We start from the raw sequence: 54,760 nt of genomic DNA, 5'->3' as shown, positions 1-54,760 counted from the left end.
CGATCAGTGGATGATCGGCGGCGGCACCACCTGGGGCTGGTATTCCTATGACCCCGAGGCCGACCTGATCTACTACGGCACCGGCAACCCCTCGACCTGGAACCCGGCGCAGCGCCCGGGCGACAACCGCTGGTCGATGACCGTGATGGCGCGTGACCCCGATGACGGCATGGCCAAGTGGTTCTACCAGATGACCCCGCACGACGAGTGGGACTACGACGGTATCAACGAGATGATCCTCACGGATCAGGAGATGGATGGCGAGATGCGCCAGCTTCTCACCCATTTCGACCGCAACGGCCTCGCCTACACGATGGACCGGATCACGGGCGAGCTTCTGGTCGCCGAGAAATTCGATCCGGTGGTCAACTGGACCACGGGCGTCGACATGGACCCGGCCTCGGAAAACTACGGCCGTCCGGCGGTTGTGGCCGAGTACTCGACCGAGCAGAACGGCGAGGACGTGAACTCGACCGGCATCTGCCCGGCGGCGCTTGGCACCAAGGACCAGCAGCCGGCCTCCTACTCGCCCAAGACCGAGCTCTTCTACGTGCCGACCAACCACGTCTGCATGGATTACGAGCCGTTCCGCGTGAGCTACACCGCCGGTCAGCCCTATGTGGGTGCGACGCTGGCGATGTACCCGGCGCCCGACAGCCATGGTGGCATGGGCAACTTCATCGCCTGGGACAACATCAACGGCGAGATCAAGTGGTCGATCCCCGAGCAGTTCTCGGTCTGGTCGGGCGCTCTGGCCACCGCGGGTGACGTGGTATTCTACGGCACGCTCGAGGGTTACCTCAAGGCCGTGGACTCCGAGACCGGCGACGAGCTCTACCGCTTCAAGACCCCCTCGGGCATCATCGGCAACGTGATGACCTACGAGCATGGCGGCAAGCAGTATGTCGGCATCCTCTCAGGCGTCGGCGGCTGGGCCGGCATCGGCCTCGCGGCCGGTCTCACCAACCCCAATGACGGTCTCGGCGCCGTGGGCGGCTACTCGGCCCTCAGCGACTACACCGCGCTTGGTGGCCAGCTGACGGTCTTCGCCCTTCCCGACTGATCCGCAGCCATCGCAGGACCGGCGGGGTGTTCCGCCCCGCCGGTCCAGACTTCCCAGTGATCCCAGGACCGATAGCCAATGACCCGACCCTTTACCCTTCTTCTTGCCGCGGCCGCCTGCGCCATGTCGGCAAGCGTGGTGTCCGCCGCGGACGCCGTCTCGATGGATGACCCGAACATCGCGGTCGATTACGAGGAAGGCGGGCGCTACTTCACCGAGGACGGCATCCCGACCTTCAACGTGGCCGAGGACGGCACGGTGGATTGGCCGACCTTCTCGGGCTTCCGCCGCTACCACGCCGAGTGCCACGTCTGCCACGGCCCGGATGGCGAGGGATCGACCTATGCCCCGGCGCTCAAGGACTCGGCGCTCGACATGGATTATTACGATTTCGTCGACGTGGTGGTGAACGGCCGCCAGAAGGTCGGTGCGGCCGAGAACTCGGTGATGCCCGCCTTCGGCACCAACCCCAACGTGATGTGCTATCTCGATGACATCTACACCTATCTCAAGGCGCATGGCTCCGGCGCCATCGGGCGCGGACGCCCGGCCCAGAAGGAAGCCAAGAGCGAAACGTTCAGCGAGATGGAAGATGCCTGCATGGGTTCGTAACCGGCGCGGCCTCCTGGCGGTCGCGCTGTCGGTCCTGATGGCCTCCCATGCAGGGCCGGGGGAGGCGCAAACCTCGGATCTTGTCTCCCGGACGGCATTCAGGGTTTGCGCCGATCCGGCCAACGATCCGATGTCGATGGAGGACGGGTCGGGCTACGAAAATGCGCTGGCCGATCTGATCGCCTCGAATCTGGAACTGCCGGTGCGCTACGAGTGGTACCCGATGGCCACCGGCTTCATCCGCAACACGCTGAAGGCGGGCAAGTGCGATGTGGTGATGGGCTATGCCCAGGGCCACGAGCTGGTGCTCAACACCAACCACTACATGGTCTCGACCTACGTGCTGGTGGTGCCGGAAGAGAGCGCGCTTGCCGGGGTGACGCAGCTCTCGGATCCGCGGCTCGAGGGCCGGGTGCTCGGCGTGGTGGCGGGATCGCCACCGGCCAACCACATGGCGCGCTACGGGCTGATCGGCAAGGCCAAGCCCTACCAGCTGGTGGTCGACCGGCGGTATGACAGCCCGACGGTGAACATGCTGAACGATCTCGATGCTGGCGAGATCGAGGCGGCGGTGATCTGGGGGCCGATCGGCGGCCCGCTGGTCAAGCGCGATCACCCCGGGCTCAAGGTGATCCCGCTGCTGAACGAGGCGGAATTTCCGAAGCTCTTCTACCGCATCACCATGGGGGTCCGGCAGGGCGAGAAGGTCTGGCAGCGCAAGCTCAATTCGCTGATCCGCCGCAACCAGGGCGAGATCGACGCGATCCTTGCCGAGGCCGGCGTGCCGCTGGTCACCGACATGGGCGACGGGCTGCGCGAGGTCGGGCAGTGAAACGGGCGCTGGCGGCAGTGGTTGGGCTGCTGCCGGCGCTCGCGCTTGCGCAGGTGCCAGAGCCCGAGGGCTACCGGATGGACCACTATCGCGCCCCGGTCCCTGAGACGCTGGCCGGCGCCGCGGTGGTCGGACCGGAAGAGGCCCACGCGCTCTGGGAGACCGGCGAGACCGCGTTCATCGACGTGCTGCCGCGAGCGCCAAAGCCCGCGAACCTGCCAGAGGGCACGATCTGGCGCGACACCCCGCGCGACAGCATCGCGGGCGCGATCTGGCTTCCCAACGTGGGATACGGTGCCATTGCCGAGGTGACGGCGCGCTACTTTCGCGACGGGCTCGCCGCAGCGACCGGCGATGATCTTGCGCATCCCGTGCTGTTCTTCTGTCTCGACGACTGCTGGATGAGCTGGAACGCCGCAAAGCGCGCGCTGGAATACGGCTACGAGACGGTCTACTGGCTGCCCGAAGGCACCGATGGCTGGAGCTTCTTCGACTTTCCGCTCGAGCGCGTCACGCCCCATTCCGGTCATCCCTGAGCACCGGCCCATCGGATTTTTGGGCGCCCTCGCCGGAGGTCAGCGTGGCGGCCAGAGCCGGCCTGCCTCCGGCGGGAGTATTTTTGACGAAGAGAAGCCAGGGGGGCAGCGCCCCCTGCGTCGGTCGACGCGCTTGCGCGGCGAAATCCCTTCAGAACCCCGCGAGCTCGGTTTCCGCCGTCGTGACGGTGCCGCTCGTGTCGGTCATCGTCACGCCCACGCGGCGCGTGTCTGCCGGCACCGAGAGGCCCACCTGCGGATTCTCCGACATCGAGATGCTGCCCGTCACGTCGACGTAACCGCCGCTCTCGGTCTCGATCTTGAGCGTTTCGACATAGCGCATCGGGATGAAGAGCAGGCTGATCTGGTCCATCTGCATCCCCGAATGCGACGGGTGAGAGATATCGACATCGAGCCGGCGCAGCCGCTCGGAGAGCGCTGCGAGCCGGTCCGCAGCAGGGCCGTCACCCACCGAGAGCACCATGTCGCCGAGCGTGGCGAGCGCGGCCTTGGGATCGGTGCCGGGAGGTGCGGCGCAGGCGCCCTGGCCGGAGGTCTTGACGAAGGCCTCTGTCACGAAGAGCCGGCCATCGGTCATCTCGGCCACCACGTGCAGCGGCGTCGGGCCGTTGATCCGGAGCGTGGTGTCGAAGAAGAAGCGCGGCTGCGGCTGACGCAGCTCGAACAGGGCCGAGACCGGCATCGGGTTTTCGTCCAGCACCACCGCCACCTTGCCGATCTGCCCTCCCTGTGGGGCCGCGACTTGCGCGGCGATGCGCGTGCGGGCGTCGTTGTCGGTGCGGTAGGGCGCGTCGAGCGCGATGATCCCCTCGCCGGGAAGCATGGGGCGGTCGCCATAGAGCTGGGTGCGGATGCTGTCCCAAGCGTCGCCGGCCTGCAGCGGCAGTGCCGCGAGGCTCAACAGGGCGGCGAGCAGGAGGCGGGGCAGGGGGGCGGTCATGGCAGGTCTCCTCCGAACAGGAAAGCGCCGAAGGCGCGCGGGCCGTCGGCGGTCTCGAGCACGGCCACGGTCTCAAGGCTGGCCGCGTCGATCACGCTCAGGGTGTTGTCGAACCAGTTGGCCACGGCGATGCGGCCGTCGTGGGTTGCGGCGATGCCTTCGGGGTATTCGCCGGTGTCCAGCGTGGCGACGGGCGAGAGATCCGCGAGTGCAATGACCGAGAGCGTGTTTTCGTACTGGTTGGTGACGAAGGCGCGCCCGGCGGCGAAGGCCACGCCATAGGGGCGTTCGCCCACCGGCACCGTGGCCAGCACCTCGCCAGAGGCCGGGTCGATCACCGTCACATCGTTGCTGCCGACGTTGCCGATGAAGAGCCGGCCGTCGGGCGCGAAGCCGAGGCCGAAGGGCCGGGTGCCGACCGAAACGCTGCGCAGACGGGCGAGAGTTTCGGTGTCGTAGAGGCTGACCCGGTCGGCGTCGCGTTCGGCGGCGGCCAGCAGCGTTCCGTCGTGCGACAGCGCGAGGCCCGCGGGCGCCGCGCCGGCAGGCAGCTCTGCCTGAACCTCCAGCGTCCTGCCGTCGAGCGCCCAGAGCCGGGCGTTGTACCAGTCGGAGACAAAGAGCCGGTCGTGGCGCGCGTCATAGGCGGCGCCGATCGGGCCGCCGTCGAGGGTAATCGAGGCGGACACCTCGCCACGCAGGGAGAACCGCCGCACCGTCTTGCTGTCGGGCGAGACGGTGAAGACCGCATCTTTGCCCACAGCCACGCCCGCGGGTTTGCCGGGCACCTCCCAGCGGGCGCGCTCGGTGCCGGTGTCAAGGTCGACCACGCTCACCGCGTCGCCATTCTGGCAGGTGACGAAGGCGACCTCCCCCGCCGCGGGAAGCGCGGCGAGGGTCAGGCTCAGCCCGAGGGCGAGATCACGAAGACGGCTCACCGAACCGCTCGACCAGCGCCTGAAGCCCGGCCTCGTAGACGCCGGTCACCGCCGCGACGGCGGCCTCGTCGTTGAGCTCTTCCGGCGGGTCGTTGTTGGGGTAGCCGCGGTAGAACGCGCCGCGCCATTCCACCACCGAGCCGCCGCCGTCGCGCGGCATGACCGTGAGGTGCGACGAGTAGTTGGTCACCGGCAGCACCTCGACCGCGACCTCGGTGATGCGGTAGCTGTAGCTCATCTTCTCGTCGGAATACTTGTAGAGCACCTCGGCGATCATCGGCCCCTCGGCGCCCTGATCGGAGAGGTAGAGCGTGCGGGTGGCGTCGATCTCGTTGCCGCCCTCGCCGCTTTGCGAGACCACCGCCGGGTGCCATGTCAGGTCCTGGAAATCGCCGATCGCGGCCCAGACCTCGGCGGGCTCGGCGGCGACCTCGGTGGTCACGGTGATCTTCTGGCGGGTCGGCCCGTGGGCCATGGCGGCTGCGGGGATCATGGCAAGCGCCACGCCCGCTGCAAGCAGGGTTCGTCTGTTCATCCTTCCTCCTCCTTGAAGAATGCGGTTTTCAGTATGTAGCTCATGCCCCGCCGCCAGCTGTCATCGGTGTTCGACCGGATGTCGACCACGCGGCCCTTCACCGTCTCGCCCGTCGATGCGTCGCGCATCTGCAGGTTCATCGACAGGATCAGGTTCGAGACCTTCTGGACCTCGCCGACGAGCGCGTAGTCCGCCCCCAGCTTTGCCGCCATGCGCGTATCGCAGCCATAGCACTTGGCCGGGTTGACGATACGATCGAGATCGTCCGCCACCGGGTCGAGATCCAGCAACTCGTAACCCCCCTCCGCAAAGCGCTCCGCCACCAGCTCCTCCAGCATGGTGATGCGCGAAAGCTCCGCCGGGTCCTGGCCCAGTTCGGCGGTCTGCAGCGAGGAATCCAGCAAGGTGATACCGAAGAACGCGACCTTCTCGCCGGCCCAGGCAGGGCCGGCAAGCGCCAGAAGCAGCAGGAGCGCGGGTCTCAGCATCGGATCCTTCTTGGAAACTTCTTAGAAATTAAGAGTCGTAACTCATGGTGCCGTCGCTACCCTCGTTACCGCAACCGAACCAAAAGTATCGGTTTCGGGAAAAGCCTTTGACCGTCAGGGTTTGAGGCGGGCCCGTCAGAGGAGGACGGGCAAGGGAGGAGACATTGCTGAAATCGCTTGGACCGCTCTTGGCAGCGGCATGTCTGATGGTTTCCGCCGCCGGTGCCGAGGCGCAGGAGGTCCGCGCGGCGGTGCTGCGGGTCGATTACCCGAGCCTGCTGCCGATCTCGCGCTACGATCTGCGCACCGAGGATCTGGCCTTTGCCGGGGCGGCTCTGGCGGACGAGGACAACAACACGACCGGCCGGTTCATGGGGCAGACCTACGAGACCGTGACCGTGGCCACCGCGCCCGAAACGGCGGCAGAGGAGATGCGGGCGCTGCTCGACGACGGCATCCGCTACGTCGTGCTCGACGCGCGGGCCGGCGAGGTGACGGCGCTGAGCGACATGGCGGCGGAGGCGGGGGCGCTGGTGTTCAACGTTCGCGCGCCGGAGGTGGCGCTGCGCGGCGAGGCGTGCCGGGCGAACCTGCTGCACATCGCGCCCTCGGTGGCGATGCAGGCCGATGCGGTGGCGCAGTTCGCGATCTGGAAGCAGTGGAAGCGCTGGCTGCTGGTCTCGGGCTCGAACCCCGAGGACCGGGCGCTGGCCGAGGCCTATCGCCGGGCGGCGCGCAAGTTCGGCGCCACCATCGTCGAAGAGCGCGAGTTCGAGGATACCGGCGGTGCGCGGCGCACCGACAGCGGTCACGTGCTGGTGCAGCGGCAATTGCCCACCTTCCTGCAGGGCACCGAGGCACATGACGTGGTGATCGCCGCCGACGCCACCGATTATTTCGCCGCCTACCTGCCCTATCATCTCTGGACCCCGCGCCCGGTGATGGGCAGCGCCGGGCTGCGCCCGGTGACCATCCACGCCGCCCACGAGGCCTGGGGCGCGACGCAGTTCCAAAACCGCTTCGAGGAGCTCACGCGGCGCCACGTGCAGGAAGAGGACTACAACAGCTGGCTCGCGCTGCGGGTGCTGGGAGAGGCGGTGACGCGCACCTCCTCGACCGATCCGCAGGTCGTCGAGGACTACATCCTGTCGGACGCGTTCGAGCTGGCGGCCTTCAAGGGCCAGAAGGTGACGTTCCGACAGTGGAACGGCCAGCTTCGCCAGCCGATCCTGCTCTATGACGACCGCATCACCGTGAGTGTCAGCCCGCAGGAAGGCTTCCTGCACCAGCGCTCGCCGCTCGACACGCTGGGGCTCGACGCGCCCGAAACCGATTGCACCGCATTCCAGTGAGGACCGCCATGAAACACCTGATGCTCTCCGCCACGCTCTGCATGGCCGCCACCGGGGCGTTTGCCGGCAAGGCCTTCGTGTCGAACGAGCGTGGCAACACCATCACCGTGGTCGATACCGAGACCTGGGAGGTGCTCGACGAGTTTGCCGGCGGCAACCGTCCGCGCGGCATCACCCTCTCGCCCGACGGCTCGCTGCTTTATGTCTGCGCCTCGGATGACGACACGGTGCGCGTCTTCGACACCGAAACCTATGAAGAGCTCTACACCCTGCCCTCGGGGCCCGATCCGGAGCTCTTCGTGATCCATCCCTCCGGCAGCCCGCTCTACATCGCCAACGAGGACGACAACCTCGTCACCGTGACCGACACCGCCGATCACACCATCCTCGCCGAGGTGCCGGTGGGGGTCGAGCCCGAGGGCATGGCGATCTCGCCCGACAGCAACTGGGTGGTGAACACGTCCGAGACCACCAACATGGCGCATTTCATCGACACCAGCGATTACGAGATCAAGCACAACATCCTCGTCGATCAGCGCCCGCGCTATGCCGAGTATCTCGACGACGGCACACGGCTCTTCGTCAGCTCCGAGATCGGCGGTACGGTGAGCGTGATCGACGTGGCCGAGGACGGCACGCCGACGCTTCGCCAGAAGATCGGCTTCGAGGTGCCGGGCGTGCTGCCGGAATGGCTGCAGCCGGTGGGGGTGAAGGCCAAGAGCGACGGCAGCCGCATCTTCGTGGCGCTCGGGCCGGCGAACCGCGTGGCGGTGATCGACGGCGCCTCGCTCGAGGTGGTCGACTACATCATGGTGGGTCAGCGGGTCTGGCAGATGGCCTTCACGCCGGGCGAGGAGTACCTCGTCACCACCAACGGCAATTCCAACGACATCACGTTGATCGACGTGGCCGCGGAGAAGGCGATCAAGTCGATCCAGGTGGGCCAGCAGCCCTGGGGCGTGGCGATCACGCCCGACTGATCGGCGGGCGCAACTTGGCCTTTGGTCGTGTGGACAGCGCAGCCGGGCCCGCAGAGGGTTCAATCGGAGCGTTCAAAGTGGGCCGTGGCCCTGAACGGGAGGAAGACAATGACGACACTGGGAAAAATCGGCGCAGGGATGCTCGCGCTCTGCCTGGCGGGGCCGGCGCTTGCGGATGATCACATGGTCTCGGACGAGGCCAAAGAGAAGATCGCCGAGGTGATGACCGACATGCGCTGCGAGGTGAATCCCGATGACATCGAGATGACCGACGAGGGCGGCTACGATCTTGACGACGTGATCTGCGAGGGCACCGGCCAGTTCGACGTGGTGCTCGATGCCGAGTTCAACGAGGTCAGCCGCCGCGCAGAGTAAGGGCTGAGCGCAAGAGACATCGCCCTGTCCCGCGTGCGGGGCCGGGCATCAGGGAGGAGCACATGAAGACATTTCTGACCGCGCTGGCGCTGGGATGCGTCACCGCCCTTGGCGCCATGGCGCAGGAGCTGCCGGTGGTGCGGGCGGCGGTGCTCAAGATCGGCACCGTCAACTGGGAGCTGGCAACCATCGCCGAGCAGGGGCTCGACGAGAAGCACGGCTTCAGGCTCGAGGTCATGCCCTACGCCGACAACGGCGCCACCCGCATCGCCGTCGAGGGCGGCGAGGCCGACATGGCGGTGGCCGACTGGATCTGGGTGGCGCGGCAGCGCGCCGACGGCAAGGATTACGTCGTCGTGCCCTATTCCCGTGCCGTCGGCGGCGTGGTGGTGCCCGAGGGCTCGGAGGCCGAGACGCTGCGGGATCTTGCGGGGGGCAAGATCGGCATCGCCGGCGGGCCCCTCGACAAGAGCTGGCTGATCCTGCGCGCCTACGCGCAGCAGGAATATGACATGGATCTGAAGGCCGAGACCGAGCAGGTCTTCGGCGCGCCGCCGCTGATCTTCAAGTCGGGCCTTGGCGGTGACTATGCCGGGGCGATCAACTTCTGGCATTTCCTCGCCAAGATGAAGGCCGCCGGGATGCGCGAGCTGATCTCGGTCGAGACCGCGGCCAATGCGCTGGGGCTCGATCCGGACGTGCCGCTCCTTGGCTACTACTTCAAGGGCGACTTCCTCGAACAGAACGACGGGCTGGCGCAGGCCTTTTACGATGCGAGCCGTGAGGCCAAGGCAATGCTGGCCGAGGACATGGCCGCGTGGGAGGCGATCCGCCCGCGCATGAACGCCTCGAGCGACGCTCAGTTCGAGCAGCTGCGCAGCGACTGGCTGGCCGGCGTACCGGCGCGCGGTCCTGTGGATGGCGCCGCGGCGGGCAAGCTGCTGGCGCTGATGGGCGAGCTTGGCGGTGCCGACCTGGTGGGCAAGGCCGAGAGCCTGCCCGAGGGCCTCTTCGCGGAGGTCGAATGACGCCGGGGATACAGAACGGCACCGGCCGGCAGGTGCCGCCCGTGCAGGCGGTGCCGCCGGACCGGGCGGCAATCCGGGTCAACATCCTCAGCAAGCGTTTCGGAGCGACCGAGGTGCTGCGCGGCGTGCATTTCTCGGTGTCGCGCGGCGAGACCGTGGCGCTGGTCGGACCCTCGGGCATCGGCAAGTCGACGGTGCTGCGCATCGTCGCCGGGCTCGATGCGGCCTTTGACGGCGAGGTGCAGCGCCCCGAGGCCGTGGCGATGGTGTTCCAGGAACCGACGCTGCTGCCGTGGCGCAGCGCCCTGCAGAACCTGACGCTTGTGCATCCCGATCTGAGCGACAGCGGCGCGCGGGCGATGCTGGCGCGGGTCGGGCTGAAGGGGCGCGAAGAGGCCTTCCCGCGCAGCCTGTCGCTCGGCCAGCAGCGCCGGCTGGCGCTGGCGCGCGCCTTTGCCGGGGCGCCCCAAATGCTGATCATGGACGAGCCCTTCGTGTCCCTCGACCCCGAGCTGGCCGAAGCGATGCTTGGTCTCACCGAAGAGCTGATCGCCGAGCATCGTCCGGCGACGATATTCGTCACCCATGCCAGAGACGAGGCCGACCGCCTTGCCAGCCGGGTGCTCGAGCTGCGCGGCACCCCCGCCACGCTCACCCCTCATCTGATTTGAAAAAAGGAGACCCATCGATGAAATTCCCGCTGCTTGCTGCCGCGTTCTCGCTGCTGGCCCTGCCCGCTGCCGCGCATGATTTCGGCTTCGCCGGGGTGTTGTCGAACACCAACAAGGGCGAGATGCCCGGCATCCTGCTCTCGGTCGGTCAGCCGCTCACCGACGGGCCAATCGCGCTCAAGTCGGGGATGGTCTACGAGCTCGAGATCGAGGCCGACGGCTCGGGCGAGCTGGCGCTGGAGGGCTCGGGCTTCTTCCGGGCGATCTGGGTCAACGAGGTCGTGGTGAACGGGCTCGAGATCCGCCCCTTCGGGCTCGAGAGCGTCGAGTTCGACGAGGCCGGCACGATGGAGATCGAGTTCCTGGCCATCAAGCCCGGGCGCTACTTCCTGCGGATCCCCGGCAGCACCGGCGAAAGCCAGCGGGTCGAAATCTCGATCCAGTAAGCGCGGCTGCCGCGCTGCCATGCGGCGGGGCGTCGGTCGTGATCAGTGAGAAAGGGCCGCGCAGCATCGCCGCGCGGCCCCTTTTCTTGTCCTGTGAAGGCCCTCAGCTGTCGCCGGGGGTCTCGCTGCCCTCCGCGACGACGTGGAAGGGCTGGGTCGCGCCCGATTTCGACTCGCCAAGATAGATCGTCTGGTGCGGGAAGGGGATCTCGATGTTGCGCGCGTCGAACACTTCTTTCAGCACGCCGTTATAGGCCCGGCCGACGCCCCATTGCGTGCCCGGAACGCACTTGATCCGCGCCCGCACCACAACGGCGCTGTCGCCGAAGGCGTTGATGCCGAACCACTCCAGATCGCCCATGATGTTGGCCGCCTGTTCGGGATCGGCGCGCAGTTGCTCGAAGGCGTCGAGCATGGCCTGCTTCACCTCGTCGATGTTCTCTCGGTAGGCCACGCCCATGTCGCAGACGAAATAGCCGAACTCGCGCATGAAGTTGGTGACCATGTCCACCGAGGAGAACGGGATCAGGTGATAGGCGCCGCTGACGTCGCGCAGGCTCACCGAGCGGATGGTCAGCTTCTCGACCACGCCGGTGGTGCTGCCGGCGGTGACCACGTCGCCCACGTTCATCGCGTTCTCGAACTGGATGAAGATGCCGGTGATGATGTCCTGCACCAGCTTTTGCGCGCCGAAGCCGATGGCAAGGCCGAGAACCCCGGCCGAGGCCAGCAGCGGCGCGATGTCGAGGCCGATCTCGGAGAGCACGAACATCAGCGTGATGATGACCAGCGCGATGGTCGCGGCGTTGCGCAAGAGGGTCAGCAGCGTCTGCTCGCGCGAGGTCGCCACGGTGCCGTATTCGGGGTTGAGGCGGTAATCGACCCACGAGGTCATGCCGACCCAGATCGCGAAGGACACGATCAGAACCGCCACGACCGAGAACACCGTTGCGGTGAAGTCGCGCCCGAACTGGCCGGCCATCCAGGCCTTCAGGTCGATCAGGCTGATGGCGTTCATGGCAAAGATCACCACGAGCGCGAAGATCACCAGCCGCAGCACGAAGAGCGCCTTCGGCACGAAGGTGTTCAGCCGCCGCTGCAACGCCGGCAGGCGGGCGTTGACGGTGTCGGGGAGTTGCACGCCGTTGACCATGGTCCGGGTCATCACCCCCGAGACCGCCACGCCGAGGATCGCCACCAGCAGCACCTGGCCAGAGTTGAGCAGCGACAGGAAGGCGGCGTCACCGGGCTGGACCAGTACCAGCACCAGCATCACCAGCAGGTAGAGCAGCGCCGGGACGTGCCAATTGCGCGCCAGCACCTGCAGCCCGCCGCGCTTTTTCTTTGGCGTCTCGGGCGTGCCCATTGGGAACTCGTCGCTGGCCGGGGTCTGCACCGGTTCACCCTGATCCTCGAGATGGCTCTCGCGCGCCATGTCGGCCTTGCTGCGGCCGCCGCGCTCGAGCCAGTCGGCCACTGGGCGGCGCTTGCGCAGCACCATCCAGATCGCCAGACCGACCACGATCAGCGCGATCAGCGCCGAGACCGCGCGCCCGGCGGCAAACGATATGTTCGTGTTGAGGATCGGCACGATCAACAGCTGTCCATAACCAGCGAGGCCGACCATGAAGTTGAGCCGCGATCCAAGGTACTTTGCCGAGCCGTCAGAGATCGGCAGCGGGCGCAGGCTGCTCGAGGCCGGCGACAGGATCAGCCGCACGCCGACCTTGGCCAGCTCGACCAGAAGGAAGGCGTTGAGATAGAGCGTCTGGCGGATCCCGATCTCGCCGAAATTGCCGAGGAACAGCGTCGCGATGAGGTAGCCGGCGGCCCAGGCGATCACCACGATCAGCGCGTCGATCAGCGCCGATGCGATGAACAGGAGCGTGGTGCGCAGGGCGCCGCTCTCTTCGGCCTTGGCGTCCATCCGGGCATAGAGCGATTTGCCCACCCGCCGCAGCACGAGGAACACCGCCACGGTCACGATGATGATCAGCGCGAGCTGTTGCGCCGCTTCGAGCAGCACGCCGGCCTCGCCGCCGCTCAGGCCCTCGAAGACCATCGGGGCGCGAATGATCTGGGTCCAGGCGGTTTCGAGGCCCGAGGCGATGTCCTGCGCGGCCTCCTGAGTGATCAGCGCGATGCGCCGGCTGAACGAAAGCGCCTCGGGCGGGGTGGCCCCATCGGCGGCGAGGGTCTCTACGATCTGGTCGTCGACCGGTGCGTCGGCCTCGCTCTGCGCGGCGCGGAGTTCGTCGATCAGGGCGGCCCGGCTGTCGTCGTTCTCGATGACGTCGAGGAGCAGGTCGAGATTGCTCGGGGCGGGCTCTGAGGCCGTGGCCTCCTGTGCCAGTATTTGGTTTGGAAGGATGGCGCTGCAAGCAAGCGCCACGAGGAACAGCATCGCTGCGGTCCAGCGTCTCGGAAAGGTCATGTCACCACGTTTCTTGGCTTTGTCGGTTTCGGACATGTCCCGCTTGCCTGGCTCTCCGCGGGCACGATGGGCTGCGATCTAGTCGATCCGCAGGCGAAGACCAGCCCGGATTGCGCTCCGAGATCCCGGTGTTGCAGCAATGCGTGGGCCTCGCGCGGGCCAGACGGGGGGATGGCAGGACGGGCACGCCTCGCCTTTCCGGCCGTTCTTCGGAGGTGCGTGCGATCGTTCGGCCCCTGATGCGCTCCACTTCATGTGTTCGCACGCGAACAACCCGCTTGCATCGGGCGCGATGAAAGCTATGGTCAGTCTACTGCAAAATTTCCGAAGGGAGGTAGATTTTGCAAGATATCGGGGAGGCCTTCCATCTGGCGCTGTCGCTGGTGTTGTCCGGTGACGCCGATCTCTTCGAGATCGTCGGCCTGTCGCTTCAGGTGAGCCTGAGCGCGACCCTGATCGCTTGCGCCATCGGTCTGCCGGTGGGCGCGTTGCTCGCGGTGAGCCGCTTTCGCGGCCGGGGCGCGGTGTTGGTGCTCATCAACGCCCTGATGGGCCTGCCGCCGGTGGTCGTGGGCCTGCTCGTCTATCTCTACCTTTCGCGCTCAGGCCCCTTGGGCTTTCTCGGGCTGCTCTACACGCCCGGTGCGATGATCGTGGCGCAGACCATCCTGATCGTGCCCATCGTCGCGGCGCTGTCGCGGCAGGTGCTCGAGGACCTGCACGGCGAATATGCCGAGCAGTTCCGCTCGCTCTGCCTGACCCGCTGGCAGAGCATCACCACCCTTCTCTGGGACGGGCGCTATGCGCTGATGACCGTGGGGCTCGCGGGCTTCGGCCGTGCCGCCGCGGAGGTCGGCGCGGTGATCATCGTGGGCGGCAATATCGACCACCTGACCCGGGTCATGACCACCGCCATCGCGCTCGAGACCTCCAAGGGCGACCTGCCGCTGGCGCTGGCGCTGGGGATCGTCCTGCTGGTGATTGCGCTCGGGGTGAACGCTGGCGTCCAGATGCTTCGGATGAGCGCCGCGAGACAAGCAAGTTACGGGGCCGCCGCCAATGTCTGACCTGCAGATCACCGACGCCGTCCGCCTGCCGCGCCGCCGCGCCGCCCATGCGCCCGTCGGGCCGCTGCTCCCGCTGAGCGTCTCCGGCCTGCGTCTCGACATCCCGCGGGGCACGCTGCTCGACGGGGTCGACCTGACGCTGCCGCGCCACGGCTGCACCGTGATCATGGGGCCGAACGGGGCGGGCAAGAGCATCCTCCTGAAGCTGTTGCACGGGCTGCTTGCGCCGACCGCCGGCTCGGTGAGCTGGAACGGCCTGCCCGCGACCGAGGCCACCGCACGCCAGGCGCTGGTGTTCCAGAAGCCGGTGCTGCTGCGACGCTCTGTGGCGGCCAATCTCGATTTCGTGCTGAAGGCGCGCGGCGGCAACCGCGCCCGTCGCGATGCGTTGCTCGCGGATGTGGGCCTCGCGCACAAGGCGCGCCAACCGGCCCGCTCGCTTTCTGGCGGCGAGGCGCAGCGGCTGGCGCTGGCCCGCGCGCTCGCCACCGACCCCGAGGTGCTGTTCCTCGACGAGCCCACCGCCAGCCTGGACCCGGCCTCGGTGCAGGTGATCGAGCGCATCGTGGGCGAGGCCTGTGCGCGCGGCACCCGTATCATCTTTGTCACCCATGACATCGGGCAGGCACGGCGCATCGCCGATGACGTCGTCTTCCTGCATCGCGGCCGCGTCGCCGAACACAGCGCCGCGGCGGAGTTCTTCCCCGAGCCGCGCTCGCTCGCGGCGCGTGACTACCTTGCCGGCCGGATCGTGCTCTGATCCCGCCGCTCCCGTTCGACCCGATACCCCCAGAAGACAAAAGGGATTTTCCATGACTTTCGCCAGACTGATCGCCTCGACCGCTGCATCGCTCACCCTTGCCGGGGCGGTGGCCGCGCAAGATACGTCGATCATCGTGCAATCGACCACCTCGACCGCCAATTCCGGCCTCTACGACTATCTGCTGCCGATCTACACCGGCGAGAGCGGCATCACCGTCAACGTGGTGGCCGTGGGCACCGGGCAGGCGATCAAGAACGCCGAGAATTGCGACGGCGACCTGCTGCTGGTGCACGCCAAGCCGTCGGAGGAGAAATTTGTCGCGGCGGGCTACGGCACCCAGCGCACCGACCTGATGTACAACGACTTCGTCATCGTCGGCCCCGAGAGCGACCCGGCCGGGGTCGCCGGCATGAGCGATGTCGAGGCGGCGCTCGCCCAGATCGCCGAGGCAGAAGCGCTGTTTGCCTCGCGCGGCGATGACAGCGGCACCCACAAGAAGGAAGTCGCGCTGTGGCAGGCCGCCGGGGTCGACCCGACCACCGGCTCGGGCGCATGGTATCGCGAGACCGGCTCTGGCATGGGCGCAACGCTGAACGCCGGTATCGGCATGGGCGCCTATGTGATGACGGACCGCGCCACTTGGATCAGCTTCCAGAACAAGCAGGATTACAGCGTCGGCGTCGAGGGCGACGAGGCGATGTTCAACCAGTATGGCGTGATCCCGGTGAACCCCGAGCACTGCCCCTCGGTCAAGATCGAGGCGGCGCAGGACTTCGCCGACTGGCTGGTTTCCGAGGCGGGGCAGGCGGCAATCGCCGCCTACGAGGTCGACGGGCAGCAGCTGTTCTTCCCCAACGCCGCCGGAAGCTGATAGGGTCGCGGGGGCGGCAAGGGTGCCGCCCCCATTTCGCGAGCCCATGACAGACCTGCAGACCCCGACCCACGAATATCTCACCGTCCGCGAACTGGCCGATCTGCTGCGCCTGAAGGAGCGCAAGGTCTATGACCTTGCCGCCTCGGGCGAGGTCCCCTGTTCGCGCGCCACCGGAAAGCTGCTGTTTCCCGCCGCCGAGGTGCGGGCGTGGATCGCGGGGGCCCAGAGCGGCGCGGCCTCGACACCCCGTCCGGGCGTCTTTCTCGGCAGCCACGATCCGCTGCTCGACTGGGCCATCCGCCAGTCGCGCTGCGGGCTCGCCACGTTCTTCGACGGCTCCCTCGACGGGCTTGCGCGCTATGCTGCGGGCGAGGGCGTGGCCACCGGGCTGCACGTGCGCGATGCCGATGGGGCCTGGAACCTGCGCGCCGCGCGCGGCGTGGCCGAGGGGCAGAACGCGGTGCTGATCGCCTTCGCCGGGCGGCGCCGGGGGCTGGTGCTGCGTGAGGACGGACCACGGGTCGGTGGCCTTTCCGATCTCGGCGGGCTGAGACTGGCGCCGCGGCAGGAAGGCTCGGGCACCGCCGGGTTGCTGCGGGATCTGGCCTCGGAGGCCGGGCTCGATCTGTCGCGTATCGCGCTCACGGCGATGGAGCGCAGCGAGGACGAGGCGGTGCAGTCGGTGCGCCGGGGCGAGGCCGACGTGACCTTCGGACTCGAGTCGGTCGCCCGCGCCTACGGCCTGCGCTTCGTGCCGGTGATCGAGGAGCGCTTCGACCTGCTCATCGACCGTCGCGCCTATTTCGAGCCTGCCATGCAGGGGCTGATCGCCTTCTGCCGCTCGGACACGTTCCGCCAGCGCGCCGAAAGCCTCGGCGGTTACGACATTTCGCGGCTTGGCGAGGTGGCCTGGAACGCCTGAGCGCGCTCAGGGCGGCGACAGCTCGTCCTGATCCCACTGCGCGATCTTGCGGTCGATGGTCTTGCGCGAGACGCCGAGCCGCCGCGCGGCTTCGGCGCGGTTGCCGTCGCAGAGATCGAGCATGTGCAGGATGTGGCGCTGCACTACGAGATCGAGATCCTCGATCGCCTGCGCCCCGGTGACCGAGCCTGCGCCGGCGAACTCCTCGGGAAACCCGCCAAGGATCACCGAGCGTTCGGCGAGGTTGCGCAGTTCGCGCACGTTGCCCGGCCAGTCGTAGCGCCGCAGCTTCAGCAGCGTCTGCTCGTCGAGCTCGAGCCCCGGCATCCCCAGCGATTGCGAGAACTGCGAGGTGAAAAGGGCCGCCAACTCGAGGATGTCGTCCGAGCGGTCGCGCAAGGGCGGCATTTCGACGGTGAGCACGTTGATGCGGTGGTAGAGGTCGGCGCGGAACTTGCCCTGCGCCACCAGCGCCTGAAGATCGGCATTGGTGGCGAAGAGGAAGCGCAGGTTGAGCGGCAGCTCGCGCTCGGCGCCCACGGGGCGGATGCGCTGATCCTCGAGCACCCGCAGGAGTGCTGCTTGCAGCGTCTCGGGCATCTGCGCCACCTCGTCGAGAAACAGCGTGCCGCCATCGGCCAGCAGCAGCAGGCCGGGCGTGAGGCGCTCGCCGCCCTCGATGCTGCCGAACAGCTCCTGCACCATGCGCTCGGTCGAGATCGCGGCGCAGTTCACCGCCACGAAGGGTTTGTCGGCCCGGTCGGAGAGCTGGTGGAGATGTCGCGCCGCCAGCTCCTTGCCGGTGCCGCTGGCGCCGGTGAAGAGCACCGGGGTGGGCAGCGGCGCGAGCTTGGCCAGCATCGCGCGGACTGCGACCATGACTTCGGACTTGCCCAGGAGCTTGCCCTGGAACAGCCCGGTGCGCAGCTCGCGCCGGAGCAGCGTGTTGTCGCGGCGCAGGTTCTTGCGGTCGAGCGTGCGGGCCACCGCGCCAAGGATCTGGTTGGCGCGGAACGGCTTGAGGACAAAATCGCTGACGCCGGCACGCAGTGCTGCGATGGCGGTCTCGAGATCGGCATAGGCGGTGATCAGGATGGTGTCGCCGAAGAAGCCGCGGCGCTGCTGCTCGGCCAGCCATTCGAGCCCGGTGGTCCTGGGCATGACGTTGTCGAGGATCACGAGATCGAAATGCGCTGCGTCGAGCTTTTCCGTGGCCTCTTGCGGCGAGGCGGCCTGCTCGACCCGTTGCACCCGCGGCGACAGCGTCTTGACGAGGAAGTTGCGCATGCCAGGCTCGTCATCGACCACGAGGATCGAGGCACCGGCCAGCGCGGGTCCGTAATCGTCGCGAGAGAGATCCCTGGGCGTCACGGCTCAGCGGCTCAGTCGAGCCGGACGTTCGGGCTGGAATAGGCTTCGGCGGACGAGAACCCGATCTCGTGCAGCCCGAAATAGGCGGCGACGCCGATGACGATGATGGCAACGAAGCCGGTGATCATGGCTTTCATGTAGGTCATTCTCCTGTGGTGGCCGGCGCGGTGCTGGCCCGTTTGAGATAGTCGATCAGATCGGCCCGGTCACCCCCGCCGGCAATCACCTGCATGGGCATCTTGGAACCGGGAATGTAGTGGTCCGGGCCCTGATCGAAAAGCGCGTCGATGGTGGTTTCGGTCCAGACGATGTCGGAGCCGTCGAGCGTGTCGGAATAGCTGTAGCCGGGCACCGTGCCGGCGCGGCGGCCGAAGACGCCGTGCAGGCTTGGCCCCGCCTTGCGCGAGGGGCCGGGCGAGAGCGCGTGGCAGATCGAGCATTTGCGCATGAACTGCCGCTCGCCATTGGGCATGGTCTCGGCCTCGCGCAGGAACGAGCGCGCGCCGCTGATGCCGGGTTCGAACTGGTCGAGCATGGCGACCGGCCAGGCATAGGCCACGTCGTCGAGCCCGCCGGCATGGATCACCGCGCCATCGGGCGAGAAGGCCAGCGCCCAGACCGGCCCCTTCCGGGTGGCGCGGAAATCGCGGGTGATGCGCCAGTCCCGGGTGTCGACGATCATGATAAAGCCCTCGCCATCGCCCACGGCCAGCTGATTGGTGGGGCCATGATGAGCGAGCGCAAGGATCGGGCGACGATCGAGCGTCAGGTCGGCGATCTGCTCGCCGGTGTCGAGGTCGAGCACACGGGTGCCGCCATCGACCGCGCCATAGGCGATCCAGCCGTCGCCGAGCGCCAATCGGTTGATGCCAAAGCCGTGCTGCACCAGCGGCACCGGGGCGCCGCCTGCGAGGTCGTAGCGCATCAGCGCGCCGTTCATGGTGGCGGCATAGAGCGTGTCATTGGGCCCGAAGACCACTGCGTTGACGCCCGCGCCGGGGGTGGGCAGAGCGCGGCCTCCGCCGCCCGAAAGCGGCCAGAGTAATATCGAGCCGTCCCAGCTGCCGCTGACCACGGTCTCGCCGTCAGGGGAGACTGCAAGCGTCGTCACCTTGCCCTGATGCTGGCCGAGCGTGCGAGCCTCTTCGCCCCAGAGCCGGACTGCGAAATCGTCGCCGCCTGACACGAGCTGCCCCTGCGCCCCGAAGGTCAGCGCGGTGACCGCCGCCGCGTGGCCCTCGAGCCAGCGCGGCGTGGTCTCATCCCAGAGGCCGACGGAATTGTCGAAGCTGCCCGTCGCGACCTGACCGGAGGGGGCCACGGCGATGGCCATGACCGGCCCGCCATGCCCCTTGAGCGAGCGGAACTCCGGCTCTGCCCCCTGCGCCGCGTCCTGTGCGATGACAGGCGCGGCGCAGAGCATCAGGCCCAGAGCCAAGGCCAGCCGGCTCATGTGCTCACTCCGCCGGGGTGGCCGACGTCCTGGCCGCCTCGGCTTCGCGCTCCTTCACCTTGTCGTACCAGATCGAGTGGTGCTGGTGTGCCCAGTTCTCGTCGACCTGGCCCGAGCCCATGGCGTCATAGGCGCCCTCCATCCCGACCGTGCCGATATAGATGTGGCCGATGATCACCGCCATCATCAGGAAGGCGACGATGGCGTGCCAGAGCTGGGCGAACTGCATCTCTTCCTGCGGGGCGAGCGCCACCGGGAAGCTCTCGAGCCCGAACCAGCCGGGAACACCCCAGTCGTTTAGGATCGAAAAGGTCTTGGCGAAGAGCGGCAGGTCGTAGGGGAACAGCAGCGACAGGCCAGAGACCGAGACCGAAACGCCGAGCACGATCACCGACCAGAAGATGATCTTCTGACCCGCGTTGAACTTCTTCGCCGGGGGGTGCTTGTCGCCGATGATGCCGCCGGCCTGCGCGAACCAGGTGATGTCCGTGCGGTCGGGCAGATTGTGCCAGACCCACATCACGAAGACCATGACCAGCGCGATCATGAAGGCCCAGCTGACGTTGTTGTGGATGAATTTCGAGCCCGTCAGCAGCACCGAGTTCAACTCGTGGCCGAAGGCCGGGATCAGGAACTTGCGCCCGAACAGCGTGAGCAGCCCGGTCAGCCCCAGAAGGATGAACGAGCCCGCCAGCACCCAGTGGGCGAAGCGCTCGATCCACTTGAACCGCAGCACGGTGGCGCCGGTCTTGCCGCCGTCGATCTTGATGCGGCCGCGCAGCAGGAAGAACACTGCCAGAATCGCGATGGTGCCGAGGAGCAGCCAGCCGCCATAGGTGCGCAGCGGGCCCTCGCGGAACTCGAGCCACCACATGCCGCCGTCCTGCATCAGCACCTTGCCGTTGGGGTTGAGCGTCGTGACGGTCGGGTCGATCTCGTTGTAGCGCATGGCGCGCCAGAGGTCGGGATCGGAAGCGCCCCCGAGGGTGCCAAGCTCCGGCGCCTCGGGCGGCTCGCCGCCGATGTTCTCGCGGCGAAACTCGTCATCCACCTGGATGCCGGCCTGCCGCCGCATGATGTCTTCAAGCGTCTGCGCACCGCCGGTGGCGGTGCGGTCGGGCTCGGGGGGCACAAGGGTATCCTGCGCCGCGACGCCCATCGGGGCGGCGGTCATCAGGACCAGTGCGAAAAGGGCCAACAGATGGCGCAGCATGGTCATCTCCAATGTCGGTCACGCAGGATCCGCGCGGAACGGCGGCCATCGCCGCCCCGCGCGTCTCGTTCAGGCGCTGGCGGGCCCGGGGGCCCGCCGGTCGTCCGGCCTCAGTTGGCCTTCTCGTCGTATGCAGTGCCCCAGCCCCAGGCGCCGGAGCCGAAGCCCCGCGCGACCACACGCTCGCGGTAGATCGACGACACCTCGTCGCCGTCGCCCGCCAGCAGGGCCTTGGTCGAGCACATCTCGGCGCAGATCGGCAGCTTGCCTTCCGCGATCCGGTTGCGCCCGTACTTCTGGAACTCGGCGGCGGAGGTGTTCTCTTCCGGGCCACCGGCGCAGAAGGTGCACTTGTCCATCTTGCCGCGCGAGCCGAAGTTGCCCGCCTGCGGGTACTGCGGCGCGCCGAAGGGGCACGCGTAAAAGCAGTAGCCGCAGCCGATGCACAGGTCCTTGGAGTGCAGCACCACACCGTCTTCGGTCTGGTAGAAGCAATCGACCGGACAGACGGCCATGCAGGGTGCGTCCGAGCAGTGCATGCAGGCGACCGAGATCGAGCGTTCGCCCGGCTGGCCGTCCTGAATGGTCACCACCCGTCGGCGGTTGATGCCCCACGGCACCTCGTGCTCGTTCTTGCACGCGGTGACGCAGGCGTTGCACTCGATGCAGCGTTCGGCATCGCAGAGGAATTTAGCTCGTGCCATGTCTCGCTCTCCTTACGCCGGCATGATCTTGCAGAGGGTGGCCTTGGTCTCCTGCATCTGGGTGACGGAGTCGTAGCCATAGGTCTGCGCAGTGTTGGTGGATTCACCCAAGACGATGGGGTCGGCACCGTCTGGATATTTCGAGCGCAGATCCTCGCCCTCGAAATGACCGCCGAAGTGGAACGGCATGAAGGCGACGCCTTCGCCCACCCGCGGGGTGACCATGGCCATAACCTTGACCTTGCCGCCCTCGGGGCCCTCGACCCAGACATCCGCCCCGTCCCGAACGCCGATATTGTTGGCGTCACGCGGGTTGATCTCGACGAACATGTTCTGCTGGAGCTCGGCGAGCCACGGGTTGGACCGGGTCTCGTCGCCGCCACCCTCGTACTCGACCAGTCGGCCGGAGGTGAGGATGATCGGATAGTCCTTCGAGAAGTCGTTCTTCTGGATCGAAGCGTACATGGTCGGCACCCGCCAGAAGGTCTTGTCCTCGTAGGTCGGGTAGTCCTCCACCAGGTCGCGCCGGTTGGTGTAGAGCGGCTCGCGGTGGACGGGGACCGGATCCGGGAAGGTCCAGACCACGCAGCGGGCCTTGGCGTTGCCGTAAGGGGCACAGCCATGGGCGATCGCCACGCGCTGGATGCCGCCCGAAAGGTCGGTCTTCCAGTTCACGCCGCCGATCTTGTCGGCGAAGTCGGACGGGTAGGGCCCGCTCTGCGATTGCTCTCCGAGATCGGTATTGGTCTCGGGGCGCTGGTCGATATAGCCCGCGACATACTCGATCATGCGCCGCTCGTAGGGCGTGAGATCGCTGTCCCAGCCAAGATCGATCAGCATCTGCATGGTGAACTCGGGATAGCCGTCCTCGATCTCGGACCCGACGGTGTAAGAGCCCTCGGCGAGCAGGTTCTCGCCATTGCGCTCGACGCCGTAACGGGCGCGGAACGGCAGACCGCCCTGCGCCACCGGAAGCGAGGTGTCGTAGAGATTGGCCGAGCCCGGGTGGTTCATCTCGGGCGTGCCCCAGCAGGGCCACGGCATGCCGTAATAGTCGCCATCCGCGGGGCCACCGTTCGCGCGCAGCGTGGTGCGGTCGAAGGTGTGCTGGTTCTCCATGTGCATCTTGAGCCGTTCCGGCGACTGGCCGGTATAGCCCACGGTCCACATACCGCGGTTGAATTCGCGGGTGAGATCCTCGACCAGCGGCTCCTCGCCATTCACCTCGATGTTGCGGAACATGCGATCCGCAAAGCCGAACTTGGTGGCGAACTTGTGCATGATGATGTGATCGGGCAGCGACTCGAAGAGCGGGTCCACCACCTTGTCACGCCACTGGATCGAGCGGTTCGACGCGGTCACCGAGCCGTAGGTCTCGAACTGGGTCGAGGCCGGCAGCAGGTAGGTATTGTCGGTCCGGTCGTGCAGGATCGCGGAGACGGTGGGATAGGGATCGACCACGACCAGCAGGTCGAGCTTCTCCATTGCCGTCTTCATTTCCTTCATCCGGGTCTGCGAGTTCGGGGCGTGGCCCCAGAACACCATCGCGCGGGTGTTGTCGGGCTGTTCGAGGTTTTCCTTGGCCTCGAGCACACCGTCGATCCAGCGGCTGACCGGGATGCCGGTCAGGTTCATCATGGCCTTGTCCTTGCCATCCTTGCCCTGCATCGTGGCAAAGCGGCCCTTGAGCCAGTCGAGATCCTCTTCCCAGACCCGTGCCCAGTGCGCCCAGCTTCCCGCGGTCAGGCCGTAATAGCCCGGCAGCGTGTCGGCGAGCACACCGAGGTCGGTCGCGCCCTGCACGTTGTCATGGCCGCGGAAGATGTTGGTGCCGCCACCGGCGGTGCCCATGTTGCCAAGCGCCAGCTGCAGGATGCAGTAGGCCCGGGTGTTGTTGTTGCCGTTGGTGTGCTGGGTGCCGCCCATGCACCAGATCACGGTGCCGGGACGGTTGTTGGCCAGCGTCCGCGCCACGCGCTCGAGCTGGCTGCCCGGCACGCCGGTGACGCGCTCGACCTCGTCGGGCGTCCAGTTGGCGACCTCGGTGCGGATCTCGTCCATGCCCCAGACGCGGCTGCGGATGAACTCGCGGTCTTCCCAGCCGTTCTCGAAGATGTGCCACAGCAGACCCCAGACCAGCGCCACGTCCGAGCCCGGACGGAAGCGGACGTATTCGTCCGCGTGTGCGGCGGTGCGGGTGAAACGCGGATCGCAGACGATCAGCGGCGCGTTGTTCTGCTCCTTGGCCTTCAGCACGTGCTGAAGCGACACCGGGTGCGCCTCGGCGGGGTTGCCGCCGATGATGAAGATCGCGCGCGACTTGTGGATGTCGTTGTAGGAGTTGGTCATGGCGCCGTAGCCCCATGTGTTGGCAACCCCGGCCACGGTGGTCGAGTGGCAGATCCGGGCCTGGTGGTCCACGTTGTTCGTGCCCCAGTAGGCGGCGAACTTGCGGAACAGGTAGGCCTGCTCATTCGAGTGCTTGGCCGAGCCCAGCCAGTAGACCGAGTCCGGGCCGGAGCTGTCACGGATCGACATCATCTGGTCGCCGATCTCGTCGATGGCCTGTTCCCAGGAGATGCGCTGCCATTCGCCGCCCACCTTCTTCATGGGATACTTCAGGCGGCGCTCGCCATGCGCGTGCTCGCGCACCGAGGCCCCCTTGGCGCAGTGGGCGCCGAGGTTGAACGGGCTGTCCCAGCCGGGCTCCTGCCCGATCCAGACGCCGCCCTGAACCTCCGCCTCGACGGTGCAGCCGACCGAGCAGTGGGTGCAGACGGATTTGACCCGCGTCACGTCGCCGGAGGCCGCGGTCGCGGCGGTGGCCTGGGTCACGGTGCCGCCGGTGGCGGCCACAGCCGCAAGCCCGCCGATCGCCAGACCCGAGCCGCGCAGGAAGGCGCGGCGGTCAACCGAGGCGTTGGTCACCTCGGAAAGGATACTTGTCCGCTGGGGGCGTCGCGCAACCCCGTTGGTCTTTTTCCTCAACATGTTTCTCACTCCCCTTGCGTGCTCGGCCCCCGCATGGTGCCTCGCTTGCTTGGTATTAAAGGTGCCTCGGACAGTCGGGCGTCACGCAACCAGTCGTCCTTGGCGGGAAAACCAGCGTCCGGTCAGAACCGGGCGGCGGCGTAGTAGGCGCGGGTATGCGCGGTGTCCTGGATCTTGGACGATGCCAGGTCGGGCTCTGCGGCCTCTGCCTCGGTGCCGCCGGTGGTGGCGACGGCAACCGCCGCAAGCGGTGCGCCGGTCGAGGCCAGTTTCAGGAAGTCGCGGCGGCTCTTGGCCGACTCGTCGTTCCTCGTCATGGAGAGACCTCCTCTCTCTTGGTTGTGGCGGTTGCCCGCCGGGGTGCGGATCACTCCGCGCTCATCCGGAACGCCTCGGACTCGATTTCCATGAAGGCCCGCCCGAGACGTCCGACCGGGGCATAGAAGACCGAGTTCTTGGCGCCCTCGAGATCCGAATAGAAATGCGCGGCCCAGGGGCCGATATGCTTGTTGAAGAACGTCTTCTGCTGGCCCAGCGTCGCAGGCACCCCGAAGCGGCCGACGATCATCGCGCCCATCATCTCCATCAGCGAGGCGATGTTGTCCTCGGGCTCGAACACGTTCTCGGCACGGGCGAGGCCGCGCGCCGTCATGTCCTGACGCAGCTGCGCCAAGGGCTTCTCGTTGAGAAAACCGGTCAGGTAATACGACGCGTAGGGCAACAGCTCGCCTCGGCCGAGGCCGATGAACAGGCGGTTGTACTCGCTTTCGACCGCCGCGGGCTTGGAGATCTTCGCGACCTTGGCAAGCGTGGTCACCGCCTCGCCCACCGGACTGGCGTCGCCGCTGAGGCCGGCGCACTGGTCGATCAGGCCCTGATCGGCGGGGCGGGCGAGGATCAGGCCGAGGAAGTTATACAGATCGGCGCGCAGGCGATCCTCTTCGGCGATCTTCGGAGCCGGCTTCGCGTCGGTGGTCAGGTCGGGAGCTGCACTCATGGGGGGTCGGTCCGTCATCAGCTGGCCTCGAAGTGGAAGCGCATGCGGCGGGCACTGGCCGGGAGCACGCTCTCTTCCTCTTCGGGCGGGGTGTCGGTTTGGGCGGTCTCGGGCGCTGCAGTTTCGGCCGCGGGCACCTCGAGCGGCGGGATCTCGGGCTGCGTCTCGATGGTGGGGCCCAGCGTTTCCGGCGCGCGCAGCGATGTGGTCTCGGCGGCGAGCTCCGGGGCCTCCTCGGGCGCGGACTCCGCCGCATCGTTCTCGACCGCGTCCTTTGCGACGTAGTCGAGATGTGCCAGCAGGCCCTTGCCGACCTGGTAGGTCGTCTTGAAGTCTGCCGCCGGGGTCACGAAGGTAAAATCCGTGTCGTAGTCGTTGAGCCCGTCGAGGCAGGCCAGCACCGGGTTCGAGCGCCAGAGCGTCCGCAGGGCGCGGTTCTTCAGCCGCTTGGGCAGCTGCGACTTGAGGAACTTCTGCACCATCTCGCCGTCGGTGATGTCTTCCGGCAGCGGCAGGCCGGCCTCCGCCAGCAGCTCCTCGTCGCTGCGCTCGGCGAGCTTGGCCTCCTCCTCGGCGCGCTGGGTCTCGAGCTGGGCGCCGGCCTCGGCCTTCTGCTCGGCCTCGACGGCGGCTTTTCTGCGGGACCAGAAATCTCTCATTGCAGCCGCCCCCGTTTCAGCGTGGGCGAGGCGTAGATGTCGGCGGGCTTGACGATGCGGGGATCGCCGATGCCGTCCTGCTCGCCGTCGACCTTGGCGTTCTTGCGGCGGCGCTTGACGAATTCCTCGTCCTCGTGGTGACGCTCGACGAAATCGCCGACCCAGGCCAGCAGGCCCTGCGGCATCGGCACCTTCTCGACCACGTCCTCGCCGCTGTCGCAGTAATCCTGCGCCTCGTAGGGTGAGGCGGTGACAAGGGCGACCTCGAACGGGTGCTCGCCGACGATCTTGCGCATCACGACATAGACGCTGGGCTCGCGGGCGGTGATGCCGTGCAGGTAGGCTTCGGTCTCGGCACGGTAGAGCTCGAGCGGGACGGTGGCGGCGTGGTACTCGACCGTCTCGCCCTCGCGGCGCAGCTCCCGCCAGTCGGCGGGGCCGGCGCCGGGCAGCACGGCGACCGCCCGCCAGGCATGCTTCGCCCAACGGGTGACCCCGGGCGTGCGGCGAAGCACGACGCCTACGGGCATGTACTGATCGTTGCTCGGGTACGCTGTCACGATGAACCTATTTTCTCCTCCGCCCTGATTGAAACACGTAGCGGTGCCCATGAAAGGGGCAATCGGTACACGGCAGTATTCTTTGTTCGTTCCGGGACAATTTGGGTAGTCCCGAAAGGGGCGGTCAGGGTGCTCGGACAGACTGTCCAACTTGAGTGTTTTGCTTGGGAAAAGTGCCGCAGTGCGGCATGCGAATCAATCGGCCGGGCTTGGGCGGTCACGCCGGGCGGTCGGCGGAAAGCCGCGCGGGAAATTGAGTTGAGGCGCATGTCGAATCGAGGCTAGCTAATCGCCAATCCGTGCGCTCAGGGGCAGGCTCCGGCCGCGCCCGCCAGGAAGGACATCATGACCAAGACCTTGATAACATGCGATTGCATGGGCACCCAGTCGATCGACGCCAAGGCGTTGTCCGAGGCGACGGGATTCGAGGTGACCCCCCCTTGCAAGGCGCTCTGCACCAGCCAGATCGAGCTTGCCGCAAAAGGGTTGACGCAAGGTAATGCGGTGCTCTGCTGCACTCAGGAGGCGCGCACCTTCGAAGCCCTCGCCGCCGAGCTCGAGCTCGAGCCCGCGCCGCTTCTCGACCTGCGCGACCGGGCTGGGTGGAGCGCGGACGAAGGGTCCAAACTACCCAAAATGTCCGCATTGGCGGCGGAGGCGATGTTGCCCGCAGCGCCGGAGAAATCGCTCGACGTGATCTCGGAGGGGCTGTGCCTGATCCTCGGCGCGCCCGAGGTGGCGCTCGAGGCCGCAGACCAGCTTGCGCCTCATCTGGGCGTCACGGTGCTGCTTGAGAGCTCCGACGACCTGCCCGACACCCGCGCCTATGACGTGGTGACGGGACGGCTGCGCAAGGCGCAGGGCGCGCTCGGCCAGTTCCGCGTGACCATCGACGCGCTGCGCATGATCGAGCCCGGCGGGCGCGGCAGCTTCACCCTGACCGAGCCGCGCGATGGCGGCGTGTCCGAGTGCGACGTGATCCTCGACCTGCGCCGCGACGCGCCGCTGTTCCCGGCGCATGAGAAGCGCGAAGGCTACCTGCGTGCCGATCCGGGCCGCCCGCAGGCGGTGGCCGCGGCGGTGATGGCGGCGTCGCATCTGGTCGGCACCTTCGAGAAACCGCTCTACGTGCGGACCGAGCCGCTTCTCTGCGCCCATAGCCGCGCCGGCCAGGTGGGCTGCACCTCCTGCCTCGATCTCTGCCCGACCGGCGCGATCTCGCCCGATGGCGACCATGTGAGCGTCGATCCGATGATCTGCGCCGGCTGCGGCGCGTGCTCCTCGGCCTGTCCCTCGGGGGCGATCAGCTACGACGCGCCGCCGGTGGACCTGACCTTCCGCCGGGTGCAGACGCTGGCCAAGACCTATCTCGACGCCGGCGGCGCCGCGCCGCGCCTGCTGGTGCACGATGCCCACGGGGCCGAGATGATCCGGCTCTCGGCGCGCCACGGCGATGGCCTGCCGGCGGATGTGATCCCGCTCGAGATCCGCGCCATCGGTGCCTTCGGCCATGCCGAGACCGTCGCGGCCCTTGCCGCCGGCTTCGCCTCGGTGACGCTGCTGCCCGGACCCGGCGCCGACCTGCCGGCGCTCGCAACACAGGTGGCGCTGTCGAACGCGATCAGCGGCGGCGGCAAGGTCACGCTGCTCGATACGCCTGATCCCGACGCCATGTCGGCGGCGCTCTATGGTGAAGAGGCCCCTGCGCCGGTCGCGACGCCGGTGCGCCCGATGGGCACCCGGCGCCAGATCACCCGTCAGGCCGCCCGCGCCCTGCACCCCGAGGCCGAGAGCCTCGCGCTGCCCGAGGGCGCGCCCTATGGCGCGGTGCTGGTGGATCAGGACGCCTGCACGCTGTGCCTGTCCTGCGTTTCGCTCTGCCCCTCGGGCGCGCTTGGCGACAACCCGGATCTGCCGCAGCTGCGCTTCCAGGAGGATGCCTGCCTGCAATGCGGGCTCTGTGCCAATGTCTGCCCCGAGGACGCCATTGCCTACGAGCCGCGGCTCCTGCTCACCGACGAGGCCTTCGACCAGAAGGTGCTGAACGAGGAAGAGCCTTTCGCCTGTGTCGAGTGCGGTACGCTCTTCGGGGTGAAATCGACCATTGACCGGATCACCGAAAAGCTTCAGGCCCATCCGATGTTCGACGGCGACAAGCTGCGGATGATCCAGATGTGTGACGACTGCCGCGTCAACGCGCAGTATCATTCCGAAAACAACCCCTTCGCGGTGGGCGAGCCGCGGCGTCCGCGCACCACGGACGATTATCTCAGCAAGCGGCGCGACCACTGAGCGCGCCACACAGGGAGGCCGATATGAGCGACGATTTCAACATGTCCATGCGCAAGTTCCTCAAGCAGGTGGGCGTCACCTCGCAGCAGGCCATCGAAGAGGCCATGCGCGAGCAGGACACCGCCGGCAAGACCTTCAAGGTCAAGGCGGTGGTGACCATCGAAGAGCTTGGTCTGACCCACGAGGTCGACGGCGAGATCAAGGGACAGGAGTAAACCTTGCCAGCCAGCAGAGAGACGGTTCAGGCCGTCCTGAAAAGCATCGCCGACCCGGTCGCGGGCGGCGATATCCTGTCGAGCGGCGTGGTTCGCGCGCTGAATGTCGATGAGGCGGGCGCGGTGCGTTTCGTCATGGAGATCCCGCCGAGCGCCAGCACCGCCTATACCAAGATCAAGGACGAGGCCGAGGCGGCTCTGAAGGCCACCGAGGGTGTCACGGGAGTGTCGGTCGTGATGACCGGCCACACCGAGAAGGCGCCGCCGGAGTTGCGCACCCGCAAGGCCGAGCCGCAGGGGCCGCAGAAGATCCCCGGCGTCAACCACATCATCGCCATTGCCAGCGGCAAGGGCGGGGTGGGCAAGTCGACCGTGTCGTCGAACCTTGCTTGTGCGCTGGCACAGCAGGGCCGCCGCGTGGGCCTGCTCGATGCCGATGTCTACGGGCCGAGCCAGCCGCGGATGCTGGGCGTCTCGGGCCGCCCCGCAAGCCCCGATGGCAAGACCATCCTGCCGCTGCGCAACCACGGCGTCACCATGATGTCGATCGGCCTGATGACCAACGACGATCAGGCGGTGGTCTGGCGCGGGCCGATGCTGATGGGCGCACTGCAGCAGATGATGACTCAGGTGCAGTGGGGCGCGCTCGACGTGCTGCTCGTTGACCTGCCGCCCGGCACCGGCGACGTGCAGATGACCCTGAGCCAGAAGGCGCAGGTCGATGGCGCCATCGTGGTCTCGACGCCGCAGGACGTGGCGCTTCTGGATGCGCGCAAGGGCATCGACATGTTCAAGCAGCTCAACGTGCCTCTGCTCGGCATGATCGAGAACATGTCGACGCATATCTGCTCGGCCTGCGGCCACGAGGAGCATGTCTTCGGCCATGGCGGGGTCGCTTCCGAGGCGGCCAAGCTCGGGGTGCCGTTGTTGGCCGAGATCCCGCTCGACCTGCAGATCCGCCTTGCCTCCGATGGCGGCGCGCCGATCGTGGTGAGCCAGCCCGATAGCGGTCAGGCCAAGGCGTTTCACGACGTCGCCGCCGCGCTGGTGGCGAAGGGGGTGGCATGAGCGAGGCCGACGCGCTGGCCTTTCCGCCGCTGCTCTGGGGCGAGGAGGTGTCGACCGATGCCTTCGACCACGCCTGCCAGCGGGCGCTGCTGGGCTGCGACGCCGGGCTGGTGGCCCATCGCGTCAATGCCAGCGTCGCGCAGGCGGCGCTGGTCTTTGCCCCCGAGGTGCCGCTGGCCAAGGCCATGGCGATGCTGCCGCTCTGCGGTGTGGGGTTCCAGAACGCGCTTGGCGTGATGGCCCCGCCCGAGGTCGCGGTGCATCTCGACTGGGACGGCGGCATCCGCGTCAACGGCGCAGCCTGCGGGCGCTTCCGGGCGATGGCCTCGACCGCCGATCCCGCCGCCGTGCCCGACTGGCTCGTCATCGGCTTCACCCTGCCGCTGATCCCGGCCAGCGACCGCCCCGGCGACACGCCGGACCAGACCTCGCTTTATGCCGAGGGCTGCGCCGAGGTGTCGCCGCACGCGCTGATCGAGGCTTGGGCGCGGCACAGCCTCAACTGGATCAACCGCTGGGACGAGGAGGGCAGCCGCGCCCTGCATTCCGAGTGGCGCGGTCTGGCGCAGGACATGGGCGAAGAGATCACCCGAGATGGCCTCACCGGCACGTTCCTCGGCGTCGATGAGGATTTCGGCATGCTGCTGCGCGACGGTGAGACCACCCATCTTATCCCGCTGACAACCGTTCTGGAGCCCGCCCCATGAAGCTTGCCCGCGCCATCCATTTCGACGAGAGCGACATGCGTGTCTACGCCTCGCCCGCCCGCACCGGCGAGTGGTGCATCTCCGGCGGGTTCGAGTTCTCCAACTGGACCGAGGGCGACCTGACCGGCAAGCCGCGGCAGGCCTTTGCCAATGGCTGGCTCGGTCTCGAGACCTTCGGCCGCGCGACCTTTGTCGCCGTCACCGCGCTGGAGCCGGCCGAGCTTGAGGCGCTGACCGACCTGCTGGCGGAGCACTTCGTCACCTATTACGGCGCACCCTCCGCCGAGGCCGCCCGGCCCGTGGCGCAGGAGGAGATCGGCCAGATGGTCGAGCTTTGCGAGGATCACGCGCCCAACACCCTGTTGACCGTGGCGCGCGAGTTGACCGAGTCCGGCGTGCGCGAGGCCTACCGCGTGATCGAGTCCAGCGACGCCGGGCTCGACCAGTTCGCCATTCACGGCTCGCTCGACGACGAGCCGCACCACCACTGATCCGCGCTGACCGCGTGCCGGGGCCGTGCTAGGCTCGGCCCCGATGAGCTTCAGGACCCGCCCGAGGATCGCTGCCCGATGACCACCGTCCGCCTGCGCCTGCTGATCCTCGCGCTGGCGCCGCTGGTGCTGCTCATGCCGCTGCTGCTTCTGCTCGGCATGACCCGCTGGACCGGCGATTACGACAAGGTGCTGGCGGCCAACGTGCAGAGCGATCTGCGCATCGCCGAGCAGTACCTGTCGCAGCTGATGACCCGCACCGGAGAGGAGCTGACCGGCGTGGCCGAGTCGCTGGCCTTCGACGCGGCGCTCGAGGGCGACGTGCCGGAGCCGCAGTTTCTCGACGCCAAGCGCCGAGAGCTGGGGCTCGATTTCCTCTATTACCTGCCCTCTGGCGCCAGCGACGGCGTCGGCTCGCGCTGGCCGGTGATCGATGCCGCCCGCCGCGGCCGTGCCGAGACCGCCATCGACATCTTCCCGCCCGAAGTGCTGGCGGCGCTGCCGGGGGACCTCGAGACCCGCGCGCGCATCGATCTGATCGAGACCACCGCCGCGGTGCCCACCGACCGGCAAGTCGAGGATCGCGGCATGGTGGTGCACGCGGCCAGCCCGGTGCGGCTTCCGGACCACGAGGGCGTGCTGGTGGGGGGCATCCTGCTCAACGGCAATCTCGGTTTCATCGACGCGATCAACGCGCTGGTCTATCTCAACCCGGTCACCGGCGGCACGCGGCAGGGTACCGCGACGCTGTTTCTCGACGACGTGCGCATTTCGACCAATGTGCGGCTCTTCGAGGACGTGCGGGCGCTCGGCACGCGGGTTTCGGCCTCGGTGCGGCAGGCGGTGCTCGACGAGGGCCAGACCTGGCTCGACCGTGCCTTCGTGGTGAACGACTGGTACATTTCGGGCTACCTGCCACTGACCGACAGCTTCGGGCAGCGGGTGGGGATGCTTTATGTCGGGATGCTCGAGGCGCCCTTCGCGCAGGCCAAGCGGGATGCCTATCTCTGGATGATGGCGGCCTTCGCGGCAGTCATGCTGCTCTCGGCGCCGGTCTTCCTGTGGATGGCCAAGGGCATTTTTGCGCCGCTCGAGCGCATGACCTTGACCATGCGCCGCGTCGGGCGCGGCAACCTCGCGGCGCGCATCGGCCCGGTCGGCGCGCGCGACGAGATCGGGCAGGTGGCCGGCCATCTCGACGATCTGCTCGACCAGGTGCAGGATCGCGACCTAAAACTCCGCGCCTGGGCCGAGGAGCTCGAAGACCGCGTCGACACCCGCACTGCCGAGTTGCGCGAGGCGAATGCGAAGCTCGAACAGACCTTCCGACAGCTGGTGATGAGCGAGAAGCTCGCCGCCATCGGCGAGATCACCGCCGGGGTGGCGCATGAGATCAACAACCCGATGGCGGTCATTCAGGGCAATGTCGACGTGATCCGCATGGAACTGGGCGCCGAGGCGGGTCGGGTCGAGACCGAGCTCACGCTGATCGACCGGCAGGTGATGAGGATGGAGGCCATCGTTGGCAAACTGCTGAAATTCGCGCAACCGTCCGAGTATTCCGACTGCGCCGAGACGGTGGCGCTGGCGCCGGTGGTCGAGGACTCGCTGATGCTGGTCGACCACGCGCTGAGCAAGGGCGCCATCGAGGTGCAGACCGACCTGCCGGAGCTGCCGCCGGTGGCCATCGATGCGGGCGAGATGCAGCAGGTGTCGATCAACCTGATCCTCAACGCGGCGCAGGCGATGAGCGGGCGCGGGCATCTCTGGCTGAGCCTCGCGGAAGAGACGCGCGAGGGCGTCGCGGGCGTTGCACTGACGGTGCGCGACAGCGGGCCGGGGATCGCCGAGGAGGCGCTCGGGTCGCTCTTCGATCCGTTCTTCACCACCCGGCGCGGCGAGGGCACCGGACTCGGCCTGTCGATCTCGCAGAGCATCGTGCAGGGCGCGGGCGGGATCATCACGGCGGGCAACGCCCCGGAGGGCGGGGCGGTGTTCACCGTCTGGCTGCCGATCGCCTAGGCGCGCGGGATGGACAGCGCCGCTGGGGGAGCCTATTTCAAGGCCATGGATTGGGATCACGAACTCGACGCGCGCGGGCTGCTCTGCCCGCTACCGGTGCTGAAGGCGCGCAAGCGCCTGCAGGGGATGCAGAGCGGGCAGGTGTTGCGCATCGTCGCGACTGACCCGGCGGCGGTGATCGACGTGCCGCATTTCTGCACCGAGGCCGGGCACGCGTTCCTCGGCGCCTCCGAGGTTCAGGATGCGCAGGTCTACCTGATCCGCAAGGCCTGAGCTCCGCCTCAGATCAGCCCGAACGAGGCGAAGGGAATGTAGCGCACCGGGGTGCCGGGGGTGACCTCGACCGCCTTGTCGGGCAGTTCCACCAGACCGTCCGCCCACGACAGACCGCTGATCCGTCCCGAGCCTTCCGAGGCGAACACCTCTGCATGGCCGTCTTCGGTGAGCCGTGCACGCAGGTATTCCCGGCGGCCCGGCTTCTTGCGCTTGGAGAACGCCGCCGGAACGGTGAAGCCCTGCGGCACGGTCCAGCCCGCGCCCGCCATCAGCGACAGCGCGGGGCGGGCGAAGATCAGCGCGCAGACCAGTGCCGCCACCGGGTTGCCCGGCAGCCCGAAGACCGGCGTGCCCTCCCACATGGCCAGCGCCAGCGGACGGCCCGGTTTCAGTGCGATGCGCCAGCTCGAGAGCGTGCCGCGCTGCCGCAACAGGGCCGAGACGTGGTCCTCGTCGCCCGCCGAGGCGCCGCCGGAGGTCAGGATCACGTCGGCCTTGCGCGCGCCCTCGTCGAGCCGTGCGGCGATCTGCTCGGGATCGTCGGGCACGTGGCCCAGATCCACCGCCTCGCAGTGCCAGCCCGAGGCCAGCGCCAGCAGCATCGGGCGGTTGGCGTCCCAGATCTGGTGCGGCGCGGCGGGGCGGTCTGGCGCGGCGACGATCTCGTCGCCGGTCGAGACAACGCCGACGCGCAGCGGGCGGTGCACCGGCAGCTCGCCGATGCCGAGCGCCGAGGCCAGCGCCAGATCGGGGGCGCGCAGGCGGCGGCCCTTGGGCAGGGCGGGCGCGCCAGCGGCGACGTCCTCGCCATCCTTGCGGGTGTTCGCGCGGGGCTTGGCGGGGCCATCGAAGACCACGGTGATGGCGTCGGTGTTGGTGTCTTCCTCGAGCACCACGGTGTCGACGCCCTCGGGCAGGATCGCGCCGGTGAGGATGCGGATCGCATGGCCCGGCGGCACCGCGTGCGGGTAGGGCTGGCCGGCGGCGGCGCGGCCCGCGACCAGCGGCAGGCGCTGCACACCCGCGCCCGTGGCCCCGTGGGCAAAGCCGTAGCCGTCCACCGCCGAGTTGGGCATCGGCGGGTTGGAGCGTTTCGCCGCGACATCCGCCGCCAGCACCCGGCCCGCGGCGCGGGCCGTCGGCAGGATCTCGAGCCCGGTCACCGGGTGCAGCGCATCGTGCAGCTTGGCCAGCGCATCGTCCACCGGCACCCAGCTCACCCCCTGCGGCATGGCAAAGCAATCGTCGCGAAGGCGGGGCGGCATCAGGTCGGTCTTGGGCATGTCTTCCAACGGATCGGGCGTGGCAAAGGCGGCGCGGGCGGCGGCTTCGAGGAGGGTTTCGTGGCCGAGACCGAGAATCCAGCCCTCCTCGGCGTCGCCCTCGCGGGTCATGGCGTCAAGCTGGCGCGGCTCGAGCTGCGCCAGGGCGGCGGCAAGGATGCGGACCTGCGCGCGGTCCTTGATCTCGTTTTCTTCCGCCAGCGCCTCCACCGTCGGGGCGATCAGCGACGGGAAGAGCTCGACAAGGGTGATGGGCGCATCGTGGCGCTCGAACGGACGCACGGCGAGATCTGGACCGAAGCGGTCGCGCAGGGCTTGCAGCCGGGCGATGCCGAGCAGCGCCTGCGACCCGACGGAGCCGGTGGTAAAGAGCTTCCAGACCGGCTGCGCGCCCTTTGTCCGGTCGCAGGCGCGGCGCTCGGTCATGCCGTGGCCGTGGCGCAGGGTCCCCTTGCTGGGCAGCCGCGGATCGCCAAGGCTGTCGGGGCAGCCCCAGAACGGGCCGATGCCGGGAAAGACATCGTTGAGCCCGGCGGCGACGGCGAAGCGGTTGTTGGCGTTGTCGGGCGCGTCCTCGATGCGGTCGCTCAGGGCGCGCCAGAGCGTCAGCGGGTCGGCCTCGCCGCTCACCGCCTCGGCAAAGCCGCGCGGGTAGCCGAAGGGGAAGTCGAACCCGGCCAGCACCCGGCGCCCGGCGGCGCGCTCGGCTTCGAACAGCGTGGCGAGCGTCTCGGTCGCGTCGTGGCGGGTGCGGTGGTAGCTGGTCTCGATCTCCGCCGCGCCCCGACGGGCAACGCCAATCCAGATCGCGTCCTTCGAGGGTCTCACGGGCGAGGGCGACGAGGCGCCGGACCAGTCGACCACGACGATGGTGTCGAAACTCACAATCCCACCTCTCGCAGGATGAAATCGGCGATGGCGCGCGTGTCGTCGAGATCGAAGCGGGGCAAGGCGGTCTCGACGGCGCTGTCGGCGGCGACGGCGCGGATGCTGGCGTTGTCGGGCGAGAGCAGCGGCTTGCCGGTCTCGGCGCGGTGCGCCTCGATCTTCGGATGCGGCTCGCGCTTGTAGCCCTCGATCAGGATCAGGTCGACCGGCGAGAGCTTCCCCAGCAGATCCGACAGCGGCGGCTCGGGCGCGTCACGCAGTTCGTGCATCAGGGCCCAGCGGTTGGGCGAGGCGAGCAGCACCTCGCTGGCGCCGGCCTCGCGGTGGCGGAAGCTGTCGCGCCCCGGCTGGTCGACATCGGTGCTGTGATGGGCGTGCTTGACGGTCGAGACGGTCAATCCACGCGCGCAGATCTCGGCCACGAGCCGCTCCATCAGCCCGGTCTTGCCGCAGTTCTTGCTGCCGGTCACGCCGTAAAGTCTCATGACGCGAGCTCGCGGGCGCGGGCCAGATCCTCGGGCGTGTTGACGTTGAAGAACGGATCGAACGGCTCGGCGGGGAACAGCGCCTCGCCGGCGCCGTGCCGGTCGGTCCAGAGCACCACCTTGCGCAGGCCGTCCTCAAGCGCCGCGCGCAGGTCATCGGCCAGTGCCACCGGCCAGAGGCCGAAGGTGGGGTGGCGGTTGATGCGCTTGCCGCCGCCGGATTTCAGCGCCTCATCGCCGGAGCGCGGCGTGCAGGCGAGCGCCAGCGGATGCGGCGCGTCCTCGGCGGCGAGCAGCAGTTGCGGCACCAGATCGCAGGGAAAGAACGGCGTGTCGGCGGCCACCGTCACGACGCTGTCTGCGCCCTGTTCGGCGGCCCAGTCGAGACCCGCCAGCACGCCCGCCAGCGGCCCCGGAAAGCCGCTGACGCTGTCGGGCAGCACCGGCAGTCCGAAGCTCTCGAAGCGTGCCGGATCGCCGTTGGCGTTGAGCGCGACCCCGGCGACCTGCGGCTCCAGCCGGTCGATCACGCGCCGCAAAAGTGGCGCGCCGCCGATCTCAAGGAGGCCCTTGTCACCGCCGCCCATGCGCGTGGCGAGACCGCCGGCGAGGATCACGCCGAGGGGCTGTTGCAGCGCCCGGCTCATTCCGCGGCCTTCCGGCGCGACTTGCGGTCCTCGTCGGGCACGCTTGCGGGGTCGACATCGCGCAAGAGCCGCGCCTCGCCGGAGAGGCAGACGAAGCGCTGGCCGCGCATCCGCCCGATCAGGGTGAGCCCGACCTGACGGGCGATCTCGACCCCCCACGCGGTGAAGCCCGAGCGCGAGGCCAGCACCGGGATGCCCATCAGCGCGGTCTTGATCACCATCTCCGAGGTCAGCCGGCCAGTGGTGTAGAGGATCTTGTCCTGCGCCGCGACATCATGGCGGAACATGAAGCCCGAGATCTTGTCGACGGCGTTGTGGCGCCCGACATCTTCCATGTAGACCAGAGGCCTGTCGCCCTGACACAGCACCGTGCCGTGGATCGCGCCGGCCTCGAGATAGAGCGAGGGCGTGGTGTTGATCTCTTTCGACAGCGCATAGAGCCACGAGCTGCGCACCTGCGCGTTGGGCAGGGTCAGCCCGTCGAGCCCCTCCATCATGTCGCCGAACACGGTGCCCACGGCACAGCCCGAGGTGCGGGTCTTCTTTTGCACCTTCTCCTCATAGGAGGTCTCGCGCTCGGTGCGGACGACCACGGTCTCGATCTCGTCATCGTAATCGACGCCGGTCACCACGTCATCGGGCCGCAACATGCCCTGATTGCGCAGGAACCCCAGCGCCAGATACTCAGGGTGATCGCCGATGGTCATCGCGGTGACGATTTCCTGACGGTTGAGATAGATCGTCAGCGGGCGCTCCTCGACCACCGCGATCTCGGTCGGTGCACCGGTCTGGTCGGTGCCCGAGATGCGCCGGGTGAGGCGCGGATCGGTGGGATCGGGAAGCAGCGGCAAGTCTGGCATGGGTTGGATTTTCTTGCCTCCTCTGGCCTGTGCGCCGGGCATCTTGTAACGTGCTCCGACCAGTTGCAAGGGGATGGGCATGCTTGGATACGTGACGGGCCTCGGCCGCGGCGAGGTCGACAGCGTGATGCGCGAGGTGGCGCAGCGCCTGCGCGCCGAGGGGCTGCCGCTTGCGGGAGCTGTGCAGCACAATATCGAGACCGGGCCGAGCACCAAGTGTCACATGGATCTCGAGGTGCTGAGCGGCACCGACGTGGTGCGCATCAGCCAGGATCTGGGGGCGCTGTCGCGTGGCTGCCGGCTCGATCCGCAGGGGCTCGAGCGGGTGGTGGGACTGGTGAGCGCCGGGCTCGACAAGGGCGCGGCGCTGCTGCTGGTGAACAAGTTCGGCAAGCAGGAGCTCGACGGGCGGGGCTTCCGCCCGGTGATCGCCGAGGCGCTCGGCGCCGGGGTGCCGGTGCTCGTGGCGGTGAACCAGAGCAATCTCGAGGGCTTTCTCGCCTTCGCCGAGGAGCTGGCCGAGCCGCTGCCGACCGATGTCGAGGCGGTCACCGACTGGTGCCGCGCCCGCATCGGCGAAGCGGCCGCCGCCTGAGCGCGCCAGCCCTCAGACCGGGGGCCACATGCGGCTGAACACCCCGTCGCGCTTGATCAGCCCGTGCATCGCCGCGGCGCCCACATGGGCGAAGATCAGCGCGATGATCACGTAGCGGGCATAGTGATGAACCGCTTTTGCGGTGTCCGCGAGCGACTCGCTCTTTGCCACCATGCCGCCGATGAACGGGTCCCAGAATTCCATCGGAAAACCACCGGCCTGGACCCGGATGATGCCGGACACCGCCATCACGATGAGGGTCAGGTAGAGCAGCCCGTGCACCGCCTCGGCGGCGACCACCTGCGGGCGCGAGAGGCTCGCGGGCAACGGCGGCGCCGGTTTGAGGAGGCGCACCACGATGCGCAGCACCACCAGGATCAGGATCACCGGGCCGATATTCTTGTGATAGAGAAACAGGCTGTTCTGCAGTGGGCGCGAGAGCCCCTCCTGCACCATGATCAGCCCTGCGGGGATTGTGCTGAGCACCAGGATCACCGTCAGCCAGTGCAGCAGCCGGGACAGGCGCGGATACCGCGCGGGCGCGGCCTCGGACAGGGATGCCAATGCTCTCTCCTCCGTGAGCGGTTTTTCTCACGATAATATGAACCCTGACGCGCGGTAAACAGCACTCAGCTTGACAGAGAAGCCGGCTGGGACACTTCATTGAAGATGCACATAACCCACGCACATTCCCGTCCACGCGACGCCGGCCCCGGCGGACCGGGGCCGTTTGCGGCGCTTCTCATGCTGGCGGGCGGGTTCGCCGCCGCGCTGCTCTTCGGCGCCGAGCTTCTTGCGGGTGTGCGGATGCTGACGCCCGTGCTGGGCTTCGGGCTTGGCGCGGGCGTTGTCGCGCTGTGCCTGCAGCGCCACTGGCGTGCGCCGCGTCTCGGTTATGCCAATGCGCTTACCCTTGGCCGGCTGGCGCTCGCGGCGCTGATGCTGGTGCCGCTGCTGCGCCCCGAGCTCACCGAGGGCAGGACCGGCTGGGCGATCTTTGCCCTCGCGCTCGGGACGCTGGCGCTCGACGGGCTTGACGGGCCGCTGGCGCGGCGCGCCGGGCTTGCGGGGCCGTGGGGCGCGCGGTTCGACATGGAGGTCGACGCGGTCTTCGCGCTGCTGCTCTCCGCCGTGGTCTGGCAGAGCGGCGCGGCGGGGCCGTGGGTTCTGCTGCTCGGCGGGATGCGCTATCTCTTCGTGCTCGCCTCGTACCCGCTGCCTTGGCTCGCGGCGCCCTTGCCGCAGCGCTTCCGGCGCAAACTGGTCTGCGTGATCCAGATCGGCGCTCTGGTGGTGCTGCTCGCGCCGGTGGTGATGCCGCCGGTGAGCGTGGTCCTCGCACTCATCGCGCTGGCGCTGCTGACATGGTCCTTTGCGGCCGACGTGCTCTGGCTGACGAGGCACCGGTGAAAGGCGGGGTGCGGCTGGCCCTTGCGCTTATCGCCTCGGCCTTGCTGATCGATCTCGTGCTGATCCAGCCCAACCATCCGAACGCGCTCAGCTGGCGTGCCCTGCGGCTTGTGCCGCTCGAGTTGCCGGTGCTTTTGCTGGGGCTTCTCGCGCTGGGGCGGCGGGCGACTTGGCTGGCGCTGCTCGCGGCGCTGGCGCTGTTGCTCATGGTGTTGGTGAAGCTTGCCGATTTCGGCGTCTACACCGCCTTCGCGCGAGGCTTCGATCCACTGGCAGACATGCACCTGCTGCCTGCAGGACTGAATCTGCTGTCCGGCAGCATCGGTCTTGTCGGCACGGTGGTTCTGGGGCTGCTGCTGATGCTCGTGCTCGCCGCGGTGGCGTGGCTGCTCTACCGCGCGCTGCGGCTCTGGGCCCGAACCGGCAGCCGCCTGCCAACCTCGGCGCGGCTCATGGCGGGGGCCATAGCGCTGGTCTTTGCCGGGCTTTCGGCGGTGGAGATCCGCACCGCGCTGAACGGCTGGCAGGGCTGGAACCCGCCGGGCGCCGCCTTCACCTCGCGCCTCGCCGCCGAGCACCTGCGCGATTTCAGCCGCTCGCGCGCCGCGCTGGCCGAGTTCCGTGTCGCCGCCGAGACCGATCCGTGGGCCGGGCGGGGCGGGCTGCTGGCGCAGCTTGGCGGGCGCGACGTGGTGATCGCCTTCATCGAAAGCTACGGTCGCGCCGCCTTTGACAACCCGCTTTATGCCCCCCGCCATGCAAAAACGCTTGCGGAGGGTGAGGCGGCGCTGAGACAGGCGGGGCTCGAGGCGCGTTCGGGCTGGCTGACCTCGCCGGTGATGGGCGGACAGAGCTGGCTGGCGCACGGGGCACTGGCCTCCGGCCTCGACGTGAGCGACCAGACCCGCTACCGCGCGCTGCTGACAAGCCCGCGCAAGACGCTGTTCACACTGGCACAAGACGCGGGATACCAAAGCGTTGCCGTCGCGCCGGCGATCGTGATGCCCTGGCCCGAGGGGCCGCAGCTTGGGTTCGAGACGGTCTTGGCGGCTGCGGATCTCGGCTACGAAGGGCTGCCCTTCAACTGGGTGACCATGCCCGACCAGTACACGCTTGCGGCCTATGAGCGACTGGCGCCACAGGGTGCGCCGCGGATGACCGAGATCGCGCTGATCTCGAGCCACGCGCCGTGGACGCCGGTGGCAAAGATGGTGCCGTGGGAGGCGATTGGCGACGGCAGCATCTTCGACGCGCAGGCGGTCGCGGGCCCGACCCCGGGCGAGGTCTGGGCCAATCGCGACACCATCCGCGATCATTACGGGCGGGCGCTCGACTACTCTGTAGAGACGGTGCTGAGCTGGGCGGCGCTGCCGCGCGAGAGGCCGCCGCTGCTGATCGTGCTGGGCGACCATCAGGCGGCGGGCTTCGTGTCGCAGAAGGGCGGCATGGATGTGCCGGTGCACCTGATCGGGCCCCCCGAAGCAGTCTCGCTGTTCGAGGGTTGGGGCTGGAGCGCCGGCCTGACGCCCGATCCGGCGCTGGCAAGCTGGCCGATGAGCGCCTTTCGTGACCGCTTTCTCGAGGCCGCGAGCCGAGAGACGGAGGAGGGATCGTGAGGCTGCTGCGCGTCTTCGTGCCGCTGGCGCTGATCGCGCTCTGCCTGTGGCTTGCCGACGGGCGCGCGGTGCTGGCCCGGCTCTCGGGGCTGTCGGCCGGGTGGTTCATCGGCGCGATCGCGCTGCTGAACGCGGTGACGCTACTCTCGGCGCTGCGCTGGAAGCTCACGGCGACGGCCCTCAACCTGCCACTGAGCGCGGGAGAGGCGGTGCGGGAATATTACCTTGCGCAATTCGTCAACCAGACCCTGCCCGGCGGCGTGCTCGGAGATGCCGCGCGGGCCATGCGCAGCCGCAAGGGCGGGCCCATGCGCCGCGCCGCTCAGGCGGTGGTGCTCGAGCGCGCCTCGGGGCAGGCGGGCATGGCGCTGGTGGCGGTGCTGGGATTGATGCTGCTCGTCGTGGCGCCGCAGAATGTTCTGCCCGCCGCGAGCGCACTGCCGGCCATCGCGTGGCTGCCCCTCGCTTTCCTCGTGGCGCTGCTGATCGGCGCGGTGCCGCTGGCGCTTGGCCGCGCCGGGGGGCGCGAGGGTGGCTGGCGCCGGGCCGTGCGCGAGGCGCTGCTGCGGCGCTGGCCGGTGCAGACCGCCCTGTCGGTGCTGGTCGCGCTGCTCACCGTGGCGGCCTTCGCCCTTGCCGCCCGCGCCACCGGCAGCGCCCTCGCACCCACCACGGCGCTGCTGATCGTGCCGCTGATCCTCACCGCCATGCTGCTGCCCGCCTCGGTGGCGGGCTGGGGCTGGCGCGAGGGTGCGGCGGCGAGCCTTTTCACCATGGCGGGGCTCGGGGCCGAGGCGGGGATCGCCGCCAGCATCGCCTTCGGGATCGCCATGCTGCTCTCTGCCCTGCCCGGGGCATTCTTCCTGCAGCGAACCGCCCAGCAGGCCCCGCAGGAGACCGCAGAGATTGCTTCACCGACCGAATAACCTAATCTTCTGAAAAACCGGGAGGACCTTTGCCATGACGTTCCGAACCCCCAGCCGCCGCCTGTTTCTGGGTGGCGCCCTGACCACCGCCACCGCCGGCCTGATCTTGCCGCACCGCGCCCGCGCGCAGGACGCGGTCAACTTCCAGCTCTCTTGGCTGCACTCGGTGCAGTTCGGCGGCAGCTACATCGCGCAGGACAAGGGCTACTGGAGCGACGCCGGGCTCGAGGTCGCGCTTCAACCAGGCGGCCCGAACGCGCCGGTCGAGCCGCCGGTGGTCGCGGGCACCGCGCTCGTCGGCATCTCGGCGGCGGACTATACCGCCGCCGCGGTCAATCAGGGCGCGCCGTTCAAGATCATCGGCGTGGCGATGCAGAAAAACCCCTTCGCCATCGCCTCGCTGGCTGAAAACCCGGTGAACAGCCCCGCCGATCTGGTCGGCAAGAAGATCGGTATGGCGCTTGCCAACATGCCGGTGCTCGAGGCGCTGTGCTCGATCAACGACGTCGACATCTCGGAGATCGAGGTGGTCCCGACGCAATACGACCCGGCTCCGCTGGTGCAGGGGCAGGTCGACTGCCTGCTCTGCTGGGCCACCGATCTGCCGGTCGCGATGGAGATCCAGGGCGTCGAGAATGTCACCATGCTGCTCGCCGATCAAGGCTACGCGGTGCATTCGCAGACCTATATTGCCACCGAGGACAGCCTCGCCAACCGTCGCGACCAACTGGTGGCGCTGATGAAGGGCGAGGTCATGGGCTGGCAGGACTACCAGGCCGACCCCGCCGCCGCCGCTGCGCTGACCGTCGAGATGTTCCCCGATGCGGGGCTCGATCTCGCGACGCAGGAGCTGCAGGCCGAGCGCCAGGTGCCGCTGATGTTCTCGGATCTGACCGAGGCCGAGGGCTTCGGCTGGTTCACCGACGAGACCGTGGCCGCCAATGTCGAGACGCTGGCGCTGCTCGACAAGCCGGTGAGCGCGGATCTCTGGGACCGCTCGATCCTGGAAGAGGTGCATGGCTGAGAGGCGCATGGATGCCTGACGCGCAACGGCCCGACATCCGCCTGACCGGTGTCTCGAAGAGCTTCGGTGGACCGGCGGGCGAGATCCCGGCGGTGGCGCCGCTCGACCTTCGGCTCGCGGGCGGCAGCATGACGGCGCTCGTCGGGCCGTCGGGCTGTGGCAAGTCCACGCTCCTGCGCCTGATCGCGGGGCTCGAACGCCCGTCCACGGGCGAGATCCGCATCGGCGAGGAAACCCCCGACGATCTGCGAAAGCGTGCCGCGCTGTCGGTCGCGTTTCAGGACGCGGCGCTCCTGCCATGGCGGACGGTGGCCGGCAACGTGGCGCTTGGCCGCTCTCTGGCGCGCCGCCCGCGCGATGCTGGCGCGGTGTCGGAACTGATCGATCTGGTGGGGCTTTCGGGCTTCGAGGGGCGGCGTCCGGCGGAGCTCTCGGGCGGCATGCGTCAGCGTGCGGCGATTGCCCGGGCGATGGCCAGCGCGCCGGAGCTCTTGCTGCTCGACGAGCCGTTCGGTGCGCTCGACGAGTTGACGCGCGACCGGCTCAACGCCGAGCTGCCGGCGCTCTGGGAGGCGCACGGCGCGACCTCGGTGCTGGTGACGCATTCGGTCGCCGAGGCGGTGCGGCTGGCCGACCGCATCCTCGTGCTGAGCCCACGCCCGGCGCGCATCGCCGCCGACATCGCCGTCGACCTGCCGCGCCCGCGCGATGGTGTGGTGCTGGCCTCGGAAGCCTTCCGCGAGACCTGCGGGCAAGTCTCGGCGGCGCTGCGCGACGGGCAGGCGCCGGGCCGGCTCGCGGCGCAATGACTGGCGCGGTGGCACAACGGGGCGGCGTCGCCGCCCGCCTGCCGGGCAGTGGGCTGATCGTGGCGCTGATGGCCGTCGTCGCGTGGGAGGTGGTGGCGCGGCTCACCGTGCAGAGTTTCTTCGTTGCCGCCCCCAGCGCCATTGTCGCCCACATGATCGACCATGCGGGGCTGCTCTGGCGCGCCTTCGCGGTGACGCTCTGGGCGGCGGTCCGGGGCTTTGCCTGGGGCAACCTCGCAGGGGTGCTCATGGCGCTGCTTGTGGTGCTGGTGCCACGGGCCGAGCGGCTGGTCTCGACGCTGGCGCTGCTGGTGTTCTGCCTGCCGCTGGTGGCGACCGGGCCGATCCTGCGGGTGCTCTATGGCCCCGGCGAAGGGCCGCAGGTGACGCTGGCGGCGCTGGCGGTCTATTATACTACCTTTCTTCCGGTTCTGGTGGGGCTTCGCGCCGCGCCGCAGGGCTGGTTCGACCTCGTGCGCAGCTATGGGCGCGGGCGCCTGGTGGCGCTGCGGGAGGTGCGGCTGCCGGCGGCGCTGCCCTATCTCGTGGCGGGCCTCCAGATCGCCGCGCCGGCAGCTTTCCTCGGTGCCATGGTGGGCGAGTTCACCGGGGCAGAGCGCGGTTTGGGTGTGCTGACCGTGCGGGCGCTGCGGGCGCTCGACCTGCCGGCCACGTGGTCGATCGCGGTCATCGCCTCGGCGGTGTCGGTGCTGGCCTTCGCCGCCGTGGGCTGGGCCGGGCGCAGGCTCGATCTCGCGCCGCCGCAGGTGCTCTTGGCCGCGCCATTGGAGACGCGGCAGAGCCGCTGGCGCGGCCCGGGCGAGGCGCTGCTGGCGCTGGTCGTGACGCTGGTGCTCTGGAAGGGCGCGATGGAGCTCTTCGCGTTACCGCGCTTTTTTGCCAAGCGGCCGGAGGATGTCTGGGCCTACATGGTGAGCGATCCGGGGGCGGAGGCGCATCGGGCAAAGTTGCTGGGCGCGATGGCCGAGACGCTGGCCTTCACCGCACCGGGTTACCTCGCCGGGCTGGCGCTTGGGGCGGGGCTGGCGGTCGCACTGACGCTGGCGCCGCGCGTCGCGTCGCTCACCATGCCGGTGGCGATTGCGCTGCGCTCCATTCCCATCGTCGCCACCGCGCCGCTGATCGTCTGGGCGCTGGGGCGGGGAGCTGCCGGAACCATTGCAGTGGTGGCGGTGATGATCTTCTTCCCGACGCTGGTGGCCTGCCTGCACGGGCTGGCGCGCACGCCGCGCGCGGTGCTCGACCTTTTCGAGGTCTACGCGGCGGGGCGCTGGCGGCGGATGCTGGGGGCGCAGTTGCCGGCGATGCTGCCGGCGTTCTTCGCCTCGGCGCGCATGGCGATCCCGGCGGCGATCCTCGCGGTGACGACCGCCGAGTGGCTGGCCACCGGGCGCGGCGTTGGCGCGTTGATGGCGACGGTGGCCTCGACCTCGGATTACGGCATGCTGTGGAGCGCCATTGCGCTGATCGGGCTGGTGGCAGTCTGTGTTCACGGGCTGGTGGCGGCACTCGAGCGCTGGGTGCTGGCGCGCACCAATGCCGAGCAGCTGGCGCGATGAGACCCTGCGCCTTCGCGATCCCCGGCGATCATCGCCAGAAGACCGGCGGGTTCATCTACCAGCGGCGGCTGCTGGAGGAGCTGCAGGCCTCGGGGCGCCCGGTGACGCATGTGCGCGTTCCGGCCGAGGCTGCGGCGGCAGAGCAAGACGCGGCGCTGCGGGCCGAGGTGGCTGAGGTGCTGGAGGCCTCGCCTCCGGATCAGCAGTTGATCCTCGACGGCCTCCTCTTCGCGGCGATGGAGACCGCGCAGCTCGCCCGGCTGCGCTGCCCGGTGGTGGCGATGCTGCACCACCCGATGGGGATGGAGCAGGGGCTCGCGCCCGACCTGTCGCGCCAGCTGCTGGCGCAGGAGATCGCCAACATCCGCCATGCCGAGGCGGTCGTGGTGACCAGCCCGCACACCCGAAAGACCTATATCGGGCTCGGCGCCGATCCGGCGAAGATCACCGTGGCGCTGCCGGGCTATGACGGGCCGCGCGATCTGACAGGCGTCGAGGCCGGGCCGAGGATCCTCTCGGTCGGGCTTCTGGCGCGGCGCAAGGGGCATGACGTGCTGATCCGGGCGCTGGCGCGGATCGCCGATCTCGACTGGAGCGCGCAGATCGTCGGAAAGAGTTTCGATCCTGTGGTCGAGGCGGAGCTGCGGGCGTTGATCGCGGAGACCGGGCTTGGCGGTCGGGTCGCGCTGGCGGGGGAGTTGCCGGACGCGGCACTCGCACAGGCCTATCGCGAGGCGCGCCTCTTCGCGCTGGCGACCCGCTACGAGGGCTATGGCATGGCGCTGGCCGAGGCGCTCTGCCACGGGCTGCCCATCGTCACTTGCGCGGGCGGTGCGGTGCCCGACACCGTGGGGCAGGGGGCGCTGCTTGCCCCGCCGGATGACCCCGAGACCTTCGCGGACCACCTGCGGCACCTGCTGAGCGATGACGCGGCGCGTGCGGAGTTGGCGCGCAGGGCCCGTGCGGAGGGCCGCGCGCTGCCGCGCTGGTCCGACACGGCGGCGATTATGGGGCGCGTGCTCGACGGGATTTAGCTTAGCGGTCGCGCACCGGCAGCGGCCGTGTCAGTACGTAGGTGGCGGCGCCGCCCATGGCGAGGCCTTGGAACAGCAGCGCTTGCCAAGGCAGGCGCATCCACAGGCTCACGGCGAAGACCAGTAGCATCATGCTGGCGGCGGTGATCTTGGCGCGGCGCGAGATCGCGCCCTCGGCCTGCCAGTCGGCGATCATCGGGCCGAACATCCGGCTTTCCACCAGCATCCGGTGCATCCGGTCCGAGCCGCGCGCATAGGAAAACGCCGCCAGCAGCACGAAGGGGGTGGTCGGCAGCACGGGCAGCACCACGCCCAGCAGCCCGAGCCCCAGCGCCAGCGTTCCAAGCGTGATCCAGACAAAGCGCATGTGGTCTCCGGCCCTTGCGATACGCACAATCTAGGTCGGGCGGCGCGGGAAAGCCATGCGACCGGTGCGCAGTCGGGCAAAACCCGCCGCCGGTTGATCGGTTCCCGCCGCCCGGCGCGAGAAGGGAGGCGGAAAAAGCGGCCCGAGGCCCCCTGCAAGCTTGCGACGTGGGGTCAGTCGGACTATGTGGCCCCACACAGCCCCGCCCGATGCATCACGCCTCCCTCGTAACCAAGGTCCTGACGCGCATGCAGACGCCTTACTATCTCATCGACAAATCCCGCCTCCTGCCGAACATGGAGAAGATCGCCCATCTGCGCGAGCAGTCGGGCGCCAAGGCGCTTCTGGCGCTGAAATGCTTCGCCACGTGGTCGGTCTTCGACATGATGTCGGAATACATGGATGGCACCACCTCGTCCTCGCTCTTCGAGGTCAAGCTCGGGCGCGAGAAGTTCCCCGGCGAGACCCACGCCTATTCCGTGGCATGGGCGCCGGACGAGATCGACGAGGTTCTGGCCTCCTCGGACAAGGTGATCTTCAACACCGCGCAGCAGCTGCAACGCTTCGAGGAGAAGAGCCGGGATCATACGCGTGGCCTGCGGGTGAACCCCGGCGTTTCGACCTCGGGCTTCGATCTCGCCGATCCGGCGCGGCCCTTCTCGCGGCTGGGCGAACACGCGCCCGAGGATATCGAGCCGGTGGCCGAGCTGATCTCGGGCTTCATGTTCCACAACAACTGCGAAAACGCGAGCTTCGAGCGCTTCGACGAGATGCTGGGCCAGATCGAGGCCCGCTTCGGCCCGCTGATCAAGCGGATGAAATGGATCTCGCTCGGTGGCGGCATCCACTTCACCGGCGAGGATTACCCGCTCGACAAGCTGGCCGAGCGGCTCAAGCGCTTTGCCGGCGAGAACGAGGTGCAGGTCTATCTCGAACCGGGCGAGGCGGCGATCACCAAGTCGACCACGCTCGAGGTGACGGTGCTCGACACGCTCTTCAACGGCAAGAACCTCGCCATCGTCGACAGCTCGATCGAGGCGCATATGCTCGACCTGCTGATCTACCGCGAGAGCGCCAAGATGCAGGAAAGCGGCGATCAGGAGTGGATGATCTGCGGCAAGTCCTGCCTCGCCGGCGATATCTTCGGCGAGTTCCGCTTTCCCAAGGCGCTGCAGGCCGGCGACCGGCTGAGCCTTCAGGACGCCGCCGGTTACACAATGGTCAAGAAGAACTGGTTCAACGGCGTGCAGATGCCGTCGATCGCCATCCGTGAGCTTGACGGCACCGAGCGGCTCGTGCGCAGCTTCGGATACGAGGATTTCGCGGCGGCCCTGTCGTGACATGACCGCGCCTCGCGGCGCACCCACTTAACGTGCAAGGAGGGTAAAGTCTTGAAGAAGACCGTTCTCATCATCGGCGCCGGCGGCGTCGCCCAGGTGGTGGCGCATAAATGCGCCCAGAACAACGACGTGCTGGGTGACCTGCATATCGCCAGCCGGACTAAGGCCAAATGCGACGCGATCATCGAGAGCGTGCAGGCCAAGGGCGCGATGAAGGTCGACGGTGCCTTCGAGGCGCACGCGGTCGACGCGACCCAATCCGCCGAGGTGGCGGAGCTGATCCGCAAGACCGGGGCCGAGATCGTCATCAACGTGGGCACCGCCTTCGTCAACATGCACGTGCTCGACGCCTGCATCGAGACCGGCGTGGCCTATATCGACACCGCGATCCACGAAGAGCCCGACAAGATCTGCGAGACCCCGCCGTGGTACGCCAACTACGAGTGGAAGCGCCGCGATGCGTGCGCCGAGAAGGGCGTCACCGCGATCCTCGGCGCGGGCTTCGATCCCGGCGTGGTCAACGCTTACGCCCGCTTCGCCATCGACCAGATGGACGAGGTCAAGAGCATCGACATCGTCGACATCAACGCGGGCTCGCACGGCAAGTACTTTGCCACCAACTTCGACCCGGAGATCAACTTCCGCGAATTCACCGGCGTGGTCTATTACTGGGAAGACAAGCAGTGGAAAGAGACCACCATGTTCGCCTCCGGGCGCGAGTGGGATCTGCCGGTGGTTGGGCCCTCCAAGGCCTACCAATCGGGCCATGACGAGGTGCACAGCCTTGCGACCAACTACCCGGATGCCGACGTGCGCTTCTGGATGGGCTTCGGCGATCACTATATCAACGTCTTCACCGTGCTGAAGAACATCGGCCTGCTCTCCGAGCAGCCGGTGACGCTTGCCGATGGTGGCGAAGTGGTGCCGCTGAAGGTGGTCAAGGCGTGCCTGCCCGATCCGGCCTCGCTGGCGCCCGAGTACACTGGCAAGACCTGCATCGGTGATCTGGTGACCGGTGTGAAGGATGGCGAAGCGGTCGAGTACTTCGTCTACAACGTCGCCGACCACAAGGAAGCCTACGAGGAAGTGGGCTCGCAGGGCATTTCCTACACCGCCGGCGTGCCGCCGGTCGCCGCGGCGATGCTGATCGCCACCGGCGAGTGGGACGCCAAGACCATGAAGAACGTGGAGGAGATGGATCCGAAGCCGTTCTTCACCATCCTCGACCGCATCGGTCTGCCGACCCGCGTTCAGAAGGGCGGCCTTGGCGGCGAAGACATGGCCTGGACCGAGCTCAACGGCTGAGTGCGCCCCGGCTTGTGAGACAGCAAAGGCCGTCCCGAGGGGCGGCCTTTTTTGCGTGGCGCGCGGCCGCGTCTTACTCCGCCGCCTGCCGCAGGCTGGCGATCAGGTGGTGGAACTTCTCGCCCTGCACCGCGACATGGCTCTTGAGGGCCGCCGCCGCGCCCTTGGCGTCACCCGCCTCGAGCGCATCGACGATGGCCTCGTGCTCGGCCATCGACTGCGCCAGCCGCCCGCGCACCCTTAGCTGCAGCCGGCGGAACGGCTGAAGGCGGCGATGCAGGCGGCGGCTTTCCTGTTCGAGGAAGCCGTTGCCGGACTGGCGGTAGAGGATGCCGTGAAAACACTCGTTCTCGCGGTAGTACGCATCGGTGTCACGCGCTTCGACCGCCTGCTGACAGCGCAGGTTGGCGGCGCGCAGCTCCTCCAAAGCTTCATCCGTGATGCGCGCGGCCGCAAGCTCGCCGCAGAGCGCCTCGAGCGCCGCCATCACCTCGAACATCTCGATCAGTTCCACCGGTCCGGGCTGGCGCACGAAGACGCCCCGGCGCGGGATCTGCTCGGCCAGCCCCGACAGCGCCAGCCGCTGGAAGGCTTCGCGCAGGGGCGTGCGCGAGACCTTGAAGCGCTCGGCCAGCTGGGATTCGTCGAGCCGTTCGCCATCCGAGAAGGAGCCGTCGAGGATCAGGCTCTCCAACTCGTCAGCGATGATGTCCGAACGCTTTCTTTCCATGGAAATATCCTAGTGAACCCAGCCCTGAGCGACAAGAACGTAATTCTTGTATACGAAAACCTTGACTAGAAAAACAATCATTGCAAGGTTGGGCATCGACCGGAGGCACAATCCGGTCAACTCTGGGAGGAGAAACCATGAAGTTTACCAAGACCCTCGCGGCCGCCGCCGCGACCGTTCTGCTTGGCGCGTCCGCCATGCACGCCGCCGAGCTGCGCCTGTCGCACCAGTTTTCCGAGAGCGACCTGCGCCACAAGGTGGCACAGATGGTGGCCGACGAGGTCGCCGCCGCCGATGTCGATCTCGACATCAAGATTTTCCCGACGCAGTCGCTGTTCAAGGCGCGCGAGCAGTACAAGCCGCTGGCGCGCGGGCAGGTCGACATGATCGTCTTCCCGCTGGCCTACGCGGGTGGCCTGCGCAATCCCTACAACCTCACCCTGATGCCGGGCCTCGTGAAGAACCACGACCACGCCGCGCGGCTCAACGACTCCGAGTTCATGGACGAGATCGAGGCGATCCTGAACGAGGATGACGTGATGACGCTGGTGCATGGCTACCTCGCCGGCGGCTTTGCCGGGACCGAGGAATGCATCACCGCGCCCGATGACGTGCAGGGCAAGCAGACCCGCGCCGCGGGCAAGGCCTTTGAGCAGATGCTGGCCGGTGCCGGTGCCTCGATCGCGTCGATGTCCTCGGCCGAGATCTACAACGCCATGCAGACCGGCGTTCTGGACGCGGCCAACACCTCGTCCTCGTCCTTCGTGTCGTACCGGATCTACGAGCAGGTGGCCTGCTTCACTCCGGCGGGCGAGTATGCGCTGTGGTTCATGTATCAGCCGATGCTGATGAACAAGTCGACCTTCGAGGGGCTCACCGAGGAACAGCAGCAGGCGCTGCTCGACGCCTCGGCCAAGGCCGAAGCCTATTACCTCGAAGAGGCCAAGGCGCAGGACACCAACGCCCGCGAGGTCTTTGCCGAGAACGGCGTCGAGATCGCCGAGATGACCGAGGAGGAGTTCAACGCCTGGCAGACCATCGCCAAGGAGACCGCCTACAAGGCCTTCCTCGAAGGCTCGCCGGACGGCCAGCGGCTTCTTGATCTCGCGCTCAGCGTCGAGTGAGCTGACCCCGGGCGGGCCATGGCGGCCCGCCCATTCCCTGACCAAGAGAGACAGCGCCGCGCGCCCTTGCCCCGGGCAGCGCCCTGATCGCTCTTTCCCTGACGCCTGACAAGAAAGCCTCGACATGTCCGGTTCCCTACACGCCATTCCCTCGGCCCGGCACGGCGGCAATCCCGTGCTGCGCCTGATCGGGCTGCTCAGCCGCATCTGCGGCATCGTGGCCGCCCTGATGATCGTCGCGGCGGTGGTGATCACCTGCCAGATGATCTTCGTCCGCTTCGTGCTCAACGGCTCCACCATCTGGCAGACCGAGGGCGTGACCTACATCGTCATCGCCGCCACCATGCTGGGCCTGCCTTACGTGCAATATCTGCGCGGCCACGTGAACGTCGACCTGCTGCCGTTGATGCTGCCGCCCGGCCTGCGTCGCGTGCTCGCCGTCGTGGTGATGCTCGCCACCCTCGCCGTCTCGGGCGGAATGCTCTGGTACGGCTACGAGTTCTGGCACGAGGCCTGGGACTGGGGCGAGACCTCGAACTCGCCGTGGAACCCCAAGCTCTGGGTGCCCTACCTGGCGCTGCCGGTGGGCTTCGGGCTCTACACACTGCAGGTGGCCGCCGATTTCTTCGCCATGATGACCGGCATCGAGAAGCCCTTCGGGCTGAGCGAAGACGCCACCCTTACCGAAACACACGCCGCCGACGCGGCCAGCGAAAGGGCCGATTGATGGATCCGCTCACCCTTGGCGCGCTCGTCGCCGTCCTGACCATCGCCGTGCTGTTCTCGGGGATCTCGGTTGCCGCCGGTCTTCTGGTGGTCTCGGCCGGCTTCCTGATCGTCTTCGACGGCATGTCCTCGCTGTCGCTGATCCCCGAGATCTTCTTCGGCAAGCTCGACAATTTCGCGCTGCTTTCGATCCCGATGTTCATTATCATGGGCGCGGCCATCGCCTCGACCCGCGCCGGCGCCGATCTCTACGAGGCGCTCGAGCGCTGGCTCACCCGCATCCCCGGCGGGCTGGTGGTGTCGAACCTCGGCGCCTGCGCTCTCTTCGCCGCGATGTCGGGCTCGAGCCCCGCGACCTGCGCCGCGATCGGCAAGATGGGCATCCCCGAGATGCGCAAGCGCGGCTATCCCGATGGTGTTGCCGCGGGCTCGATCGCCGCTGGCGGCACGCTCGGCATCCTCATTCCGCCCTCCGTCACGATGATCGTCTACGGCATCGCCACCGAGACCTCGATCGGCCGCCTGTTCCTTGCCGGCGTGGTGCCGGGGCTGATGCTGGTCGGGCTGTTCATGGTCTGGTCGCTGTGGTCGACCTGGCGCTCGGGGCAGGCCTCGGTGCTGTCGGCGGGCAGCTACAGCTGGCGCGAGCGAATGGAGATCCTGCCCCGCGTGCTGCCTTTCGTGGCGATCATCATCGGCGTGCTCTACGCCATGTATGGCGGCATCGCGACGCCGTCCGAGACGGCCGCCGTCGGCGCGCTGCTCTGCCTGCTGATCGCGGTGGTGATCTACAAGCTGTGGGATCCGCGCGCGATCTGGGTGATCCTGCGCGACAGCACAAAGGAGTCGGTGATGATCCTCTTCATCATCGCCGCCGCTGGCGTGTTCTCCTACATGCTGTCCTCGCTCTTCATCACGCAGGCCATCGCCGAGTGGATCGGCACGCTCGACGTGAACCGCTGGGTGCTGATGGGCACGATCAACGTCTTCCTGATCATCGCCGGCTTCTTCCTGCCGCCCGTGGCGGTGATCCTGATGGCGGCCCCGATCCTGCTGCCGATCATCACCACCGCCGGGTTCGATCCGATCTGGTTCGCTGTGGTGCTGACCATCAACATGGAGATCGGCCTGATCTCTCCGCCGGTCGGTCTCAACCTCTATGTGATCAACGGCATCGCGCCCGATATCTCGCTGCGCACCATCCTCCTGGGCTCGCTGCCCTTCGTGGCCTGCATGGTGGTGGCGATCGTGCTGCTGTGTCTGTTCCCGGGCCTTGCCACCTGGCTGCCCGATCTCGTGATGGGGGTTGCCATATGACCATTCTCGCGGATCTTCTCTCCACCGTGTTCGAGCGCCGCTACCGTATCGGCGGCAGCTCGAAGCCCGACAATCGTCCGCTCGAGGCGCTGACCGCCGACCTGATCGGCGCCTCGGGCGAGATCTCGGGACAGACCGTGGCGCGCAGCATCCTCGAGCGCTACGAGGGCATGGAGGACGACGCGAAGCTCGCCTTCTTCCACCATCTCGCGCAGGACATGACCATCGACGCTGAGGCGGTGCGCAGCGCGCTTGACGCCTACGAGCAGGGCCAGAGCAAATCGAGCTACCGCGCCTTCATGGAGGCGTCCGAGCCGCCCCGGCAGGAGTTGATCCGCCGTCTCAACCAGGTGCCGGGCGCGACGCAGGCGCTGGTGCATATGCGCGCCGACCTGCTGCGTCTGAGCAAGGGGGACGACACGCTGCAGGCGCTCGATCTCGACTTCCGGCACCTGTTTGCGAGCTGGTTCAACCGGGGCTTCCTCGTGCTGCGCCCGATGAACTGGGACAGCCCGGCGCAGATCCTCGAGAAGATCATCGCCTACGAGGCGGTGCACGCCATCGACAGCTGGGACGACCTGCGCCGCAGGCTCGAGCCCGAGGACCGGCGCTGCTTTGCCTTCTTCCACCCGGCAATGCCCGACGAGCCGCTGATCTTCGTCGAGGTGGCGCTGACCAAGGGCGTGCCCGGTTCGATCCAGACACTGCTGGCCGAAGAGCGCGACAAGATCGCCCCGCAGGAGGCCGACACCGCCGTATTCTACTCGATCTCGAACTGCCAGTCGGGACTTGCCAGCA

Annotated in this window: 57 protein-coding genes (2 of these 57 only partly in view); 35 read left to right on the top strand and 22 right to left on the bottom strand. The window is 68.0% G+C overall.

Features of this window, described 5'->3' with window-relative positions:
• From JF542_RS06140 to JF542_RS06125, 4 genes are all read left to right on the top strand, one after another.
• Positions 1-1,063, top strand: the 3' portion of a protein-coding gene (locus tag JF542_RS06140; protein WP_007802677.1) for a methanol/ethanol family PQQ-dependent dehydrogenase. 740 nt of this gene lie to the left of the window's left edge; only the last 1,063 of its 1,803 coding nucleotides appear in the window; its start codon lies beyond the left edge, outside the window; it ends in the stop codon at positions 1,061-1,063.
• 78 nt (positions 1,064-1,141) lie between these two features.
• The gene (locus tag JF542_RS06135) at positions 1,142-1,675 is read left to right on the top strand and encodes a c-type cytochrome, methanol metabolism-related (protein WP_007802679.1); all 534 of its coding nucleotides are present in this window, start codon (positions 1,142-1,144) and stop codon (positions 1,673-1,675) included.
• Positions 1,656-2,507, top strand: a complete 852-nt coding sequence (locus JF542_RS06130; protein ID WP_207075133.1) for a substrate-binding domain-containing protein — start codon at positions 1,656-1,658, stop codon at positions 2,505-2,507. The genes JF542_RS06135 and JF542_RS06130 overlap by 20 nt, the downstream gene beginning before the upstream one ends.
• On the top strand, positions 2,504-3,043 hold the full coding sequence (locus tag JF542_RS06125) for a PQQ-dependent catabolism-associated CXXCW motif protein (protein ID WP_007802683.1): 540 nt from the start codon (positions 2,504-2,506) through the stop codon (positions 3,041-3,043). The genes JF542_RS06130 and JF542_RS06125 overlap by 4 nt, the downstream gene beginning before the upstream one ends.
• A gap of 151 nt (positions 3,044-3,194) precedes the next feature.
• Here JF542_RS06125 and JF542_RS06120 read toward each other — a convergent pair whose 3' ends face one another.
• The 4 genes from JF542_RS06120 to JF542_RS06105 are packed head-to-tail and all read right to left on the bottom strand — an operon-like array spanning position 3,195 to position 5,965.
• Positions 3,195-4,004 carry a quinoprotein dehydrogenase-associated SoxYZ-like carrier gene (locus tag JF542_RS06120; protein WP_207075132.1) on the bottom strand — a complete coding sequence of 270 codons (810 nt, stop codon included), beginning with the start codon at positions 4,002-4,004 and terminating at the stop codon, positions 3,195-3,197.
• Complete coding sequence (locus tag JF542_RS06115; protein WP_207075131.1) at positions 4,001-4,942, bottom strand: YncE family protein; 942 nt, start codon at positions 4,940-4,942, stop codon at positions 4,001-4,003. The genes JF542_RS06120 and JF542_RS06115 overlap by 4 nt, the downstream gene beginning before the upstream one ends.
• The gene (locus JF542_RS06110) at positions 4,926-5,477 is read right to left on the bottom strand and encodes an SRPBCC family protein (RefSeq protein ID WP_207075130.1); all 552 of its coding nucleotides are present in this window, start codon (positions 5,475-5,477) and stop codon (positions 4,926-4,928) included. Before JF542_RS06110 ends, JF542_RS06115 begins: the two co-directional genes overlap by 17 nt.
• A complete protein-coding gene (locus JF542_RS06105; RefSeq protein ID WP_207075129.1) occupies positions 5,474-5,965 on the bottom strand; it encodes a DUF3280 domain-containing protein in 492 nt (163 codons plus the stop codon). Before JF542_RS06105 ends, JF542_RS06110 begins: the two co-directional genes overlap by 4 nt.
• A gap of 206 nt (positions 5,966-6,171) precedes the next feature.
• On the opposite strand from JF542_RS06105, the gene JF542_RS06100 reads away from it, so the two are divergent.
• The 6 genes from JF542_RS06100 to JF542_RS06075 all read left to right on the top strand — a co-directional run bounded on the left by JF542_RS06100 (position 6,172) and on the right by JF542_RS06075 (position 10,817).
• Positions 6,172-7,317, top strand: coding sequence for an ABC transporter substrate-binding protein (locus JF542_RS06100; protein ID WP_207075210.1), 1,146 nt, complete (start codon positions 6,172-6,174; stop codon positions 7,315-7,317).
• 8 nt (positions 7,318-7,325) lie between these two features.
• Positions 7,326-8,297 carry a YVTN family beta-propeller repeat protein gene (locus JF542_RS06095; protein WP_207075128.1) on the top strand — a complete coding sequence of 324 codons (972 nt, stop codon included), beginning with the start codon at positions 7,326-7,328 and terminating at the stop codon, positions 8,295-8,297.
• Positions 8,298-8,405: 108 nt separating this feature from the next.
• Positions 8,406-8,672: a PepSY domain-containing protein gene (locus tag JF542_RS06090; RefSeq protein WP_242533607.1), complete on the top strand. Its 267-nt coding sequence runs from the start codon at positions 8,406-8,408 to the stop codon at positions 8,670-8,672.
• A 62-nt stretch (positions 8,673-8,734) separates the two neighbouring features.
• A complete protein-coding gene (locus JF542_RS06085; protein WP_207075127.1) occupies positions 8,735-9,700 on the top strand; it encodes an ABC transporter substrate-binding protein in 966 nt (321 codons plus the stop codon).
• Positions 9,697-10,371 carry an ABC transporter ATP-binding protein gene (locus tag JF542_RS06080; protein WP_242533606.1) on the top strand — a complete coding sequence of 225 codons (675 nt, stop codon included), beginning with the start codon at positions 9,697-9,699 and terminating at the stop codon, positions 10,369-10,371. Before JF542_RS06085 ends, JF542_RS06080 begins: the two co-directional genes overlap by 4 nt.
• A 17-nt stretch (positions 10,372-10,388) precedes the next feature.
• A complete protein-coding gene (locus tag JF542_RS06075) occupies positions 10,389-10,817 on the top strand; it encodes a cupredoxin domain-containing protein (RefSeq protein WP_007802699.1) in 429 nt (142 codons plus the stop codon).
• Between the two features lie 103 nt (positions 10,818-10,920).
• Here JF542_RS06075 and JF542_RS06070 read toward each other — a convergent pair whose 3' ends face one another.
• Complete coding sequence (locus tag JF542_RS06070; RefSeq protein WP_242533605.1) at positions 10,921-13,251, bottom strand: mechanosensitive ion channel domain-containing protein; 2,331 nt, start codon at positions 13,249-13,251, stop codon at positions 10,921-10,923.
• Positions 13,252-13,592: 341 nt separating this feature from the next.
• Between JF542_RS06070 and JF542_RS06065 the strand changes: the two genes are divergently transcribed.
• The 4 genes from JF542_RS06065 to JF542_RS06050 are packed head-to-tail and all read left to right on the top strand — an operon-like array spanning position 13,593 to position 16,877.
• Positions 13,593-14,318: an ABC transporter permease gene (locus tag JF542_RS06065; RefSeq protein WP_007802701.1), complete on the top strand. Its 726-nt coding sequence runs from the start codon at positions 13,593-13,595 to the stop codon at positions 14,316-14,318.
• On the top strand, positions 14,311-15,078 hold the full coding sequence (locus JF542_RS06060) for an ATP-binding cassette domain-containing protein (RefSeq protein ID WP_007802702.1): 768 nt from the start codon (positions 14,311-14,313) through the stop codon (positions 15,076-15,078). Before JF542_RS06065 ends, JF542_RS06060 begins: the two co-directional genes overlap by 8 nt.
• A gap of 52 nt (positions 15,079-15,130) precedes the next feature.
• Positions 15,131-15,952: an ABC transporter substrate-binding protein gene (locus tag JF542_RS06055; protein ID WP_207075125.1), complete on the top strand. Its 822-nt coding sequence runs from the start codon at positions 15,131-15,133 to the stop codon at positions 15,950-15,952.
• A gap of 46 nt (positions 15,953-15,998) precedes the next feature.
• Positions 15,999-16,877, top strand: coding sequence for a helix-turn-helix transcriptional regulator (locus JF542_RS06050; RefSeq protein WP_207075124.1), 879 nt, complete (start codon positions 15,999-16,001; stop codon positions 16,875-16,877).
• A gap of 6 nt (positions 16,878-16,883) precedes the next feature.
• Here the strand turns inward: JF542_RS06050 and JF542_RS06045 are convergent, their stop codons facing one another.
• From JF542_RS06045 to JF542_RS06005, 10 genes are all read right to left on the bottom strand, one after another.
• Entirely contained in the window at positions 16,884-18,248 is a 1,365-nt protein-coding gene (locus tag JF542_RS06045) for a sigma 54-interacting transcriptional regulator (protein ID WP_207075123.1), read from the bottom strand.
• Between the two features lie 11 nt (positions 18,249-18,259).
• On the bottom strand, positions 18,260-18,385 hold the full coding sequence (locus JF542_RS24510) for a hypothetical protein (protein ID WP_007802709.1): 126 nt from the start codon (positions 18,383-18,385) through the stop codon (positions 18,260-18,262).
• 5 nt (positions 18,386-18,390) lie between these two features.
• Entirely contained in the window at positions 18,391-19,701 is a 1,311-nt protein-coding gene (locus tag JF542_RS06040; RefSeq protein WP_207075122.1) for a c-type cytochrome, read from the bottom strand.
• 4 nt (positions 19,702-19,705) lie between these two features.
• Entirely contained in the window at positions 19,706-20,914 is a 1,209-nt protein-coding gene (locus JF542_RS06035) for a formate dehydrogenase subunit gamma (protein ID WP_040545845.1), read from the bottom strand.
• A gap of 110 nt (positions 20,915-21,024) precedes the next feature.
• The gene (fdh3B, locus tag JF542_RS06030; RefSeq protein ID WP_007802716.1) at positions 21,025-21,618 is read right to left on the bottom strand and encodes a formate dehydrogenase FDH3 subunit beta; all 594 of its coding nucleotides are present in this window, start codon (positions 21,616-21,618) and stop codon (positions 21,025-21,027) included.
• Between the two features lie 12 nt (positions 21,619-21,630).
• Entirely contained in the window at positions 21,631-24,609 is a 2,979-nt protein-coding gene (locus JF542_RS06025) for a formate dehydrogenase subunit alpha (RefSeq protein WP_040545711.1), read from the bottom strand.
• Positions 24,610-24,731: 122 nt separating this feature from the next.
• Positions 24,732-24,926, bottom strand: coding sequence for a hypothetical protein (locus JF542_RS06020; RefSeq protein ID WP_007802718.1), 195 nt, complete (start codon positions 24,924-24,926; stop codon positions 24,732-24,734).
• A gap of 50 nt (positions 24,927-24,976) precedes the next feature.
• Positions 24,977-25,606: a TorD/DmsD family molecular chaperone gene (locus JF542_RS06015; RefSeq protein WP_007802720.1), complete on the bottom strand. Its 630-nt coding sequence runs from the start codon at positions 25,604-25,606 to the stop codon at positions 24,977-24,979.
• Between the two features lie 17 nt (positions 25,607-25,623).
• Positions 25,624-26,265, bottom strand: coding sequence for a DUF3306 domain-containing protein (locus tag JF542_RS06010; RefSeq protein WP_207075121.1), 642 nt, complete (start codon positions 26,263-26,265; stop codon positions 25,624-25,626).
• Positions 26,262-26,795 carry a DUF3305 domain-containing protein gene (locus JF542_RS06005; protein ID WP_007802724.1) on the bottom strand — a complete coding sequence of 178 codons (534 nt, stop codon included), beginning with the start codon at positions 26,793-26,795 and terminating at the stop codon, positions 26,262-26,264. Before JF542_RS06005 ends, JF542_RS06010 begins: the two co-directional genes overlap by 4 nt.
• Before the next feature lie 375 nt (positions 26,796-27,170).
• Here JF542_RS06005 and JF542_RS06000 point away from each other — a divergent pair, with 375 nt between their 5' ends.
• The 7 genes from JF542_RS06000 (at position 27,171) to JF542_RS05970 (ending at position 33,893) form a co-directional block, all read left to right on the top strand.
• Entirely contained in the window at positions 27,171-29,117 is a 1,947-nt protein-coding gene (locus tag JF542_RS06000) for a 4Fe-4S binding protein (RefSeq protein WP_207075120.1), read from the top strand.
• Between the two features lie 23 nt (positions 29,118-29,140).
• On the top strand, positions 29,141-29,332 hold the full coding sequence (locus JF542_RS05995; protein ID WP_007802728.1) for a DUF6494 family protein: 192 nt from the start codon (positions 29,141-29,143) through the stop codon (positions 29,330-29,332).
• 3 nt (positions 29,333-29,335) lie between these two features.
• Entirely contained in the window at positions 29,336-30,400 is a 1,065-nt protein-coding gene (locus tag JF542_RS05990; protein WP_207075119.1) for an Mrp/NBP35 family ATP-binding protein, read from the top strand.
• On the top strand, positions 30,397-31,107 hold the full coding sequence (locus JF542_RS05985) for a DUF4444 domain-containing protein (RefSeq protein WP_207075118.1): 711 nt from the start codon (positions 30,397-30,399) through the stop codon (positions 31,105-31,107). Before JF542_RS05990 ends, JF542_RS05985 begins: the two co-directional genes overlap by 4 nt.
• Positions 31,104-31,598, top strand: a complete 495-nt coding sequence (locus JF542_RS05980; RefSeq protein ID WP_007802734.1) for a DUF6505 family protein — start codon at positions 31,104-31,106, stop codon at positions 31,596-31,598. The genes JF542_RS05985 and JF542_RS05980 overlap by 4 nt, the downstream gene beginning before the upstream one ends.
• Positions 31,599-31,676: 78 nt before the next feature.
• Positions 31,677-33,620 carry a sensor histidine kinase gene (locus tag JF542_RS05975; protein WP_207075117.1) on the top strand — a complete coding sequence of 648 codons (1,944 nt, stop codon included), beginning with the start codon at positions 31,677-31,679 and terminating at the stop codon, positions 33,618-33,620.
• Positions 33,621-33,629: 9 nt separating this feature from the next.
• Positions 33,630-33,893 carry a sulfurtransferase TusA family protein gene (locus JF542_RS05970; RefSeq protein ID WP_242533604.1) on the top strand — a complete coding sequence of 88 codons (264 nt, stop codon included), beginning with the start codon at positions 33,630-33,632 and terminating at the stop codon, positions 33,891-33,893.
• 8 nt (positions 33,894-33,901) lie between these two features.
• Here JF542_RS05970 and JF542_RS05965 read toward each other — a convergent pair whose 3' ends face one another.
• Genes JF542_RS05965 through JF542_RS05950 form a run of 4 tightly spaced genes read right to left on the bottom strand, consistent with a single transcriptional unit; the run spans position 33,902 to position 38,059 of the window.
• Positions 33,902-36,064, bottom strand: a complete 2,163-nt coding sequence (locus JF542_RS05965; RefSeq protein WP_340689143.1) for a molybdopterin-binding protein — start codon at positions 36,062-36,064, stop codon at positions 33,902-33,904.
• The gene (mobB, locus tag JF542_RS05960; protein ID WP_207075116.1) at positions 36,061-36,552 is read right to left on the bottom strand and encodes a molybdopterin-guanine dinucleotide biosynthesis protein B; all 492 of its coding nucleotides are present in this window, start codon (positions 36,550-36,552) and stop codon (positions 36,061-36,063) included. The genes JF542_RS05965 and mobB overlap by 4 nt, the downstream gene beginning before the upstream one ends.
• Positions 36,549-37,199 (bottom strand): molybdenum cofactor guanylyltransferase MobA, encoded by a 651-nt coding sequence (gene mobA, locus JF542_RS05955; protein WP_207075115.1) that lies wholly within the window; start codon positions 37,197-37,199, stop codon positions 36,549-36,551. The genes mobB and mobA overlap by 4 nt, the downstream gene beginning before the upstream one ends.
• Positions 37,196-38,059 (bottom strand): formate dehydrogenase accessory sulfurtransferase FdhD, encoded by an 864-nt coding sequence (locus JF542_RS05950; protein WP_207075114.1) that lies wholly within the window; start codon positions 38,057-38,059, stop codon positions 37,196-37,198. Before JF542_RS05950 ends, mobA begins: the two co-directional genes overlap by 4 nt.
• 79 nt (positions 38,060-38,138) lie before the next feature.
• On the opposite strand from JF542_RS05950, the gene JF542_RS05945 reads away from it, so the two are divergent.
• On the top strand, positions 38,139-38,654 hold the full coding sequence (locus tag JF542_RS05945) for a DUF2478 domain-containing protein (RefSeq protein ID WP_007802746.1): 516 nt from the start codon (positions 38,139-38,141) through the stop codon (positions 38,652-38,654).
• 12 nt (positions 38,655-38,666) lie between these two features.
• Here the strand turns inward: JF542_RS05945 and JF542_RS05940 are convergent, their stop codons facing one another.
• Positions 38,667-39,218 carry a cytochrome b gene (locus JF542_RS05940; RefSeq protein WP_207075113.1) on the bottom strand — a complete coding sequence of 184 codons (552 nt, stop codon included), beginning with the start codon at positions 39,216-39,218 and terminating at the stop codon, positions 38,667-38,669.
• Positions 39,219-39,323: 105 nt separating this feature from the next.
• On the opposite strand from JF542_RS05940, the gene JF542_RS05935 reads away from it, so the two are divergent.
• From JF542_RS05935 to JF542_RS05905, 7 genes are read left to right on the top strand one after another with little or no spacing between them, the layout of a single operon-like run.
• Positions 39,324-40,064 carry a CDP-alcohol phosphatidyltransferase family protein gene (locus JF542_RS05935; protein ID WP_242533630.1) on the top strand — a complete coding sequence of 247 codons (741 nt, stop codon included), beginning with the start codon at positions 39,324-39,326 and terminating at the stop codon, positions 40,062-40,064.
• The gene (locus JF542_RS05930) at positions 40,061-41,680 is read left to right on the top strand and encodes a sulfatase-like hydrolase/transferase (RefSeq protein ID WP_340689142.1); all 1,620 of its coding nucleotides are present in this window, start codon (positions 40,061-40,063) and stop codon (positions 41,678-41,680) included. Before JF542_RS05935 ends, JF542_RS05930 begins: the two co-directional genes overlap by 4 nt.
• Entirely contained in the window at positions 41,677-42,606 is a 930-nt protein-coding gene (locus JF542_RS05925; protein WP_207075112.1) for a lysylphosphatidylglycerol synthase domain-containing protein, read from the top strand. Before JF542_RS05930 ends, JF542_RS05925 begins: the two co-directional genes overlap by 4 nt.
• 34 nt (positions 42,607-42,640) lie before the next feature.
• A complete protein-coding gene (locus JF542_RS05920) occupies positions 42,641-43,630 on the top strand; it encodes an ABC transporter substrate-binding protein (protein ID WP_207075111.1) in 990 nt (329 codons plus the stop codon).
• Between the two features lie 11 nt (positions 43,631-43,641).
• The gene (locus JF542_RS05915; protein WP_207075110.1) at positions 43,642-44,439 is read left to right on the top strand and encodes an ABC transporter ATP-binding protein; all 798 of its coding nucleotides are present in this window, start codon (positions 43,642-43,644) and stop codon (positions 44,437-44,439) included.
• A complete protein-coding gene (locus JF542_RS05910) occupies positions 44,436-46,019 on the top strand; it encodes an ABC transporter permease (RefSeq protein WP_207075109.1) in 1,584 nt (527 codons plus the stop codon). The genes JF542_RS05915 and JF542_RS05910 overlap by 4 nt, the downstream gene beginning before the upstream one ends.
• Positions 46,016-47,053, top strand: a complete 1,038-nt coding sequence (locus tag JF542_RS05905) for a glycosyltransferase family 4 protein (protein ID WP_207075108.1) — start codon at positions 46,016-46,018, stop codon at positions 47,051-47,053. Before JF542_RS05910 ends, JF542_RS05905 begins: the two co-directional genes overlap by 4 nt.
• 1 nt (position 47,054) lies before the next feature.
• On the opposite strand, the gene JF542_RS05900 is transcribed toward JF542_RS05905, so the two are convergent.
• Complete coding sequence (locus JF542_RS05900; protein ID WP_007802761.1) at positions 47,055-47,420, bottom strand: YbaN family protein; 366 nt, start codon at positions 47,418-47,420, stop codon at positions 47,055-47,057.
• Between the two features lie 248 nt (positions 47,421-47,668).
• Between JF542_RS05900 and JF542_RS05895 the strand changes: the two genes are divergently transcribed.
• Both JF542_RS05895 and JF542_RS05890 read left to right on the top strand, forming a co-directional pair.
• Positions 47,669-48,760 (top strand): carboxynorspermidine decarboxylase, encoded by a 1,092-nt coding sequence (locus JF542_RS05895; RefSeq protein WP_207075107.1) that lies wholly within the window; start codon positions 47,669-47,671, stop codon positions 48,758-48,760.
• A gap of 51 nt (positions 48,761-48,811) precedes the next feature.
• On the top strand, positions 48,812-50,065 hold the full coding sequence (locus JF542_RS05890; RefSeq protein ID WP_207075106.1) for a saccharopine dehydrogenase family protein: 1,254 nt from the start codon (positions 48,812-48,814) through the stop codon (positions 50,063-50,065).
• A gap of 73 nt (positions 50,066-50,138) precedes the next feature.
• Here JF542_RS05890 and JF542_RS05885 read toward each other — a convergent pair whose 3' ends face one another.
• Entirely contained in the window at positions 50,139-50,795 is a 657-nt protein-coding gene (locus JF542_RS05885; protein ID WP_207075105.1) for a GntR family transcriptional regulator, read from the bottom strand.
• A gap of 137 nt (positions 50,796-50,932) precedes the next feature.
• On the opposite strand from JF542_RS05885, the gene dctP reads away from it, so the two are divergent.
• The 4 genes from dctP to JF542_RS05865 all read left to right on the top strand — a co-directional run.
• A complete protein-coding gene (dctP, locus tag JF542_RS05880) occupies positions 50,933-51,919 on the top strand; it encodes a TRAP transporter substrate-binding protein DctP (RefSeq protein WP_207075104.1) in 987 nt (328 codons plus the stop codon).
• A gap of 124 nt (positions 51,920-52,043) precedes the next feature.
• Positions 52,044-52,646 carry a TRAP transporter small permease gene (locus JF542_RS05875; RefSeq protein ID WP_207075103.1) on the top strand — a complete coding sequence of 201 codons (603 nt, stop codon included), beginning with the start codon at positions 52,044-52,046 and terminating at the stop codon, positions 52,644-52,646.
• A complete protein-coding gene (locus tag JF542_RS05870; protein WP_207075102.1) occupies positions 52,646-53,962 on the top strand; it encodes a TRAP transporter large permease in 1,317 nt (438 codons plus the stop codon). Before JF542_RS05875 ends, JF542_RS05870 begins: the two co-directional genes overlap by 1 nt.
• Positions 53,959-54,760, top strand: partial view of a malonyl-CoA decarboxylase gene (locus JF542_RS05865; protein ID WP_207075101.1) — the 5' portion only. 446 nt of this gene lie beyond the right edge of the window; 802 of the gene's 1,248 nt are visible here — the first part of the coding sequence; it begins with the start codon at positions 53,959-53,961; its stop codon lies off the right edge, out of view. Before JF542_RS05870 ends, JF542_RS05865 begins: the two co-directional genes overlap by 4 nt.

Source organism: Salipiger bermudensis, assembly GCF_017309175.1.
Classification (GTDB): Bacteria; Pseudomonadota; Alphaproteobacteria; order Rhodobacterales; family Rhodobacteraceae; genus Salipiger; species Salipiger bermudensis.
This window is presented reverse-complemented; position numbering and strand designations above follow the sequence as displayed.

Bases quoted from the DNA above. Each gene is read 5' to 3' on its own strand.
- JF542_RS06135 (WP_007802679.1), top strand. From the start codon at position 1,142: ATGACCCGACCCTTTACCCTTCTTCTTGCCGCGGCCGCCTGCGCCATG.
- JF542_RS06130 (WP_207075133.1), top strand. From the start codon at position 1,656: ATGCCTGCATGGGTTCGTAACCGGCGCGGCCTCCTGGCGGTCGCGCTG.
- JF542_RS06120 (WP_207075132.1), bottom strand. From the start codon at position 4,004: ATGACCGCCCCCCTGCCCCGCCTCCTGCTCGCCGCCCTGTTGAGCCTC.
- JF542_RS06110 (WP_207075130.1), bottom strand. From the start codon at position 5,477: ATGAACAGACGAACCCTGCTTGCAGCGGGCGTGGCGCTTGCCATGATC.
- JF542_RS06105 (WP_207075129.1), bottom strand. From the start codon at position 5,965: ATGCTGAGACCCGCGCTCCTGCTGCTTCTGGCGCTTGCCGGCCCTGCC.
- JF542_RS06100 (WP_207075210.1), top strand. From the start codon at position 6,172: ATGGTTTCCGCCGCCGGTGCCGAGGCGCAGGAGGTCCGCGCGGCGGTG.
- JF542_RS06095 (WP_207075128.1), top strand. From the start codon at position 7,326: ATGAAACACCTGATGCTCTCCGCCACGCTCTGCATGGCCGCCACCGGG.
- JF542_RS06090 (WP_242533607.1), top strand. From the start codon at position 8,406: ATGACGACACTGGGAAAAATCGGCGCAGGGATGCTCGCGCTCTGCCTG.
- JF542_RS06085 (WP_207075127.1), top strand. From the start codon at position 8,735: ATGAAGACATTTCTGACCGCGCTGGCGCTGGGATGCGTCACCGCCCTT.
- JF542_RS06080 (WP_242533606.1), top strand. From the start codon at position 9,697: ATGACGCCGGGGATACAGAACGGCACCGGCCGGCAGGTGCCGCCCGTG.
- JF542_RS06075 (WP_007802699.1), top strand. From the start codon at position 10,389: ATGAAATTCCCGCTGCTTGCTGCCGCGTTCTCGCTGCTGGCCCTGCCC.
- JF542_RS06070 (WP_242533605.1), bottom strand. From the start codon at position 13,251: ATGACCTTTCCGAGACGCTGGACCGCAGCGATGCTGTTCCTCGTGGCG.
- JF542_RS06060 (WP_007802702.1), top strand. From the start codon at position 14,311: ATGTCTGACCTGCAGATCACCGACGCCGTCCGCCTGCCGCGCCGCCGC.
- JF542_RS06055 (WP_207075125.1), top strand. From the start codon at position 15,131: ATGACTTTCGCCAGACTGATCGCCTCGACCGCTGCATCGCTCACCCTT.
- JF542_RS06050 (WP_207075124.1), top strand. From the start codon at position 15,999: ATGACAGACCTGCAGACCCCGACCCACGAATATCTCACCGTCCGCGAA.
- JF542_RS24510 (WP_007802709.1), bottom strand. From the start codon at position 18,385: ATGAAAGCCATGATCACCGGCTTCGTTGCCATCATCGTCATCGGCGTC.
- JF542_RS06040 (WP_207075122.1), bottom strand. From the start codon at position 19,701: ATGAGCCGGCTGGCCTTGGCTCTGGGCCTGATGCTCTGCGCCGCGCCT.
- JF542_RS06035 (WP_040545845.1), bottom strand. From the start codon at position 20,914: ATGCTGCGCCATCTGTTGGCCCTTTTCGCACTGGTCCTGATGACCGCC.
- fdh3B (WP_007802716.1), bottom strand. From the start codon at position 21,618: ATGGCACGAGCTAAATTCCTCTGCGATGCCGAACGCTGCATCGAGTGC.
- JF542_RS06025 (WP_040545711.1), bottom strand. From the start codon at position 24,609: ATGTTGAGGAAAAAGACCAACGGGGTTGCGCGACGCCCCCAGCGGACA.
- JF542_RS06020 (WP_007802718.1), bottom strand. From the start codon at position 24,926: ATGACGAGGAACGACGAGTCGGCCAAGAGCCGCCGCGACTTCCTGAAA.
- JF542_RS06015 (WP_007802720.1), bottom strand. From the start codon at position 25,606: ATGAGTGCAGCTCCCGACCTGACCACCGACGCGAAGCCGGCTCCGAAG.
- JF542_RS06010 (WP_207075121.1), bottom strand. From the start codon at position 26,265: ATGAGAGATTTCTGGTCCCGCAGAAAAGCCGCCGTCGAGGCCGAGCAG.
- JF542_RS06005 (WP_007802724.1), bottom strand. From the start codon at position 26,795: ATGCCCGTAGGCGTCGTGCTTCGCCGCACGCCCGGGGTCACCCGTTGG.
- JF542_RS06000 (WP_207075120.1), top strand. From the start codon at position 27,171: ATGACCAAGACCTTGATAACATGCGATTGCATGGGCACCCAGTCGATC.
- JF542_RS05995 (WP_007802728.1), top strand. From the start codon at position 29,141: ATGAGCGACGATTTCAACATGTCCATGCGCAAGTTCCTCAAGCAGGTG.
- JF542_RS05985 (WP_207075118.1), top strand. From the start codon at position 30,397: ATGAGCGAGGCCGACGCGCTGGCCTTTCCGCCGCTGCTCTGGGGCGAG.
- JF542_RS05980 (WP_007802734.1), top strand. From the start codon at position 31,104: ATGAAGCTTGCCCGCGCCATCCATTTCGACGAGAGCGACATGCGTGTC.
- JF542_RS05975 (WP_207075117.1), top strand. From the start codon at position 31,677: ATGACCACCGTCCGCCTGCGCCTGCTGATCCTCGCGCTGGCGCCGCTG.
- JF542_RS05970 (WP_242533604.1), top strand. From the start codon at position 33,630: ATGGACAGCGCCGCTGGGGGAGCCTATTTCAAGGCCATGGATTGGGAT.
- mobB (WP_207075116.1), bottom strand. From the start codon at position 36,552: ATGAGACTTTACGGCGTGACCGGCAGCAAGAACTGCGGCAAGACCGGG.
- mobA (WP_207075115.1), bottom strand. From the start codon at position 37,199: ATGAGCCGGGCGCTGCAACAGCCCCTCGGCGTGATCCTCGCCGGCGGT.
- JF542_RS05950 (WP_207075114.1), bottom strand. From the start codon at position 38,059: ATGCCAGACTTGCCGCTGCTTCCCGATCCCACCGATCCGCGCCTCACC.
- JF542_RS05945 (WP_007802746.1), top strand. From the start codon at position 38,139: ATGCTTGGATACGTGACGGGCCTCGGCCGCGGCGAGGTCGACAGCGTG.
- JF542_RS05935 (WP_242533630.1), top strand. From the start codon at position 39,324: ATGCACATAACCCACGCACATTCCCGTCCACGCGACGCCGGCCCCGGC.
- JF542_RS05920 (WP_207075111.1), top strand. From the start codon at position 42,641: ATGACGTTCCGAACCCCCAGCCGCCGCCTGTTTCTGGGTGGCGCCCTG.
- JF542_RS05915 (WP_207075110.1), top strand. From the start codon at position 43,642: ATGCCTGACGCGCAACGGCCCGACATCCGCCTGACCGGTGTCTCGAAG.
- JF542_RS05910 (WP_207075109.1), top strand. From the start codon at position 44,436: ATGACTGGCGCGGTGGCACAACGGGGCGGCGTCGCCGCCCGCCTGCCG.
- JF542_RS05905 (WP_207075108.1), top strand. From the start codon at position 46,016: ATGAGACCCTGCGCCTTCGCGATCCCCGGCGATCATCGCCAGAAGACC.
- JF542_RS05900 (WP_007802761.1), bottom strand. From the start codon at position 47,420: ATGCGCTTTGTCTGGATCACGCTTGGAACGCTGGCGCTGGGGCTCGGG.
- JF542_RS05895 (WP_207075107.1), top strand. From the start codon at position 47,669: ATGCAGACGCCTTACTATCTCATCGACAAATCCCGCCTCCTGCCGAAC.
- JF542_RS05885 (WP_207075105.1), bottom strand. From the start codon at position 50,795: ATGGAAAGAAAGCGTTCGGACATCATCGCTGACGAGTTGGAGAGCCTG.
- dctP (WP_207075104.1), top strand. From the start codon at position 50,933: ATGAAGTTTACCAAGACCCTCGCGGCCGCCGCCGCGACCGTTCTGCTT.
- JF542_RS05875 (WP_207075103.1), top strand. From the start codon at position 52,044: ATGTCCGGTTCCCTACACGCCATTCCCTCGGCCCGGCACGGCGGCAAT.
- JF542_RS05870 (WP_207075102.1), top strand. From the start codon at position 52,646: ATGGATCCGCTCACCCTTGGCGCGCTCGTCGCCGTCCTGACCATCGCC.